This window comes from Sandaracinaceae bacterium (genome assembly GCA_016706685.1).
GTDB lineage: Bacteria > Myxococcota_A > Polyangia > Polyangiales > Houyiibacteriaceae > JADJJE01.
In genome coordinates this window covers 57,672-113,960 of record JADJJE010000021.1, presented here as the reverse complement: position 1 = coordinate 113,960, position 56,289 = coordinate 57,672, and the positions used below count along the sequence as shown (strand labels likewise).

52 protein-coding genes (2 of these 52 running past the window's edge) are annotated in these 56,289 nt (G+C 70.8%); 33 read left to right on the top strand and 19 right to left on the bottom strand.

What is annotated here, in order from left to right; genetic code table 11:
• From IPI43_23860 to IPI43_23830, 7 genes are all read left to right on the top strand, one after another.
• On the top strand, positions 1–921 hold the 3' portion of the coding sequence (locus tag IPI43_23860; protein ID MBK7777125.1) for a flippase-like domain-containing protein. The gene continues 66 nt to the left of window position 1, outside the view; the window shows 921 of its 987 coding nt (coding positions 67–987); its start codon lies off the left edge, out of view; the stop codon is at positions 919–921.
• 44 nt (positions 922–965) lie between these two features.
• Positions 966–1,520: a hypothetical protein gene (locus tag IPI43_23855; GenBank protein MBK7777124.1), complete on the top strand. Its 555-nt coding sequence runs from the start codon at positions 966–968 to the stop codon at positions 1,518–1,520.
• Positions 1,517–3,286 carry a hypothetical protein gene (locus tag IPI43_23850; protein MBK7777123.1) on the top strand — a complete coding sequence of 590 codons (1,770 nt, stop codon included), beginning with the start codon at positions 1,517–1,519 and terminating at the stop codon, positions 3,284–3,286. Before IPI43_23855 ends, IPI43_23850 begins: the two co-directional genes overlap by 4 nt.
• Positions 3,228–3,914 (top strand): DUF2760 domain-containing protein, encoded by a 687-nt coding sequence (locus tag IPI43_23845; protein ID MBK7777122.1) that lies wholly within the window; start codon positions 3,228–3,230, stop codon positions 3,912–3,914. The genes IPI43_23850 and IPI43_23845 overlap by 59 nt, the downstream gene beginning before the upstream one ends.
• Complete coding sequence (locus tag IPI43_23840) at positions 3,911–5,740, top strand: Hsp70 family protein (GenBank protein ID MBK7777121.1); 1,830 nt, start codon at positions 3,911–3,913, stop codon at positions 5,738–5,740. The genes IPI43_23845 and IPI43_23840 overlap by 4 nt, the downstream gene beginning before the upstream one ends.
• Positions 5,741–6,532: 792 nt before the next feature.
• Complete coding sequence (locus tag IPI43_23835) at positions 6,533–7,753, top strand: GGDEF domain-containing protein (GenBank protein ID MBK7777120.1); 1,221 nt, start codon at positions 6,533–6,535, stop codon at positions 7,751–7,753.
• 13 nt (positions 7,754–7,766) lie between these two features.
• The gene (locus IPI43_23830; protein ID MBK7777119.1) at positions 7,767–8,174 is read left to right on the top strand and encodes a hypothetical protein; all 408 of its coding nucleotides are present in this window, start codon (positions 7,767–7,769) and stop codon (positions 8,172–8,174) included.
• A 9-nt stretch (positions 8,175–8,183) separates the two neighbouring features.
• Here the strand turns inward: IPI43_23830 and IPI43_23825 are convergent, their stop codons facing one another.
• Positions 8,184–8,633: an OsmC family protein gene (locus IPI43_23825; GenBank protein MBK7777118.1), complete on the bottom strand. Its 450-nt coding sequence runs from the start codon at positions 8,631–8,633 to the stop codon at positions 8,184–8,186.
• 141 nt (positions 8,634–8,774) lie between these two features.
• Here IPI43_23825 and IPI43_23820 point away from each other — a divergent pair, with 141 nt between their 5' ends.
• The 7 genes from IPI43_23820 to IPI43_23790 all read left to right on the top strand — a co-directional run bounded on the left by IPI43_23820 (position 8,775) and on the right by IPI43_23790 (position 16,525).
• Entirely contained in the window at positions 8,775–9,518 is a 744-nt protein-coding gene (locus IPI43_23820) for a response regulator transcription factor (protein ID MBK7777117.1), read from the top strand.
• A gap of 39 nt (positions 9,519–9,557) precedes the next feature.
• Positions 9,558–10,334: a hypothetical protein gene (locus IPI43_23815; protein MBK7777116.1), complete on the top strand. Its 777-nt coding sequence runs from the start codon at positions 9,558–9,560 to the stop codon at positions 10,332–10,334.
• A gap of 37 nt (positions 10,335–10,371) precedes the next feature.
• Positions 10,372–11,097, top strand: a complete 726-nt coding sequence (locus IPI43_23810; GenBank protein ID MBK7777115.1) for a MotA/TolQ/ExbB proton channel family protein — start codon at positions 10,372–10,374, stop codon at positions 11,095–11,097.
• 8 nt (positions 11,098–11,105) lie between these two features.
• Complete coding sequence (locus tag IPI43_23805) at positions 11,106–11,585, top strand: biopolymer transporter ExbD (GenBank protein ID MBK7777114.1); 480 nt, start codon at positions 11,106–11,108, stop codon at positions 11,583–11,585.
• A gap of 20 nt (positions 11,586–11,605) precedes the next feature.
• Positions 11,606–12,046: a biopolymer transporter ExbD gene (locus tag IPI43_23800; protein ID MBK7777113.1), complete on the top strand. Its 441-nt coding sequence runs from the start codon at positions 11,606–11,608 to the stop codon at positions 12,044–12,046.
• 130 nt (positions 12,047–12,176) lie between these two features.
• Entirely contained in the window at positions 12,177–15,104 is a 2,928-nt protein-coding gene (locus IPI43_23795) for a TonB-dependent receptor (GenBank protein ID MBK7777112.1), read from the top strand.
• A 116-nt stretch (positions 15,105–15,220) separates the two neighbouring features.
• Positions 15,221–16,525 carry a hypothetical protein gene (locus IPI43_23790; protein MBK7777111.1) on the top strand — a complete coding sequence of 435 codons (1,305 nt, stop codon included), beginning with the start codon at positions 15,221–15,223 and terminating at the stop codon, positions 16,523–16,525.
• Between the two features lie 67 nt (positions 16,526–16,592).
• Here IPI43_23790 and IPI43_23785 read toward each other — a convergent pair whose 3' ends face one another.
• Entirely contained in the window at positions 16,593–17,501 is a 909-nt protein-coding gene (locus tag IPI43_23785) for a hypothetical protein (protein MBK7777110.1), read from the bottom strand.
• Positions 17,502–17,579: 78 nt separating this feature from the next.
• Here IPI43_23785 and IPI43_23780 point away from each other — a divergent pair, with 78 nt between their 5' ends.
• Complete coding sequence (locus tag IPI43_23780; GenBank protein MBK7777109.1) at positions 17,580–18,173, top strand: DUF99 family protein; 594 nt, start codon at positions 17,580–17,582, stop codon at positions 18,171–18,173.
• On the opposite strand, the gene IPI43_23775 is transcribed toward IPI43_23780, so the two are convergent.
• Together IPI43_23775 and IPI43_23770 are read right to left on the bottom strand one after the other, a co-directional pair.
• Positions 18,142–18,633, bottom strand: coding sequence for a macro domain-containing protein (locus IPI43_23775; protein MBK7777108.1), 492 nt, complete (start codon positions 18,631–18,633; stop codon positions 18,142–18,144). The two genes, IPI43_23780 and IPI43_23775, sit on opposite strands and share 32 nt — an antisense overlap.
• Before the next feature lie 56 nt (positions 18,634–18,689).
• Positions 18,690–21,215, bottom strand: coding sequence for a hypothetical protein (locus IPI43_23770; protein ID MBK7777107.1), 2,526 nt, complete (start codon positions 21,213–21,215; stop codon positions 18,690–18,692).
• Between the two features lie 143 nt (positions 21,216–21,358).
• Here IPI43_23770 and IPI43_23765 point away from each other — a divergent pair, with 143 nt between their 5' ends.
• From IPI43_23765 to IPI43_23755, 3 genes are all read left to right on the top strand, one after another.
• Entirely contained in the window at positions 21,359–22,540 is a 1,182-nt protein-coding gene (locus IPI43_23765; GenBank protein ID MBK7777106.1) for a DUF839 domain-containing protein, read from the top strand.
• Positions 22,541–22,569: 29 nt separating this feature from the next.
• Entirely contained in the window at positions 22,570–24,147 is a 1,578-nt protein-coding gene (locus IPI43_23760; protein MBK7777105.1) for an alkaline phosphatase D family protein, read from the top strand.
• 150 nt (positions 24,148–24,297) lie between these two features.
• Positions 24,298–25,416: a DUF3419 family protein gene (locus tag IPI43_23755; protein MBK7777104.1), complete on the top strand. Its 1,119-nt coding sequence runs from the start codon at positions 24,298–24,300 to the stop codon at positions 25,414–25,416.
• Between the two features lie 38 nt (positions 25,417–25,454).
• Here IPI43_23755 and IPI43_23750 read toward each other — a convergent pair whose 3' ends face one another.
• The 8 genes from IPI43_23750 to IPI43_23715 all read right to left on the bottom strand — a co-directional run bounded on the left by IPI43_23750 (position 25,455) and on the right by IPI43_23715 (position 33,761).
• Positions 25,455–26,504 (bottom strand): flippase-like domain-containing protein, encoded by a 1,050-nt coding sequence (locus IPI43_23750; protein MBK7777103.1) that lies wholly within the window; start codon positions 26,502–26,504, stop codon positions 25,455–25,457.
• 4 nt (positions 26,505–26,508) lie between these two features.
• Positions 26,509–28,176: an alkaline phosphatase family protein gene (locus IPI43_23745; GenBank protein ID MBK7777102.1), complete on the bottom strand. Its 1,668-nt coding sequence runs from the start codon at positions 28,174–28,176 to the stop codon at positions 26,509–26,511.
• 84 nt (positions 28,177–28,260) lie between these two features.
• Positions 28,261–29,679, bottom strand: a complete 1,419-nt coding sequence (locus tag IPI43_23740) for a hypothetical protein (GenBank protein ID MBK7777101.1) — start codon at positions 29,677–29,679, stop codon at positions 28,261–28,263.
• Between the two features lie 83 nt (positions 29,680–29,762).
• Positions 29,763–30,458 carry a crotonase/enoyl-CoA hydratase family protein gene (locus IPI43_23735; GenBank protein MBK7777100.1) on the bottom strand — a complete coding sequence of 232 codons (696 nt, stop codon included), beginning with the start codon at positions 30,456–30,458 and terminating at the stop codon, positions 29,763–29,765.
• Positions 30,459–30,518: 60 nt separating this feature from the next.
• Entirely contained in the window at positions 30,519–31,676 is a 1,158-nt protein-coding gene (locus IPI43_23730) for a DUF3570 domain-containing protein (GenBank protein MBK7777099.1), read from the bottom strand.
• A gap of 2 nt (positions 31,677–31,678) precedes the next feature.
• Positions 31,679–31,936, bottom strand: coding sequence for a DUF4266 domain-containing protein (locus tag IPI43_23725; GenBank protein ID MBK7777098.1), 258 nt, complete (start codon positions 31,934–31,936; stop codon positions 31,679–31,681).
• Complete coding sequence (locus tag IPI43_23720; protein ID MBK7777097.1) at positions 31,933–32,790, bottom strand: hypothetical protein; 858 nt, start codon at positions 32,788–32,790, stop codon at positions 31,933–31,935. Before IPI43_23720 ends, IPI43_23725 begins: the two co-directional genes overlap by 4 nt.
• Positions 32,727–33,761 (bottom strand): hypothetical protein, encoded by a 1,035-nt coding sequence (locus tag IPI43_23715; GenBank protein ID MBK7777096.1) that lies wholly within the window; start codon positions 33,759–33,761, stop codon positions 32,727–32,729. The genes IPI43_23720 and IPI43_23715 overlap by 64 nt, the downstream gene beginning before the upstream one ends.
• 167 nt (positions 33,762–33,928) lie before the next feature.
• Here IPI43_23715 and IPI43_23710 point away from each other — a divergent pair, with 167 nt between their 5' ends.
• Positions 33,929–35,269 (top strand): FliI/YscN family ATPase, encoded by a 1,341-nt coding sequence (locus tag IPI43_23710; protein MBK7777095.1) that lies wholly within the window; start codon positions 33,929–33,931, stop codon positions 35,267–35,269.
• 167 nt (positions 35,270–35,436) lie between these two features.
• Positions 35,437–36,543 (top strand): hypothetical protein, encoded by a 1,107-nt coding sequence (locus IPI43_23705; protein ID MBK7777094.1) that lies wholly within the window; start codon positions 35,437–35,439, stop codon positions 36,541–36,543.
• 29 nt (positions 36,544–36,572) lie between these two features.
• Here the strand turns inward: IPI43_23705 and dnaJ are convergent, their stop codons facing one another.
• On the bottom strand, positions 36,573–37,667 hold the full coding sequence (gene dnaJ / locus IPI43_23700) for a molecular chaperone DnaJ (GenBank protein MBK7777093.1): 1,095 nt from the start codon (positions 37,665–37,667) through the stop codon (positions 36,573–36,575).
• Between the two features lie 504 nt (positions 37,668–38,171).
• Here dnaJ and IPI43_23695 point away from each other — a divergent pair.
• On the top strand, positions 38,172–39,182 hold the full coding sequence (locus tag IPI43_23695) for an RluA family pseudouridine synthase (protein MBK7777092.1): 1,011 nt from the start codon (positions 38,172–38,174) through the stop codon (positions 39,180–39,182).
• Positions 39,183–39,328: 146 nt separating this feature from the next.
• On the opposite strand, the gene IPI43_23690 is transcribed toward IPI43_23695, so the two are convergent.
• The 4 genes from IPI43_23690 to IPI43_23675 form a co-directional block, all read right to left on the bottom strand.
• The gene (locus tag IPI43_23690) at positions 39,329–40,513 is read right to left on the bottom strand and encodes a PLP-dependent transferase (GenBank protein MBK7777091.1); all 1,185 of its coding nucleotides are present in this window, start codon (positions 40,511–40,513) and stop codon (positions 39,329–39,331) included.
• Positions 40,510–42,366, bottom strand: a complete 1,857-nt coding sequence (gene tadA / locus IPI43_23685; GenBank protein MBK7777090.1) for a Flp pilus assembly complex ATPase component TadA — start codon at positions 42,364–42,366, stop codon at positions 40,510–40,512. Before tadA ends, IPI43_23690 begins: the two co-directional genes overlap by 4 nt.
• Positions 42,367–42,423: 57 nt before the next feature.
• Positions 42,424–43,272: an SDR family NAD(P)-dependent oxidoreductase gene (locus IPI43_23680; protein ID MBK7777089.1), complete on the bottom strand. Its 849-nt coding sequence runs from the start codon at positions 43,270–43,272 to the stop codon at positions 42,424–42,426.
• A 106-nt stretch (positions 43,273–43,378) separates the two neighbouring features.
• Positions 43,379–44,773 (bottom strand): MATE family efflux transporter, encoded by a 1,395-nt coding sequence (locus tag IPI43_23675; GenBank protein MBK7777088.1) that lies wholly within the window; start codon positions 44,771–44,773, stop codon positions 43,379–43,381.
• A 53-nt stretch (positions 44,774–44,826) separates the two neighbouring features.
• On the opposite strand from IPI43_23675, the gene IPI43_23670 reads away from it, so the two are divergent.
• The 9 genes from IPI43_23670 to IPI43_23630 all read left to right on the top strand — a co-directional run bounded on the left by IPI43_23670 (position 44,827) and on the right by IPI43_23630 (position 53,416).
• Positions 44,827–46,032: a hypothetical protein gene (locus IPI43_23670; GenBank protein MBK7777087.1), complete on the top strand. Its 1,206-nt coding sequence runs from the start codon at positions 44,827–44,829 to the stop codon at positions 46,030–46,032.
• Between the two features lie 104 nt (positions 46,033–46,136).
• Positions 46,137–46,796, top strand: a complete 660-nt coding sequence (locus IPI43_23665; GenBank protein ID MBK7777086.1) for a MotA/TolQ/ExbB proton channel family protein — start codon at positions 46,137–46,139, stop codon at positions 46,794–46,796.
• A 3-nt stretch (positions 46,797–46,799) separates the two neighbouring features.
• The gene (locus tag IPI43_23660; protein MBK7777085.1) at positions 46,800–47,279 is read left to right on the top strand and encodes a biopolymer transporter ExbD; all 480 of its coding nucleotides are present in this window, start codon (positions 46,800–46,802) and stop codon (positions 47,277–47,279) included.
• Positions 47,276–48,139, top strand: coding sequence for an energy transducer TonB (locus IPI43_23655; protein MBK7777084.1), 864 nt, complete (start codon positions 47,276–47,278; stop codon positions 48,137–48,139). Before IPI43_23660 ends, IPI43_23655 begins: the two co-directional genes overlap by 4 nt.
• Before the next feature lie 22 nt (positions 48,140–48,161).
• Positions 48,162–49,478, top strand: a complete 1,317-nt coding sequence (locus IPI43_23650; GenBank protein MBK7777083.1) for an NADH:flavin oxidoreductase/NADH oxidase family protein — start codon at positions 48,162–48,164, stop codon at positions 49,476–49,478.
• Positions 49,479–49,662: 184 nt separating this feature from the next.
• Complete coding sequence (locus IPI43_23645) at positions 49,663–51,096, top strand: SGNH/GDSL hydrolase family protein (GenBank protein MBK7777082.1); 1,434 nt, start codon at positions 49,663–49,665, stop codon at positions 51,094–51,096.
• On the top strand, positions 51,096–51,746 hold the full coding sequence (locus tag IPI43_23640) for a radical SAM protein (protein ID MBK7777081.1): 651 nt from the start codon (positions 51,096–51,098) through the stop codon (positions 51,744–51,746). The genes IPI43_23645 and IPI43_23640 overlap by 1 nt, the downstream gene beginning before the upstream one ends.
• Before the next feature lie 65 nt (positions 51,747–51,811).
• Positions 51,812–52,360: a hypothetical protein gene (locus IPI43_23635; protein ID MBK7777080.1), complete on the top strand. Its 549-nt coding sequence runs from the start codon at positions 51,812–51,814 to the stop codon at positions 52,358–52,360.
• Between the two features lie 24 nt (positions 52,361–52,384).
• Entirely contained in the window at positions 52,385–53,416 is a 1,032-nt protein-coding gene (locus tag IPI43_23630) for a hypothetical protein (protein ID MBK7777079.1), read from the top strand.
• Between the two features lies 1 nt (position 53,417).
• Here IPI43_23630 and IPI43_23625 read toward each other — a convergent pair whose 3' ends face one another.
• Positions 53,418–53,966, bottom strand: coding sequence for a sigma-70 family RNA polymerase sigma factor (locus IPI43_23625; protein MBK7777078.1), 549 nt, complete (start codon positions 53,964–53,966; stop codon positions 53,418–53,420).
• 153 nt (positions 53,967–54,119) lie between these two features.
• Between IPI43_23625 and IPI43_23620 the strand changes: the two genes are divergently transcribed.
• Complete coding sequence (locus tag IPI43_23620) at positions 54,120–54,626, top strand: hypothetical protein (GenBank protein ID MBK7777077.1); 507 nt, start codon at positions 54,120–54,122, stop codon at positions 54,624–54,626.
• A 43-nt stretch (positions 54,627–54,669) separates the two neighbouring features.
• Here IPI43_23620 and IPI43_23615 read toward each other — a convergent pair whose 3' ends face one another.
• The gene (locus tag IPI43_23615; GenBank protein MBK7777076.1) at positions 54,670–55,638 is read right to left on the bottom strand and encodes a hypothetical protein; all 969 of its coding nucleotides are present in this window, start codon (positions 55,636–55,638) and stop codon (positions 54,670–54,672) included.
• Between the two features lie 70 nt (positions 55,639–55,708).
• On the opposite strand from IPI43_23615, the gene IPI43_23610 reads away from it, so the two are divergent.
• Together IPI43_23610 and IPI43_23605 are read left to right on the top strand one after the other, a co-directional pair.
• Complete coding sequence (locus IPI43_23610; GenBank protein ID MBK7777075.1) at positions 55,709–56,083, top strand: hypothetical protein; 375 nt, start codon at positions 55,709–55,711, stop codon at positions 56,081–56,083.
• Positions 56,084–56,169: 86 nt separating this feature from the next.
• On the top strand, positions 56,170–56,289 hold the start of the coding sequence (locus tag IPI43_23605; GenBank protein ID MBK7777074.1) for a CehA/McbA family metallohydrolase. Its footprint extends 1,809 nt past the window's final position; 120 of the gene's 1,929 nt are visible here — the first part of the coding sequence; the start codon lies at positions 56,170–56,172; its stop codon lies off the right edge, out of view.

Genomic DNA, 56,289 nt, shown 5'->3' with positions numbered 1-56,289 from the left:
ACGCATGACGGCGTGGGCAGCACGTTGGCGGCGCTCGGGCGCATGGACACGGGCTGGTTCGTGGCCGGCATCGCCGTGCAGGGCCTCGCCGTGCTGGCCGGGGTGGTACGCTGGCGCGTGCTGCTCGACTCTCAGCGGGTCCAGCTGGGCACCGCGTTTCTGGCGCGCCACTACCTGATCGGGCGCTTCGTGGGGGTGTTCACGCCGTCCACGCTGGGGCTCGATGGCTACCGCGTGCTGGCCGCGTCGCGCGAGACGGGCCGCACCGCCGCCGCCGCGCGCGCCGTGCTGATCGAGAAGGGCCTGTCGTTCACGGCGCTGGCGCTCACCAGCTTTGCGCTGCTGCCGCTGGGCTCGGCCCGCTTCTACGGCGTGGCGGGGCTGCTGGCGTCGCTCGCGCTGGGGGTGGTGGCCGTGGCTGGCCTGCTGCTCATGCACCGCCCCGACCTGCTGCGCGCGCTGGGGCAGCGCAGCCCCGCGCGCCTGCGGGCCCCGCTCGACAAGCTGCTGGGGGCCCTGGCGGCCGACCGCGTGAAGCCCGCGCAGCTGCTGAGCGCCTGCGGCCTCGGCACCGTCACGCAGCTGTGCGGCTCGCTGACCTTCGTGTGCACGGGCCTCGCCGTGGGCGTGAGCGCCACCCCCGTGGAGCTCTTGGTGGTGGGCCACGCCATCGTGCTGGCCATGCTGCTGCCCATCAGCGTGGCGGGCGCGGGCCTGCGTGAGGGCACCGCCGTGGCCATGCTCAGCCTGGTGGGCGTGCCGGTGGGCGACGCCCTCCTGGTGGGCGTGCTGGGCTTCGTGGTGACGCAGCCCGCGGCCATCCTGGGCGGCCTGCTCCAGGTGCTCGAGGGCGCGCGCGAGCGGGCCTCGCAGGTGCCGGAATCTCCCCTATTTCAAGGCACTTGGGGCACCCCGGGCTGAAGCCTCACTCGCAACCGGCGTTTCGGCACAGTACCCTCCGGCGCATGAGCCACGTCTTCGACCCCGACGAGCTGCAGCGCATCGTGCAGCGCCACGTCCACCTGCCCATCGAGGAGAACGTCCGCGCGCTGATCGACGACCTCACGGCCCGCTACGGCAAGAAGGCCATCGACGACAACGGCATCTGGGTGTTCTCGAACGCCGGCAACATCATGGGCACCATGACGCTGCTGCACGCGTCGCTGAAAGAGTACCTGCTCATCTTCGGCACGCCGCATGGCAGCGAGGGGCACAGCGGGCGGCACCGCTGCGAGCTGTGGGACATCGTCATGCAGGGCGAGCTCAGCACGTATCAGGAGCACGAGCTGCGCGCGCGGGTGTTGAAGCCCGGTGACATGTCGTACTTGCCGCGCGGGCGCTCGAACGGCTCGCGCATGGGGCCCGAGGGGTCGTTCATGCTGGAGTACTGCCGCGGGCCCATCCCCAGCATGCTGCCCTTTGGGCTGCTGGACAGCTTCGCCAGCACGCTCGACTTCCACGGCATCCGGACCACCTTCAAGGTCTACACGCGCTGCACGCTGAAGTCGTTGCTGCCGTGACCAAAGAGGAGCGCGCGGAGCAGGAGCAGGCGCAGCGGTTCCTAGCCGCGCCGGCCCCCGGGGGGAGCCAGGTGCTCAGCCTGGCGCGCTTCCGGCGGCACACGCTGCGCAGCATGGGGGGTGAGCTGTTGGACCAGGTGCTGGCGGACGATGCGACGTCGGGGCGGTACATCCCCCCGGGCCTGCAGCTCTCGTGGATGAGCGCCGAGGGGCAGGTGCTCGGCACGCACGTGGCGCACCCCGCGGCACCGGAGTTGCTGGATGAGCTCTTGCCGCTGGCCCTGGCCGCCGCGCTGCGGGTGGGCGCGCGGGTGCAGCTGGTGGCACGCCACGAGGCGCTGTTGGCGCAGCCCAAGGTGGTGGACGTGCTCTCCACTCCCAGCGTCCCGCGCGCCGTGAGCGGTGGCTATCGCGAGGCGCCGCCGCTCCCGGCGCAGACGATCCGAGAGCTGACCGAGGCAGGCTTCGCGCTCACGGCGCGGGACCCCCGTGCGCTGGTGCTCACGCGCCGTCGCATGCAGCGGAAGCAGCCCGCGTGGTTGCTCATGCTGGTGCCCGTCCTGTTCTTCGGGCCAGTGCTGGCGGTGCTGGCCCGATCGCTCACGCAGGTGTGGGAGCTGGTGCGGTCCGTGTTCATCAAGGCGCTGCGTGACCAGCAGGAGCAGCTCACGTGGGAGGTTCGCGACGGGGTGCTGACGGTGCGCGCGGAGTCCCACCCGGGCCAGCGCCACGTGGTGAGCGTGCCGCTGCGGGAGGTGCTGGCCACGAGCGTCGCGCCGGCCGGAGTGCACGTCACGGACCGGGACGAAGGCTGCTTGCGCGCCATCACACAGGAGGAAGCCGTGACGCTCGCGCATGCGTTCGCCGCCCCGGACGTGCGGAAGGAGAGCCCCACAGCGCGAGCTGGGCGCGCGTGCACGCGACGGGCCGCAGCCTGCGCACGCTGCTCGAGTGGCTGGTGGTGGCGCATCGCCCCGAGTGAGCCCGTGCTCGTTGACAGCCGCGGCGCCATCCCTGACCGTGACGGCATGCTGCGAGCGCTCGCCAGTCTCCGGTTTCTCCCAGACACGCCGCGTGCGCGCTGGCTGCTGCCGCTGGGTCTCGCGCTCTTCCCTGCCTGCTCGTGCGGCCCCGCGCCGCGGCCGGTGTCGACCGAGTCGCAGTCCGAGTCGACGACCGCGAGCGCGGAGGACCCCGCACACGGCACCCAACAAGAGGATGCGCCGCAAGCTGACGCCCAGGAGGATACCGTGCCGAATGACCCCGCCATCGACACCCGCATCGACACCACCGTGGTCCAGGCCACCACCGCTGGCGCAACGGCCGCCACACCCGCGGTCACGCTGAGCGAGCCCACCGGGGTGGTGGAGGACGCCCAGTTCGTGGGCCGCTGGATGATCAGCGGCAGCATCTCCACGGCGGGCCCGCCGGGTTCGCCGAGAGCCTCCGGCGGCGGCGGGTCCATCGGCTGGATGCGCGAGTACGAGCTACGCGCGGACCATACGTTCCAGATGAACGCCTACCCCTCGCTCACGCTGCGCGGCACCTGGCGCCGCGTAGGCACCACCGGAGCGCGCGCCGAGCTGGTGCACGCCGACAGTCGCCGGCCGGACGGCACGCCCGTGGTGGACAGCGTGACGGGCCTCGCCGAAGTGGGCCAGCCCCTGCGCGTGCTCGAGATCGCGGGCGAGCGCTTCCCGCGCATCGATGTCGCCCCGCCACCCGCCATGCCGGGTGACCCCACACAGCCGACGCGCACGCCGTGACCCGACCCACCCCGTACCCGGCCGGCAGCCCGCGTGCTACCCCTGCGCCGTGACTTCGTCCGACACGCCCTCGTTCCTCGCGCGCTTCTGGCTCGCGCTGGTGGTCCCCTTTCGGCTGCTCTTCGACGCGCGCTTCGCGGCCGCCGTGGTGAGCGCCCGCAGCCCCGCGCTGCCGGCGCCCGCGCCAGTGAAGGCGGCCCCCGAGCCCGCGGCGCCGCCGCCGCCGCGCGTGTCGCTCACCGACGCCGCTCCCGACGCCGCGCTCCAGCTGCTGGGGCTCTTTCAGCGCGAGGGACGCTTCGTGGACTTCCTCATGGAGGACGTCACCGCGTTCACCGACGCTGACATCGGAGCCGCGGCGCGTGTGGTGCACGACGGCTGCAAGCGGGCGCTGGACGCGCACTTCACCGTGCAGCCCGTGCGTGACGAAGAAGAAGGCACCAGCGTGACGGTGCCCGCGGGGTACGACGCGCACGCCCTCCGCCTGACGGGCAACGTGGTGGGCGAGGGGCCGTACCGCGGCGCGCTGGCTCACCGCGGCTGGCGGGCCACCGACGTGCGCCTGCCCAAGCTGGTGGCCGGCCACGACGGCCGCGTGCTGGCGCCGGCCGAGGTGGAGCTCGGATGAGCGCCCGCTTCGCCGTGGGCATCGACCTCGGCACCACGCACACCGCGCTGTCGTACATCGACCTCGAGAAGCCGCCGGCGCCCACCGCGCAGCCGCTGCTGAGCGTGCCGCAGACCGTGGCCCTCGGGCAGGTGGACGGGCGCGCGCTCCTGCCGTCGTGCCTGTATCTCCCGCTCGCCGGAGAGCTGCCGAGCGGCAGCCTGGCGCTGCCCTGGGACCCGACGCCCAGCGCCCTGGTGGGCACCTTCGCGCGCGAGCTGGGGGCCAGCACGCCGCTGCGCCTGGTGCAGAGCGCCAAGAGCTGGCTGGGCCACTCGGGCGTGGACCGCCGCGCGCCGCTCTTGCCCACGGACGCCCCCGAGGGCGTGCAGCGTGTGTCGCCGGTCGCCGCGTCGGCGCGCTACCTGGGCCACCTGCGGGCCGCGTGGGATCACGCGCACCCGCGCGATCCTCTCGCACAGCAGCACGTCACGCTCACGGTGCCCGCGTCGTTCGACCCGGCGGCGCGCGAGCTGACGCTCGAAGCCGCGCGTGAGGCCGGCCTGCCGACCGTGACGCTGCTGGAGGAGCCGCAGGCCGCGCTCTACGGCTGGCTCGAGCGGCGCCCCGACTGGCGCGAGGAGCTGGGCCTCGGCGAGGTGCTGCTGGTGGTGGACGTGGGCGGCGGCACCACCGACTTCTCGCTGATCGCGGTGCTCGAGCACGACGGCGAGCTGGCCCTCGAGCGCATCGCGGTGGGCGACCACATCCTGCTCGGCGGCGACAACATGGACCTCACGCTGGCCCACGCGCAGAAGGCCAAGCTCGAGACCGCCGGCCACACGCTGGACGCATTCCAGCTGCGCGCGCTCATGCATGCCTGCCGCACGGCCAAGGAGCTGCTGCTGGCCGACGAAGGCGCGCCCGCCGCCGTGCCCGTGGTGGTGGCCAGCCGCGGCGCGAAGCTGGTGGGCAGCACGTTGCGCACCGAGCTCACGCGCGACGAGGCCCTCGGCACCCTGGTGGAGGGCTTCTTGCCCCGTGCCGCCAGCACCGACGCGCCGGCCCAGCGCCCGCGCAGCGCGCTCACGCAGCTGGGGCTGCCCTATGCGCAGGACGCCGCCATCACGCGGCACCTCGCGGCGTTCCTCTCGCGGCAGGCCAGCGCCGGCGCCGAGCTGCCCATCTATCGCCACCCGGGGGCAAGCTTCCTGCACCCCACCGCGGTGCTGCTGAACGGCGGCGTGCTCAAGGCCGGCCCGCTGGCGCGGCGCCTGATGGAGACGCTCAACGCGTGGATCACCGCCGAGGGTGGCGAGCCCGCGCGCGTGCTGGGCGGCGCGGATCTCGACCACGCGGTGGCGCGCGGCGCGGCCTATCACGCCCACGCCAAGCACGGCGGCGCGTCGCGCGTGCGCATTCACGCCGGCCTCGCGCAGAGCCTCTACGTGGGCGTGGAGGTGGCCACCATGGCCGTGCCGGGCATGGAGCCCGAGCTGCACGCGCTGTGCATCGCGCCCCACGGCCTCGAAGAGGGCGAGACCCCCGAGGCCCCTCCGCAGCAGCTGGGCCTGGTGGTGGGCGAGCCCGTGCGCTTTCGCTGCTTCGCGTCCAGCACGCGCCATGACGACGTGGTGGGCAGCGTGCTCACCCACGTGCGCGAGCCCGAGCTGGTGGAGCTGGGCGCCATCGAGCTGACCCTCCCCGCCGCAGGCAGACGCCCCGGCGACCTGGTGGCCGTGCGCCTGCAGACGCGCCTGACCGAGCTCGGCACGCTCGAGCTGTGGGCCCACCCCGTGGGCGCCGGCGACCCCTTCGTGGTCTCCTGGCAGGTCCGCGACCTCTAGAACAGCCTGGCCAAACCCAACGTGGGCGTTGTCGGCGACGGACGTTGACGTGGTCGTAGCCGTTGACGTGGTCGTCTAACGACTCATCACAAGTTCGGCCCGGTGCTCAGGTACCCTGGCCGACATCAACGTCGACCCAAAGCAGCTCAGGCCGCCGCCCCGAAGCCGGGGCACCGGGTCCATGCTTCGACACCTCCTCCAAGGGGACCAGCCTGAGGGGTGTGTGACCCGCTGCTCCATCGAGTTCGCGTCCATTGCCGCCAAGGCGGGTGGTTGCAAGACGATCCCCGCGGCCTTCGAGGCCTCGACGACCCAAACCCTCCACAGCCAGCCTCCTCGGTTCCGCTCAACATTGCCGAGGCAACCGGTCGAGGCTGTCCCCGCCGACGGGCCCCGACACTTCGCAATCGCCCGCGGCTCGGCGATGGAGTAAGGCCCGGAACGGCCTCGACGTCATTCGGCCTTGGCTGCCCCTAGGGACGGTGACGAGCAAGCGTGGCCGTAGTCGATAGAGCTGCTCGGGCGGATAGTGCTCGTGCTGTCTCGCCAACATCCGTCTACGGAAGCACCTGCGGGGAGGGACAGCCCGCCAGGCTCACCCTCAAGAGCTGGATGTCTACGACTCCATAGCTGGTGGGGGGTGCGCGAGTACGACCACGAGCACGCGTACGACCACGTCAACGGCTACGACCACGTCGACGACGACGACGACGTCCCCTAAACGGCTTCGCGGCGCCGCCATCGCCGCTCTCGCCGTGACACGCCCGGGTTGGCCTGCTCTACTGGCCGGAAATGAGCGACACCGGTCCCACGGCCAGCGGGGTGCGCGTGACGCGCGGACAGCGCGGCGGGTGGCTGGCGCGCCTGGCCACGGTGAACCGCTTGTCGGACCCCACCAAGTGCCTGCTGGTGTCGGGGCTCACGCTGCCCTTCATGGTGGGCTGGGTGGTGCGCCTCAGCGCCATCCGCGCCAACCCGGAGACCGCCCGCTACATCAGCCGCGCCTTCCTGCCCACCATGCTCGCCTACCAGTGGGCGCAGTTGGTGGGGCACGTGCTCATCATCGCGTGTGCGCTCGTCCTGCGGTCGCGGGGGCGCTTCCGCGTGCGCTGGCTGGTGCACGCCGAGATCCAGTGGTGGCTGGCCAGCTTCGCCTTCTCCTTCTATGCGCTGGGCCCGTTCACCAGCCCGTTCGGCGTGCTGCTGCTGGTGCTGCCCGTGGCCGGCAGCCTGATCTTCCCGGCGCGTCCCATGGTGTACGGCTTCGTCATGCTGGGCCTGTACAGCGTGCTCATGATCGGCCTCGAGCGCGCCGGGGTCATCCCGTATGCGCCGTTCCTCGAGCGGCCGCCCTTCGAGGACGGGCGGCTGGTCAACAGCTGGATCACGTCCATCGGCGGGCCCGCCATCTTCGCGGCGGCGCTGGTGCTGGCAGCTCACAGCTGGATCGTGGCGCAGTGGCGCCTGCGCGAGCGTGAGCTCGAGGTGTTGATCGGCACCGACCCGCTCACGGGCGTGGCCAACCGGCGCGTGTTCTTCGAGCGCCTCGACGCCGAGCTAGCGCGCTCACGGCGCCACGGCAACGCGCTGTCGCTGCTGATGGTGGACGTGGACCACTTCAAGAGCATCAACGACCGCCACGGGCACCAGGTTGGCGACGTGGTGCTGGCGGACATCGCCACCGGGCTGCGCGACACGCTGCGCACGGCCGACGTGGTGGCGCGCTACGGCGGCGAGGAGTTCTCCATCATCTTGCCGGAGACGGGCCTCGAGGAGGCCACGCGCGCCGCCGAGCGCGTGCGGGCTGCCATCGCCGCCCACCGCTTCCCGGTCGCTGCGGGTGCCGTGCAGGTGACGGTGAGCGTGGGCGTGGCGTGCATGCAGCCGGAGGAGGCCGCCGACCAGCTGGTCTTCCGCGCCGACGCCGCGCTGCTGGACGCGAAGCGCAGCGGGCGCGACCGGGTGACGCTGGCAGCCCCCGCACCCGACGTTGCGGCCGCCCCAGCGCTGTGAGAGCGTTTTCTCCATGCCTCTCTGTGAGTACTTCCTGGCCACCGACGCGGAGCTCTCGTCGCTGGCCGAGTCAGGCAGCCCGGGCGATGGGCTGACGCGCGTCGATGCCAAGGGCTTCGACGTCTTGCCCATCGAGGCCTTGGGCAAGCGGCTGGGCGTGGGGCGCGCCACGGCGGACGGCAAACCGGACATCCACAGCGACGACTTCGAGTGGTTCGTGCAGCGCCTCACGCCTGGCATGGTGGCCGCGCTCGCGAGCCAGTCCGACGAGGCCTGCGCCGAGCATGCACGCGCCCTCACGGAAGCTGGCGTCACCGACTGGGACCCGAGCGACCTGCGTGGGCTGCTGAGTGAGCTGTCCGCCATGGCACGCCGCGCCGAGCCGGAGGGGCGCGGCTTGTTCATGTGGATCTCCACCTGAAGGCGGCGCTCAGCCCCCCTTGATGACGGCGCCTTCGCTGTCCACCACCTCCACGCCCACCTCGATGCCACGGCGCACGCTCTGGGTGACCACGCAGAAGTCCTCGAACTGCGCGAGCACCCGCTCGATGTGCGGGATGTTGGCGGCGGCGTTGCCCAGCGTGAGGCGCACCTGCATGTGGGTGATGCGCTGACGCCCCTCCACACGCTCCATCGTACCGGTGACCTCGGCACGCACCTTGCCGGGCTCTTCCTTGTACTTGCGCACCGCGAACAGCAGGCTGGCCGCCAGGCAGTTGGCCACCGAGGCCGCCAGCAGGCGCCCGGGGTTGGGGCCCTGGCTCTCGCCCAGTGGCGCGGGCTCGTCCGTCAGCAGGCGGCCGAAGTCGCCGAAGTCCACCTCGAAGCGGTAGTTCTCGATGAGCTCGAGGCTCACGGTGAAGGTCTGGTTCTCGGGCATGCACGTCTCCGGGGCTAGGGGGTTCGAGTCCACCATCCCACGCGACCCGTGCCACGGCGACCCGCGCCAGCCTCCATGAGTTTGTCGCTTTGCAACCCTGGCTCCACACAGTTGTCACGCGGGGCGGTCACCGTCACATGGATGTTCTCCTCCTGTTGTTGTGTCATCGCGGACGCCGCGCTGCACGCGGCGCTCGTCCCCGAGCTCGCGTCCGATCCGGTCCTGATGCGCTACGCCGAGACGGGGCGCGACGCGCTCGCGCTCGTGCTGGACCCGCCGGTGGTCTTCGTGGTGGCCTCGCCGCTGCCCGACATGAGCACCTCGGAGTTCCTGCGCCGCCTGCGGGACCGGGTGCAGGGCGGTGAGCCGCTGGTGCTGGTGCTGGGCCGCGAGATCGACGAGATCGACCGCATCGTGGCGTTCGAGCTGGGCGCCGACGACCTGGTGCAGCAGCCCGTGCCGCGGCGCGAGATCGCCCTTCGTGTAAGGGCCCTGCTGCGTCGCTCGAAGGCCCCCAGCGTGAGCCCGGACGTGGTGTCGGCGGGGCGCCTGATCATCGACATCCCGCAGCACCAGGTGACGTTCGACGGCGCGCCGCTCGAGCTCACCGCCATGGAGTTCCGCTTGCTGGCGCACCTGGCCCGCCACGGCGGCATGGTGCTCTCGCGCGCGCGCCTCCTGGACGAGGTCTGGAACCACCCGGACTCGCTCGACCGCCGGACCGTGGACACCCACATCAAGCGCCTGCGGGAGAAGCTGGGTGACGCCAGCCGCGTGCTGGAGACCGTCCGTGGCTTTGGATATCGCTTCCGTGGCGACGCGCTCGATCGCGGGTCGGATGCCACCGAAAGGTCACACGCCCGCGCACATTCGGTACGCGGCTGACACCTGACCGTCACGCTCGATCCCTAAAACACACTCACCGTGTTCAACGACTTCGACCAAGACGCCGACAAAGAAGAGGGCCGAGGCCGCCGCGCCGCGTCGCTGGCGATTTCGGGGCTCGTCTTCCTGCTGCTCGGCTCGGCGCTCGCCGCCACCATGGCCACCGTGCGTGCCATGCAGCCCAACCGACCGGACCGCGACGTCACGTTCGAGGAGCTGCCCATGGCCGCCCCCGAGCCCGAGGAGGCTCCGCCCCCGCCGCCGCCGCCGCCTCCCGTGCGCCGCGCGCCGAACGAGCCCGTGGGCCAGCGCCCCGTGCTGGATGGCCCGCCCTCGGGCATCCCGGACGAGCGGCCCGAAGAGGCCGACGGTGAGCTGGCCGCCGTGAACCACGTGGGCCCCATCGAGAACGACGCCGTGATGGGCGAGGGCAGCGGGCCGGCCGTGCCCACGCCGCCCGTGCGGCCGCCCGTGGTGGAGCTGCCCCGCGTGGTGGAGCGCGCGCCCGAGCAAGAGCGCGAGACCATTCGCCGCGCGCGCTTCCTGGCCGACCAGAGCGGCTGCCGCAGCCTCATCATCCCCGACCAGGTGGGTGCCGCGCTCGGCGCCCGCACCGTGACCATCCGCGTGCGCGCCATGGTCGGCGCCGACGGCCGCGTCGTGAACGCCACCGTCATGGAGGGTGACTCGGCCGTGCCCGAGTCCCTGGTCATCGACTGCGCCACCCAGTGGGTGTTCGCGCCCGCCACGCTCCCGGACGGTACCGCCGTCCCCTACCCCGCCATCCGCACCTTCGTCATCACGCCGCGCACCTGAGCGCCGCCAGCAAGCAAGAGAGAAAAACATCATGGACATGGACGTCGTTCACCTCTGGGGCAGCATGAACAACCTCGTCCGCGGCGTTGTCGTCGTGCTGACGTTGCAGGCGGTCTCGTGCATCGCGGTCGTGGTCGACCGGCTCATCCTGCTCTTCATGAGCGCGCGCAAGTCGCGGGCGTTCGCGAAGGCCGCCGGGCGCAAGCTGGCTGCGGGTGACCACGAGGCCGTGGTGGCCATCGCGAAGGAGAACCAGGGCAGCCACCTGGCCAACTTCATCGAGACCGGCCTGACCGTGTTCATGGCGCGCACCGCCGAGGGTCACAGCCGTGAGAAGGCCGCCGAGCTGGCCGGCCGCGCCCTCGAGCGCCGCGGCGAGCAGCTCTCCGCCAGCCTCAACCGTGGCATGAACGTGCTGGCCTCCACGGGCAGCACCGCGCCGTTCGTCGGCCTGCTGGGCACCGTGCTCGGCATCTTGAACGCCTTCACGCTCATCTCGAGCGAGGGCGGCGGCGGCATCGGCACCATCGGCGCGGCCATCGGCGAGGCGCTCATCGTCACGGGCTACGGCCTCGCGGTGGCCATCCCCACCGTGCTCCTCTTCAACTACCTGAACGGCCGCATCGCCAAGTACGAGGCGGGCCTCGCCAACGCGGGCAGCGAGCTCATCGACCAGCTCGAGGCCGGCTCCTACAAGCGCGTGCCCGAGAGCGACGCGGCCCCCGCCCACAGCGCCCACGACGGCGCCGTGGCGATGGCCTGAGGAACACCATGGGACTCTCTCGCAAAGGCAACAACCGGCCGCGCCCCGCCATGAACGTGACGCCGCTCGTCGACGTCGTGCTCGTGCTGCTCATCATCTTCATGGTGGTGCTGCCGGCGATGGAAGAGGGTCTCAGCATCGATGTGCCCAGCGTCGAGAACAAGGACGCGGACGACGACTCCGAGATGGAGCCGTTCCTCGTCTCCATCACGCGCGACGGCCACTTCTACTTCGACACCACGGCCATCCGCAACGACGAGTTCGAGGCCTTCCTGCGCCAGCAGCACACCTCGCAGCCGCGCCGCAAGGTGGTGCTGCGCGTGGACAGCGCCGTGCAGTACGTGCGGGTGCGCGAGATGATGCACCTCTGCCGCGAGATCGGCTTCCCCGGCGTGTCCCTGCGCGTGAACGCGCGGCAGGGTGAGGGCGCCCAGGCCAGCACCGGCAGCGCGCCCAGCGGCACGCTCGTGGCTAGCCAGGAACACTAGGAGGGACCTTCGTCATGGGCATGGATCTCGATACAGGTCACGGCAAGAAGAAGAAGAAGGGCGTTGGCACGCCCGAGATGAACGTCACGCCGCTGGTGGACGTGGTGCTCGTGCTGCTGATCATCTTCATGGTGGTCATGCCCATGATGCACGCCAAGTTCTGGATTCACGTGCCACCCAAGGCCGACGAGAACGCCGAGGTCGTACCGCCGGACCCCAATGCGCTCCAGCCCATCGTGGTCACCGTGAACGCGCAGGGTCACATCCAGATCAACCAGGACGTGTACCCCGACAACGTCTTCCCCCAGCGCCTGCGCGGCATGTTGGTCGCGCGCAACGAGCGCAAGGTCTACTTCGACGCGGCGGACAACGTCAGCTTCGAGCGCGCGATGGACGTGATGGACCTCGCGCGCGGCGGCGGCGCCGCACACATCGCAGTCATGACGGAGCGCTTGAACTAAGCCCCCGTTCTCTCCCCCCGGGCAGGGCTCGCCGCTGCATGCGCGCCCCCCGCAGAACACCATGAGGTTCCCTGTGAATGCCAACGTACGAACGTGCGCGAGGGCTACGTCCGTCCAAACACTGCTCGCGTTGCTGATCCTGGCGGGCGGCCTGGCGCATGCGGAGGCGCAGACCGCGCCGGCGCCCGACGCCGGCGTCGAGACGGAGAGTGAGCCGGCACCCGACGCGGGGACCGAACCCGAAGCGGCTCCGGAGCCCACCCCCGAGCCCGAGCCGGAACCCGCGCCTCAGCCCGAGCCGGTGATCGCGCCGGTCGTGACGCGTGAGATCGACACGACCACGGGCATCGGTGGTCAGATCATGGACTCGGCCACGCAGCTGCCGCTCGCGGATGCGCCGGTGATCGTGCAGCGCGCGGATGGCCCGCCCGAGACCACGCTCAGCGACGCCGAGGGGCGCTTTCATCTGTACGTGCGGCCGGGGCGCTACACGGTGCGCAGCTACTACGACCTGTATCACGGGGCTCGCATCGTGGTGCGCGTGGCTCAGGGGCGGATCACGCCGCTGCGTTTGATGCTGGACCCGATCAACGAGGAGAGCGACGTGGCCGTGGATGCCGTCGAGGTGACCTACCGCGCGGACATGTCGGGTGAGTCGGCGGGTCAGGCCATCCAGCAGGCGGCCGCCGTGGCCCAGGACATCAACACCTCGGAGGGCATGAGCCGCAGCGGCGCCAGCAACGCGTCGGATGGCGCGCGCCAGGTAGCGGGTGTGTTGATCGAGAACGACCAGCCCATCATCCGGGGCCTGCAGGGCCAGTACGTGCAAGTGCTCATCAACGGCACGCCCGTGCCGAGTACCGACCCGGACATCCCGGGCGTGGACCTCGACCTCTTCCCCACCAGCATCATCGAGAACCTCGCCGTGCTGAAGACGTTCCTCCCGGAGATGACCTCGTCTTGGGCTGGCGGCGTGGTGGACGTGCGCACCGTGCAGTTCCCCACCGAGTTCACGCTGCAGCTGGGAGCCAGCGTGGGGGCCAACACCATGACCACCTTTCGTCCGGTGCTGGACTATGACGGTGGGCGCCTCGATTGGACCGGCTTCGACCGCTCTCGTGAGCTGCCGAGCACGGTGCCGAACCAGAACGTCGCACCCTCCCGCAGCGGGTTCTCTGGCGACGAAGTCGATGCGATCGCGCGCACCCTCGACAACACGTGGCAGTTCGAAGAGTCCACCGGGATCCCGAACATCGGGGTAGACGGGTCGATCGGCAACTCGCACAGCCTCGGCGAGGGCCGTCGCTTCGGATACCTGCTCACCGCGGGCTACAGCAACGACACCAGTCGTGAGTCCGGCATCAACCGCTCGCGCCCGCGAGTCACAGAGGATGGCTCGCTCGAGGCGTTCAACGACCTCGAGGGTGAGCGCGGCCAGCGCGAGGTCAGCCTGAACCTACTCGGGACCGCGTCGTTGGACCTGACCGCGGACAGCACCATCAGCTATCTCGCGCTGTTCAACCGCAGCACCGAGGACACCGTCGAGCGGCTCGAGGGCATCATCTCCGAGATCGACTCGGGCGCACCGACCGAACGCTGGCAGTTCCAGTACATCGCGCGCACGCTCTTCTTCAACCAGCTGCGCGGAGACCACCGCAACCTGGGCGACACGGAGCTGCGCCTCCGCTGGACGGCGTTTGCAGGCCTCGGTCGCCGTGACGAGCCCGACCGCCGCTCGGTCGTTGTCGGACCGGTTTCGGGACTCCAGCGTTGGCTCGAGCGCTCGAGCTCTGGCGAGCGCTTCTACAGCGACCTCAACCAGCGTGATCTCGGTGTGGACACCAACCTGCAGATCCCTCTCTGGTCCACGAGCGCGGGTGAAGCGAGTGGGCTCGTGGGCGGTGGCTTTCGGCGCTCCGACCGCTCGCTGCTGAACCGGCGCTTCCGCATGTTCCAGGAGCCAGGGGAGAGGCCGCAGACGCTCTATGCGGCGCCTGTCGAGGAACTGTTCAGCGACGAGGGGATCGGCACGCTGACCCGCCTCGAGGAGCAAACGAGCGACTTCGACAGCTACACCTCCACTCAGTCGCTGTACTCCGGCTTCGTGAGCGTCGAGACGCCCATCGTGCGGGACCTGTCGCTCAACGGCGGCGCGCGCCTCGAGGTCTTCGACCAGTTCGTGGAGAGCGCCAGCCCCTTCGAGAACAGCACCACGGAACCTGTGGGGACCAACCGCACGGACATCAACGTGCTTCCCGCCGCCGCGCTCAAGTACACCTTGCGCGACGGGATGAACCTGCGCCTCTCCTACGGCATGACCATGGTGCGCCCTCAGGTGCGCCAGCTCGCTCCATATCAGTACTACGACTTCCAGCGTGACCGAAACACGGTGGGCGACCCCACCATCGACAGCACCCGCATCCACAACGTGGACGCACGCTGGGAGTGGTTCTTCTCGGAGAGCGAGCGCGTCACGGTGTCTGCCTTCTACAAGGAGCTCGACGGCTTCATCTATGCGCAGATCTTGAACGCGGCGTCCTACGCCACCGTGTACCGAAACGCGGGCCGGGGCTATGTGGCGGGAGGCGAGGTCGAGGTGGCGATTGGCTTCGAGCGCATCCACCAGGCGCTCCGTCACTTCAGCCTGTACGGAAATGTCACCGTCCTCACTTCGCGTCTCGATCTCGTCCAAGACACCGGTTCCGTGATTCCGGACAACGTTCCGGTGCCGGGTCAGGCGCCCTTCGTCTTCAATCTGTCACTTCGATTTGACGAACCTGTCTCGGGCTTCTCCGCTGCGTTGGTCTACAACGTGGTGGGCCCACGGGTAACCGACGTGGGCGTGCGAACCGGCGAAACCATTCTCCCAAACATCCGGAGAATGCCTTTTCACCAGCTGGACTTCGTCGCCTCTTGGGAGGCCAACGAGCATCTCAAGTTGAAGCTGAAGTTCAAGAACATGTTGTTCCAACGGCAAGACTGGCGGCAGGGCAGCTTCCTCGAAGGAAGCGTCACGCCAGGCGCCACTTTCTCCATCGGACTCGAGTACACGTACTAGCAAGATATGCCCACCCAATGGGGGCAAATGAGGACCTTATGAATCGCAAAATCCAAATCTGCTCCTTGGTTCTAGGCATCGGCGCCTTCGGCGCGGGTTGTGGCGACGACAGTGGCATGACCACGACGACGACCACCACCACCACCACCACCCTTCCGGACATGGGCGGAGTCGACCAGGGCGACGGCTGCCCCGCCTCGGGCGACGTCATGGTCATGGGCGACATCACCACCGACACCACCTGGGCCTGCGACAGCTACCTGCTCGTCGGCAAGGTCTTCGTGACCGGCAACTCCACGCTCACCATCGAGCCGGGCACGACCATCTACGGTGACACCGATGGCAGCGAGGTCGCTGCGCTGATCGTGTCGAGCGGGTCACAGCTCGAGGCCATCGGCACCGCCGCTTTGCCCATCGTGTTCACCTCCGGCAACGCCGTGGGCGACCGCATCACGGGCGACTGGGCGGGCGTCGCCCTGCTCGGCAGCGCCACGCTGAACAACGGCACCGACACCGCCGGCGTCTTTACGGACAACCTCGAGGGTGTTGACCCGACCGATGCGCGTGGAATCTACGGCGGCAACAACGACGCCAGCAGCTGTGGCCACCTCGAGTACGTGCGCATCGAGTTCGGCGGCGACGAGTTCTCCACGGACAACGAGCTCAACGGCCTGACGCTGGCGGGCTGTGGCTCCGGCACGACCCTGAGCTACATCCAGGTCCACCGCGGCAAGGATGACGGCATCGAGTTCTTCGGCGGCACCGCCGGCATGGACCACGTCGTCATCTCCGGCGCGTCGGACGACAGCCTCGACTGGGACCAGGGCTGGCGCGGCAACGTGCAGTTCCTCGTCGTCCACCAGTTCGAGGGCATCGGCGACGCGGGCTTCGAGGCCGACAACTACGGCTCGATGGAGCTGGCCACCCCGCGCAGCAACCCCACCATCTTCAACGCCACCATGATCGGCACCACCACCACGCGTGGCATGGTCCTCCGTGAGGGCACCCGCGCCACCCTGCGCAACTTCATCATCTCCAGCTTCGGCGGCGAGCCCATCGACCTGCGCGCCACCACCAACGACCTCTCCACCGAGTGGCCGACGAACATCTCCATCGAGCGCAGCTTCTTCTTCGGCAACGGCGCCTACGACGACGAGGCCACCGTGCCGGCCGACAACGACGACAACGGCTTCGTCGAGCAGACCGCCATCGAGGACGCTGCCCGGAACAACACCTTGGCCACCAACCCGATGATCGGCTCGACGAGCACCACGGCTCCGAACTACGTGCCGACCAACACCGCGCTGAACGCCCAGGCCACCCCGCCCGCCGGCTTCGACACGACGGCGACCTACGCTGGCGCCTTCGCCCCGAACGGCACCAACTGGACCACCGGCTGGACCTCGTTCCCGGCCAACTGAGCCCTCTCGGCTGAACACGCGGCGGCCGCGCTCCTTCGGGGGTGCGGCCGTTTCGCGTTTGGGGGGTTCAAGGCAGCCCGAGCCACACCTCGAGGTCCAGCTCGGCCCGCATGGGCTGCTCGAAGCCCTCGACGGACACGGTGGACTGCACCACCGAGCGCGAGCTCCAGTGGATGGCGGGCACCAGATGGCTGAGCTTCAGCTCCATGGTGCCGGACCCCGTGGTGGCGAGGCTCTCGAGGCGCGCGCGCAGGCCCGGCTGCGGGTCGGGCAGGGCTTGGGCTGGGGCCGTCTGGGCGATCTGCACGTCGAGGCCAATCTCGTCCCCGGCGCGCGCGCGCAGTCGGTAGGTGGTGATCTGCTCGGCGGCCACGCCGTGGCTCTGCACGGGGGTGCGCACCTCCCACACCGCGCCCAGGCCCACGGGCTCGCTCGGGAAGGGCGCGAACATGTCGCGCAGCCCGCGGCGCAGCTGCTGCAGCTGCTCGGCGAGGGCGGGCGAGGTGCCGGGCGGGATCACGAGGTCCACGCCGGTGCCCACGCCCTGCCGGTCGATGAGCTGGAAGCCCTCGAGGCCCACCAGCGGCTGGAGCTCGCGCTGAGCGCGGGCCACGTCCTCGGGGGACACGCCCTCGGTGGGCAGCGCGTCCACCGCCGTGAAGCGGAAGGGGACCATCAGCCGGTCGGCGCCGGCGTCGGCGATGGGGCCCACCTCCACCAGGACGCGCGTGCCCGGCAGCGGCGTGCTCTGGCCGCCACCGAAGCCCATCATGCCCACGCGCGTGCTGGCGCGGGTGGTCAGCATCACGGCCTCGCGCGCCCCGAGCGGCGTGGCGTAGCGCAGCGCCATGCGCGGCTCGGCGCCGGCGTCCAGGAGCTGGACCACGCTGCGCGCGGGAGCCTGGGCGGCGCCGTGGTGAGACGCAGCCAGCAGCGCGGCGAGCGCCAGGAGGGGAGGAGCCCAGCGAACGGTCATGGCTGCCAGCGTAGCACCCTCCGGCGGCGGCCCGTGGCCCACGGGCGTGAGAGGCGTTGGTGATAGTGTCGCGCGCTGATGAGCCCACGGCCCACGGCACGGACAGCGCGCACCGGATTCGCCAACGTGGTGGGGTTCGACGACGCACCGTTCGCGCGCGCCCACCGTGGTGACGTGCCGGTGTTCGGGGCTGTCTATGCAGACGAGCGCCTGGTGGGCGTTCTCCGGAGCGAGGTACGGCGTGACGGGCGCAACGCCACGGACAAGCTGGGCAGCGCGCTCGAAGGCTCCAAGTTCCGCGAGCACGTGCAGTGCGTACTGCTGCAAGGCATCGCGTTGGCGGGCTTCAACGTGGTGGACCTCCACGCGCTGCACGAGCGGCTCGCTGTGCCCGTCGTGGTGGTGGTGCGTCACGCGCCGGATCTGCGGGCTATCGAGCGTGCGCTGCTGCGCCATGTGCCGGGGGGCGCGCGCAAGTGGGCGCTGATCCAGCAAGCCGGCCCGATGGAGGCCTGCGGCGAGGTGTTCGTGCAGCGGGCGGGGCTGTCGCTCGCCGAGGCACACGCCACGGTGCTGCGCCACAGCCGTGAGGGGAACGTGCCCGAGCCGCTGCGCGTGGCGCACCTCATCGCGGGTGGCGTCACCGACGGAGAGAGCCGCGGCCGCGCGTGAGCGGAAGTCGCACCAGCAGCGCCTGGCCATCCAACACAGCTTCGCGCAGCTCTTCCTCGATGAGCGCCTGGACGGTCTCCTCGTTGCCCCCTCCGGTGCCCGCCCCAATCAGGGGAAGCGCGATGGAGCGGAAGCCATGCTCCTGGGCGAGAGCCACGGCGCTGCGTACCGACCCGCGGATGGAGCGCTCCGATGACCGCCAGAACATGCTGATGCCCGCCACATGGATGATGGCCTCGTGCGGAAGGTCACCCGCGCCCGTCAGCACGGCCCCACCGAGGGGAATCGGTCCGCGCTTCGCGAGCTCACGAAACGGGGCCAGGCCCGCGCGGCGCTTGATGGCCCCTGATACGCCCTGCGGCAGCAGCAGCCACCAGGGGATGATGTTGCGGTTCCAGGGGTTGACGATGACCTGCACGTCTTGGTCGAGCAGGTCTCCCACGACGAGGCGGTAGTTCATGGCGGCCAGCGGTCCTTCGGGGTCGAACGACGCTGGCCCGCCAATCCTTCCGCCGGCTACACCCGCGCGCGGGGCTTCGCCAAGCGGCGCCTGGCCAGCAGCACGCCCACGGCGAACAACAGCAGGAGCGGTGCGGGCCGGCCCGCTGCGGCGCTGACCGCAGGCACGGCGCAGCCGCCACCGCCACCGCCACCGGGCGGCATCCCGGTGACGCAGTCTGCCTCGCAGCTCGTGGCGTCCTCGGCGCCAGTGCACATGCCGTCGCCGCAAGCGGCGGGGCAGTCGGCCGCGCAGGTGCTCGCGGTCTCGCCCATGGTGCACAGGCTGTCTCCGCACAGGGAGGCGCAGTCCGCGCTGCAGGTCGCCGCGTCCTCGTCGCCCGTGCACTGGTCGTCGCCGCAGGTGGCCGGGCAGTCGGCCGCGCAGCTGGTCATGTTCTCGCCTGCCGTGCACAGGCCGTCGCCGCACTCGGACGCGCAGTCGGCGTTGCAGGTCAGCACGTCCTCGGTGCCTGCGCACGCCCCGTCGCCGCACGTGGTCGGGCAGTCGGCCAGGCAACTGCTGGCGTCCTCGCCCCCGGTGCACAGGCTGTCACCGCAGGTGGACGTGCAGTCGGCGCCGCAGCTCGCGGCGTCCTCGGCGCCCGCGCACACTCCGTCACCGCAGGTGGTCGGGCAGTCGCTGAGGCAGGTGGCTGCACCCTCCGCGCCAGCGCACACGCCGTCGCCGCACGTGGTCGGGCAGTCGCCGAGGCAGGTGCCCGCGCTCTCACCCATGGTGCACAGGCCATCGCCGCACATGGACGCGCAGTCCGCGTTGCAGCTGCCCGCGTTCTCGCCCGACGTGCACAGCGCGTCGCCGCACATGGACACGCAGTCCCCGTTGCACGTGCCCGCGGTCTCTCCGGCCGTGCACAGGCTGTCGCCGCACATCGACGGGCAGTCCCCGTTGCAGCTGCCTGCGGTCTCGCCCGACGTGCACAGGCTGTCGCCGCACATGGACGCGCAGTCGCCGTTGCAGGTGGCCGCCGTCTCACCGGACGTGCACAGCGCGTCGCCGCACATCGACGGGCAGTCCCCGTTGCACGTGCTGGCGGTCTCACCCGACGTGCACAGCGCGTCGCCGCACATGGACGGACAGTCGCTGCTGCAGGTGCTCGCGTTCTCGTCGGCCGCGCAGAGCCCGTCGCCGCACACGCTCGGAGCCAGCGTGGCGTTCGGGCTGATGAGCACCGTCATGGACGAGGGCGAGCCCTGTCCGTTGGTGATCAGCACGCTGCCGGGGTTGAAGCCCACGAACGCCGAGATGTCGAAGATGCCGGTGGACTCGGAGCCCACGGTGGTCTCGCCGATGCGCACGGGGTTGCTGCCGTCCGGCTCCATCTGCCAGATCTCCCCGCTGCTGTTGTCTTCGTTCACGAAGATGAGGCCCTCGGGGTAGGCCGTGCCTCCGAGGGTGGTGGCGGCGGTCCAGTCCACGTTGTCGGGTGCGTTCACGCTGTTCGCGCCGCCGCTGGTGGTGGAGATGCGCGTCACGGCAAAGTCGGAGGCGCCCGCGTTGAATGAGCCGGACGTGAACACCAGGTCGAAGTCGAACACGAACACGCCCGAGTCTTGGTCGCCCAGGACCACGCGGGTGGGGTCGCTCGGGCTCGTGTCGATGTCCTCGAGCTTGGTGGAGGACAGCGCCCCGGCCGAGGTGGTGTCGAACGTGCCCGTGTTGGTGGCCCCTGCGCCCGGCAGGCTGCCGTTCAGGTAGAACCAGCGGCCGTACGCCAGGCCGTTGCGCGCGAGGAAGCTGGTGGACGCGGCCCCGTTGGAGCCGAGGCCCTTGTCGCCCACGTAGAGCGTCAGGCGCTGCGTGTCGCCGTCGGGCGAGAGCAAGAGCGCCACGTGACCCGTCTCGCCGGTGTCCAGCAGCGCGGCGTTCTCCCACGAATCATAGGGCATGCCGCCCGTGCCGCCGGGTGCGCTGCCCACCACACCGCTCAGCTGATAGAGGTCACGCGTCACGCTGTCCAACACGACCAGCCGGCCGCCGGAGGTCTCCTCGCCGGTGATGTAGAGCGGGTCCACGAAGCCGCGGTCCATCCCGAACGTGTCCGCCGCGTACGCCTGCCCGGAGCAGAAGCGCGAGAAGCTGGTGGTCGAGTTGCTGCTCGTGTTGGTGAAGCTGGTGCCGCCGTTGGTGCTGAAGCGGCCGTAGGCCTGGCGCGCCGCGAGCACGAAGGGCACACCGCCCGTGTTGTTGTTGGCGCGCACGTTGGCGATGACCGTCTGTAGGCTGGTCAGGTCGAGGTCCACCTCGCTGATCGACGCGTCGCTCGTCTCGTGGTTCACCTGCACACGCAGCGTGGCGTCGTCCACCATCCAGGCCCCCGCGCCGTCGAAGGTGCCGGGCATGCTGTAGTCGAAGCCGTCCCCTCCGGGGTTATCGCCCTGCGTGATGACCTCGAACACGCGCCACCCATTGAAGGTGTTGATGCGCGACGTGCCGCCATCGAGGGCGCGGCCGGTGGCCAGGACAGACGCGACGGCGAGCACCGTGATGACGGGGAGAGAGCGCAGAAGTCTGAAACGCATGGCGCTCTGATCGCACCTTTCGGCGTGGCCGCGCGTAACGACACGCGCACATCTCGGTGACGGACTTCGTCGACTGTGTTGCAGCCGCGCATGTTGCGGGGCCTTCACACGGTCGCCACGCAGCGCCTCCAGCATGCGCCGCGATGAGAGATCCCCTCGATCGCCGAACGTTCCTGCGGCGCACCGCCCAAGGCATCGGCGCGCTCGCGCTCGCGCCCAACTTGCTGGCTTGCGAAGAGGCGGCGCGCCGGCCCGCGGCGGGTGACCTGCTGCGACACGGGCCGCTTTCGCCCGCAGACGCCAACGGCCTGCGCCTGCCCGCCGGGTTCAGCAGCAAGGTGGTGGCGCGCTCGGGGGAGCCCGTGCCGGGGACCACGCACAACTGGCACAGCTTCCCGGATGGGGGCGCCACCTTCGCCGTGGGCGGAGGCGACTTCGTGTATGTGTCCAACAGCGAGGTGGGCGTGGCGCTGCCCGTGTCGGGCGTGGGCGCCATCCGCTTCGATCGCCAGGGTGAGGTGGTCGACGCGTACCCCATCTTGCGGCGCTCCACGTGGAACTGCTCGGGCGGCAAGACCCCGTGGGAGACGTGGCTCTCCGCCGAAGAGTACGACCGCGGCATCGTGTGGGACTGCGACCCGCTCGGCGAGCGCGACGCAGTGCGCCGGGAAGCGCTGGGCGTGTTCAAGCACGAGGCGGTGGCGGTGGACCCGCGCACGGGCCGTGTGTACCTCACGGAAGATCGGGCCACCGGGCGCTTCTACCGCTTCACCCCAGCGCGCTTCACGGGAGGCCCCGACGACCTCGCCGCTGGCGTGCTGGAGGTAATGCGCGCGCAGGACGGCGTGGTCACGTGGCTGCCCGTGCCGGACCCTTCGGCGACGAGCGTGCCGACCTGGGAGCAGGTGCCCGAGAGCACAGCCTTCGATGGCGGCGAGGGCGTCTGGTTCCACGAGGGCCGGGTGTTCTTCACCACCAAGGGCGACAACCGCGTGTGGCTGCATGACGTGGACGCGGGGACGCTGGAGGTCCTGTACGACGCCGCCGACTACGCGGAGCCCGTGCTCACCGGTGTGGACTTCCTGCTGGTGACCGAGGGCGGCGACATCGTGGTGGGGGAGGACGGCGGCGACATGCAGATCGTGGCCATCTCGCCCGACGGGCGCGTGGCGCCGTTGGTGCAGGTGGTAGGGCACGACGGCTCCGAGATCACCGGCATCGCCTTCGACCCGAGCCTGCGGCGCCTGCTCTTCAGCTCTCAGCGCGGAGCCGACGGCGCCCCGGGCGGAGTCACCTACATGGTCGAAGGGCCGTTCTTCGGCTGAGCGACTCAGCCCTCTCTTGGAATGAGCACATGAACCGACGCGATTTCATCAAGCGAGCCACCGCCTTGGGCGTGGCTTCGAGCCTGGCGCCCTCCATCCTCTTCGGGTGCGACGAAGGCGATGACCTTCCGCTCTACCAGTACGAAGGACCCCTCGGTCCGGAGAACGCCTTCGAGCACGGCGTGGCCTCGGGCGACCCGCTCCCCGACGCCGTGGTGCTGTGGACGCGCGTGACCACGGGAGGCGGCAGCACCGACCGCGTGTCCGTGTTCCTCGAGGTGTCCACCGACCCCTCCATGCGGCGGAGGCGCGTGGCCGAGTACGTGACCACGGACGCCGAGCGTGACCACACCGTGCGCGTGGACCTCGCCGCGCTCGAGCCGGGCACCACCTACTACTACCGCTTCAGCGCGCTCGGCCGGACCTCCCCCATCGGCCGCACGAAGACGGCGCCGGTGGGCCGCACACGCGAGGTCCGCCTGGCGTTCGCGTCGTGCTCCAACTTGGGCTTCGGGTACTTCTATGCCTACCGCATGATGGCGCGGCGGGCCGACCTCGACGCGGTGGTGCACCTGGGCGACTACCTCTACGAGTACAGCGCCTTCGTGGAGTACGGCGAGGTCTACGGAGGCTTCCGCGAGGACCTCGACCCACCGGGCCAGCTCGTCAGCCTGGACGACTACCGGCGCCGCTACGCGTTCTATCGACGCGATCCGGATCTTCAGCTGGTGCACCGCCAGAACCCGTTCATCCACGTGTGGGACGACCACGAGTTTGCCTGCGACCCCTTCGTGGGTGGCGCGGCCAACCACTTCCCCGAGACGCAGGGGCCCTGGGCCGACCGGGTGGCGAACGCGCTTGCGGCGTACTCCGAGTGGATGCCCACGCGTCTCGGTGCAGAGGGACGCATCTTCCGCCACTTCGCCTACGGTGACCTGGCCGAGCTCGCGCTGGTGGACCGCCAGCGACCCTATCTCTGGCCCAGCGAAGACGATGCCGGAGAGCACCTGGGCGCCGAGCAGCAGCAGTGGCTGGACGACCGCCTCGACGAGAGCACCGCGCGCTGGTTCGTGCTGGGCCAGGGGACCACATTCGCGCCGCATAGCCCCGACATGCTGGGAGGCTCCAGCTGGGACGCGGTCTCCCGTGCGCGCGTGCTCGAGCGCGCCACGTCGAACGGCCGGAACCTGATCGTGGTCACGGGAGACATCCACCGCGCCGAGGCGCTCGACATCGTGGCGGACCCTTCGGCCTATGATGGCGCGACGGGCGCCGGGTCCGTGGGCGTAGAGTTCTCCACCGGCAGCATCACGTCGCCCGGTGGCAGCACCGACACGAGCGGCCCGCAGTTCCACTGGGCCGACGGCTCACACCGGACGTTCTTGCTGCTCACGCTGACGCCCGAGCTCGCCCAGGCCGACTTCATCGGCTTCGCGGAGTTCCAGCAGTACCGCTCGCAGGAGCCCTATCAGCGCCTCGTGCGGTCGTTCCGCGTCGAGGTGGACTCGCGCCACGCGGTGGAGTCCGAAGACGCCGCAGCCGCAGGCTCGAGCCCGCCGCCGTTCGCGCCGCCCGAGCCGCCTCCGTATCCCTACGACGAGGTCTGAGACCCTCGTTCGTTTCTGATTCGAAGCGCATCAAACGCAGAACCGTCACGAGAGCCCTCTAGGGTCATCCGAAATCACACACCTGCGTTGTGAAGAAGGAGACCTGTGGAGACATCGCTACACACACCAGAACGCTCACGTCGGGCTCCCGTGCGAGTCAGTCGCGTTCAGCGCCTCTCGGCCTTCCAGCAAGTGGTCTACTCGGGCTGCTGGGAAGACACCGAGACGGAGCTCGGGGCGCTCGACCTGCAGAAGGGTGCGCGGGTGCTCTCCATCACGGCCAGCGGTAGTCGCTCGCTCGGTCTCCTCGAGGCGAACCCCTCGGAGGTGATCAGCGTGGACCTGAATCCGTCGCAGAACTTCCTGCTGGACCTCAAGCGCGCGAGCGCTCTCGGCGCCCGCGACTGGGAGCAGCACGCGTCGTTCTTGGGGCTCTTGCCCACTTCGACCGCGGTGCGCCGGTCGCAGTACGTGCGGGTGCGCCGGCACCTCGAGCCCGACGCGCGGGCCTACTGGGATGGGCGTGATCGCGCGATCACGCGGGGTGTCACCAACATCGGGCGTCAGGACCGCATCGTGGCCACCGGCGCGTCCGTGGCGTGGCGGGTGCTGCCCGAGAGCAAGCTGCGGCCGTTGTTCGAGATGACCGACCTCGAAGAACAAGCGCAGTACTTCGACGCCCACATCGACACGCCGGTGGCGCGCTCGGTGGCGCGGCTGGCCACCAGCAAGTGGGCGCTGCGCTGGATCTACGGCAAGGACCTCTACGAGCAGGCCGGGTTCTTCGCGATGGGCGAGATGATCTTCGACAACATCGCGAAGCACGCCCACGCACGCCTGATGCGGGAGAACTTCTTCCTGTCGCGCGTGCTGCTGGGCGAGTACATCGACCCGCGTCGGTTCAACTCGTACTACCTGCGCGAGAGCACGTTCCAGGAGTTTCGGGAGCGGAGCCACGCGATCACGCCGGTCACCGCGCCGCTCGAGGAGGTGCTCGCGGGCCTGCCCGACAACAGCCTCGACGGGCTGTCGCTGAGCGACATCTTCGACTGGATCGCGCCGCACGACTTCGACCGCTTGCTGCACGAGATCGTGCGCGTGGCGAAGGACGGCGCGCGGCTGTGTTACCGCATCTGCCTCGTGGACCGGCAGCCCGGCGCCGAGCACGCGGAGCACTTGAAGGCGGACCGGGCGCTCAGCGCGCGCCTGCACGTGCTGGACCGCAGCTGCTTCTACCGCGACCTCTACGTGGGCACCGTGCGGAAGTAGGCCGCAAGAGGGCCGCCGGCGTTGGCACGGCGGCCCACTCAGGCCCGGGCCACGCGCGTGGCGAGCGACAAGTAGCCGAGGCCAATGGTGACCACGTCACGCAGGCGGCGGAGCACCACGAAGCCGCTCGCGAGCGCAGCGCCCTCCACGCCCAGCAGCGGTGGGATCAGCGTCAGGTACGCGAACTCCTGCGCGCCCAGCCCGCCGGGCGAGAAGAACGCGAGCGAGCGCACCACCGTGAGGAGGGCCTCCATGGCGAGCACGTCGGCCGGCGAGGGGTTGGCGCCGAGGATGCGGAAGAGCACGTAGACCTCGAGCGACTCGGCCAGCCAGACCAGCGTGGACACCGCCACGAGCGTCCAGACGCGCGCGCGTGGCCCGCCGAAGAACGCGTGCGCATGCGTGTCGGCGCGCGCAGCGCCCTCTGCGGCGCGCGCCATCAGGCTGCGCATCCACCCGAACGGCGTGCGGCCCAACAACCGGCGCAGCCGCTCCACCGCGCCATGCGACAGCACCACCCACAGCCAGGCCGCCATGCCCAGCGCCACCGCGCCGGAGATGAGCAGCGTGGGCACGGGCGCGAACGACACGCCCCCGCGCTCGGCCACGCGCTCGAAGTAGCTGCTGCCGACCACCGCTGCGAGCCAGAGCACCGCCACGTGGCCCAGGATGATGCCCCACTTCTTGATGGCCACCCCCGCGACGGCCGCCGACACGGGGAGGTTCGCCGCGCGCCCGAGGATCATGGGCGCGAGGCCGTCGGCCACCAGAATGCTCCCGGGGACGGTCAGCGACACGGCCTCGATGCCGAGGCGCGCCTGGACGAGCCTGCCCAGCACGCGCGCGCTGGGGGCCACATCGAGCGCGATGGCCCACGCCGTGGCGTCGATGGTGAGCAGCAGCGCGAACGGCAGCAGCGCGAGCCACGTGGCGGACTGCGCGCGCCCGAGCGTCAGACGCGCTCCCTCGAGGTCGAACCCGCCCAGCACGGTGAGGGCCACCGCCATGACCACCAGCCCTGCGCTCAGGACCACCCGGCCACCCGACATCGAGCCTCGGGCTGGGGAGCGCAGTTCGGTCGTGGGCATCGGTCTACTTAGCAGGATGCGGGCGCGCGGCGGTGACAGTTCGGTAGCCTGCCCCCACCCGCCCGGTTTGGACGCTGGGCTGCGGGCCACGCTCCAGGCGGGAACCGAAGACCAGGCCGCCCAGCAGGCTGGCCGCCATCGCGAGGAGCGCGCCGCCCGCGAACCCGCCGAACAGCACCGGCCCATACGCCAGCAGCTCGGACTCGGGCCAGGGCGCGAGGGAGCCACCGATCAGGCTGACGCTGGCCACGAACAGGCCGAAGGCTGCCCAGCCCAGCGTGGCCGCGGCCCGCCGAAGCGCGGCGAGAGGTTGGGCGCCGAGCGCCACGGCAACACGCACACCCGCCGCGATGGCGAGGGTGGCCGCAGCCGTGCTCGTGAGCGCCAGCGTGAGCACGTGCAGGCCCACCAGGTCGATGGCGCTCACCGAGAGCGGACGACCCAGCACGTGCACGTGCGCCACGAGGGAGAGCGCCAACCACAGCGGCGGCGAGAGCAGCGTGGCGGCGTCGAAGCGACCGAATGCACGCCGCAGCGCCCACAGGCCCAGCGCTCCGAGCAGCAGGGCGAGCAGCCCGCCCGCACAGGTGTAGCGCTCGGCGCGCGCCAGGAACGCGGCTTGCGCCCGGCGGGCAGCGGACGCGCGCTGCACCACGCTCGTGGCCTCGTGCGCGTTGGGTCCCACCAGCACAGCGCTGGCGGCACGAAGCGCGTGGCGCGGCGCCTGAAGGCGGGCGAGCGCCGCCAGCGTGGGCGCCACCTCCTCGGGTTGCATTCGCACGCCGTGCTGGGGCGGGAGGCCCGGTGCCGCCACGGCGAACGGCGCGCGCTGCACGATGACCTCGTTCCCACCGTGCCCGCCCGCATCGAGGTGCCCGTGATCCGAGAGCACCATGGCCACGGTGTCCGTGCCGCGCGTCGCCGCGTGCAGCGCCGCGATCAGCCGGTTGGCGCCCGCGAGCGCTTGGCGGTGCTCCTCACTGCGAATGCCCAGCTCGTGCGCCGACTCGTCCACGGCCAGCATGTGCAGCAGCGTGATGCGCCCGGGCTCGGCAGCGCGAGCCAGGTGGCGCAGCGCCCCCGCCTCGAAGCGCGCGCCCACCGGCAGCACGTTGGCGTCGGCCGTGGCCGTGTCCGCCGCGAAGGAGAGCAGCCAGCGCAGGCCCTCGGCGGCATAGACGCCGCGCATCCCAGCGCTGCGCGCGCGGTCGAAGAGCGTGTCGGCCCGGGCGGCGGTGCTGCGTGGGCGCGCCTGGAACCGGTTGGTGCGAACGCCGCTGGCCCACGCCGGAACGCCCGTGAGGAACGCGTGATAGGCCGGGCTGGAGAGCGTGGGGGCGCTCATGCGCAGCTGGCCCGAGGCGCCGCTTGCCGCAAACGTGCGGAACGCAGGCAGCGCCTCGGCCTCGTCGGTGCGCAAGCCGTCGATCAACAGCATCACCACCGAGCGTGGCTGCCCGGCGTTGCGCTCCGGGTCGGCGTGCGCGCGCAGCGCCGCGAGCGCCGGAGGCGTGTCGTCCGCGCGCTCCCAAGAACCGAGCGCGAGCGGAACCAGCAGCCCGAGCCCGAGCAAGCACAGCCCGGCCCCCACGAGCGACGCCTGGCGGTGGGCACCGTGCGGTGGAGCCGGTGGAGAGCTGCATGACGGTCGACCCGTGGAGCGCTTTCGCATCGGCGCGCAAGCTAGCAGCGCCGATCGAGCGGAACGCGCACAAGCTGGCAACGGATTGATCTCAAACGCGCAACAACGGCTCTGTCAGTTCTCCGGGAACGCAGTCCAGCCCGCGGTCCAGTCGGTGCCGTTCGGGGCAAACGCCCGCGCATACGTGGCGCTGGTGTCGAAGCCGGCAGGCGGCGTGGCCTGGCCATTCAGCGCGGTGTTGGCTGGGACGTAGTTCGGCGCAGTGATGCTGGTGGAGCCCAGCATCGGGTCGGTGCCCACGGTGTTGCTCCGGGCAGCGTCCTCGATGGCCGCTTGCTCGTCGAAGCCGTTGTCGTCGTTGTCGATCGGGTCGGTGACCTCGTCGTCGTAGGCACCGTTGCCGAAGAAGAAGCTGTTCTCGACGGAGAGCTGTGCCGGCCACTCGGTGGTCAGGTCGTTGGTGGTGGCACGCAGGTCGATGGGCTCGCCACCAAAGCCGGCGACGATGAAGTTCCGCAGCTTGGCGCGGGTACCCTCACGGAGGACCATCGCCCGTGTGACGGAGGTGCCGATCATGGTGGCGTTGTAGATGGTCGGGTGGCTGCGCGGCGTAGCCAGCTCCATCGGGCCGTAGTTGTCCGCTTCGAACCCGGAGTCGCCGAGGCCTTCGAACTGGTGCACGACCAGGAACTGCACGTTGCCGCGCCAGCCCTGGTCCCAGTCGAGGCTGTCGTTGGATGCGCCGCTGATGACGACGTGATCCATGCTGGCGGTACCGCCATAGGTCGCCACCCCATCGTCTATGCTCCGGTGCACCTGCACGTGGCTCAGGCGCGTTCCGGAGCCACACCCAGCAAGCGTGAGACCCCCCTGCGCAGTGTCGAAGCCGTATCCGGCGAACTCGATGCGTACGTACTCGAGGTGACCGCAGCTGCTGGTGTCCTGGCTACCGCCGTACACCCCGCGCCCGTCGATGCCGAACCCCTCGAGGCGACCCTCCAACACACCACCGTTGTCAGTTCCCGCGTTGATGGTGGCGTTCCCAAGCAGATTCACGCCGATCCAGTCGCCGGTCGTACGGCTGCCCACAGTGTTGCCCGACGTGAAAACGATGGGCGCGTCCTCCGTGCCCACGGCGACGAGCTCGGACCCACGCGTGACGACGAGCGCGGCGGTTTCCGCGAAAGAGGTGTTGCCGAGGATCTGCGTACCCGGCGCGATGGTCAGCGTGGAGTCGCCCACCACGAAGATGCGTCCGGAGAGCCGGTAGCTCGGGCAGCTCCACGTGGTGTCCTCGCTGATGTCCTCCGAGATCACCACCGGTGCGCCAACCGGACAGGGCGGCCCCTGGTCGAGCACTCCGGTGTCCAGCGCCCCCTGGTCCACCTCCGTGTCCACCACTGTCCCTTGGTCCACGCCGCCGTCGACATCGCCCGCCGGTTCGTCCCCACACCCAGCGAGCCCTGCCCCCACCAGCAACGCCGCCACCCACAAGCCCCAGAGGCCCAACCGTCCCTGCCACGCGGAAGTCATGCTCAGTGTTCAAGCACGCCCCACCCACGCGCACCGCCACGTTCTCGCGGCGCGCGTGTGACATCTCGCGCGGCTCCAAGCCCTCAGGCGAAGAGCGCCGCGAACTCCGCGCTGTCCGCTTCCACCGCGGCCCCGAGCGCACGCAGCGCATCGCCGTTCACGCGCGCCTTGGTGCCGCGGAACGCCGTCATGTTCAGCGCGCACAGCTGCTTCGCGGTCGCGATCGCCGTGGCGCTCACGTCTTCCGGCGCCACCAGCTCGGTCACGTGGCCAGCCAGCAGCGCGGTCTCGGGCGTGAACGGCGCGGAGATCAGCATGCTGCGCTGGAACGCGGGCGTGGTGAGCCGCAGGCGGCAGAGCTCCACGGCGGTGCGCGGCATGGTGAGCCCGATGGCCACCTCGTTGGCCACGATCTTGAACGCGCCCGCGGCCCCCACGCGGTGGTCACCGCAGAGCAGCAGGAACATCCCCATGGCGACGGCGTGGCCACCGCACGCGGTCACCACGGGCTTCGGGTAGTTCAGCAGCTTCTCCACCAGCTGGAAGCCGCTGGTGAGCATGGCCGTCGCCTCGGGCCCCTTGGCGTTGAGCGTGGGCATGTGGAAGCCCGCCGAGAACATGCCGGGCCGCCCCTCGATCACCAGCACCACGTCGTCGGCCACGGCCTGGTCCACCGCGGCGTGCAGCCCGTGCAGCAGCTGCGGCGACACGGCGTTGGCCTTGCCGTCGTCCATGGTGATGATGCCCACGCCCTCTTCCTTGCGATACGTGACGGTCATGCGCGCCGTGCCTTTCGTGCTGAGCGGGCTCGAGCGAGCCCTGGGTAGAGGGCGCAGCGCCTAGAACGGCACGCTGAGGCCCACCTGCGCCGTCACCGCGTCGCCAAAGACGTTGGTGCGCCACAGGTAGTTGAAGCTGAGGTCCAGCCGGCCTCCGCGCAACACGTCGAGCGCCGTGCCCTCCAAGAACCCGAAGCCGAGGCGCAGCTGCATGCCTATCTCGTGGCTGCGGAAGGCGCTCATCTTCGGGTCGTTGGTGAAGAACGCGGCGTTGGGCGCGTAGGCCTCGTCGTTGTCCTCGTAAAAGAAGGAGCGCGTCTGCTTGTAGTAGCGATAGCGCAGCCGCAGGTCCAGGTTGCGCGCCAGCTGCTGGTACACGCGCACCTCGGGGTTGATGGCGCCGATGTCCCAGGAGTCGAGGTACGCTCGGTAGCGCAGCTGGAACGTGGTGCGCGTGCGCTGCACGTGCGCCTTGAGCCGCCCCGTGAGCGTGTGCCGAATGCGCGTGCCCGGGTGCTGCTCGCCCACCGCGGCGCCGGCCACCATCACGCGGCGGTACGCGTTGGCCAGGAAGCCGTTGAGGTACACCAGGTCGTAGCCCACCTCGGCGATCAGCCAGGGCTGCAGCACCTGGTCCCACCCGATGGAGATGGTCAGCGCGTCGAAGTCCTCGTTGAACTGCCCGAGGATGAGGCCCGGCACGGTGGGCGGCGGTGGCCCACGGAAGTTCTGGCGCACCTCGTCGTGCAGGTAGCCGAGCGTCAGGTGCAGCGTGGTGCTGCGCTCGTTCAGGAAGAGCGACGCGCCCACGTTGCCGGAGATGGACGTGTAGTCCGGCTCGCGGCTGAAGTGCAGACCGCCCCGCAGCTGGAGCGCGCTGTCACCGAGCTCGAGCTCACGGCCCGCGCCGAGCGTGATGTCGTGGCGCGTCTCGTTGAAGCTCACGTCGATGGTGGTGCCCGCCGCCTGGCTGGCGCTGGTGATGGTGTCCACCAGATAGGTGGCGCTCAGGTCGGTGCCGTTGGGCGACGTGAGCTGCACGCCGAACTCGGGCGCCACCACGCGCGTGCTGGTCTCCCAGTAGTAGTTGCCCAGCAGGCTGAAGCGCCCCGACCAGCGGCCGTCCACTTCGTCGGCCTGGGACACCCCGCGCGCACAGCACAGCGGCAGCACGGCCGCGCCCAGCAAGAGCCACTTCCACCACGCGGTCCGCCGCATGCTCAGTTGCACCCGCAGCCGCCGCCGGTGGAGCCGTGGCCGCCCGCAGCCCCCTCGCGCGCGTCGTACACGTGCGAGCGAAAGCGCTCTTCCTCGGCCTCGCTCTCGGACTCCATGCCCGGCCGCGTGAGGTCTTCGCGCGCATACGGCGGCACGTGCGCGCAGCCGCCGGCGCACGCCGCGAGGGCCAGCAAGAAGGCCAGCTGGAGGCGCGCGAGAACGGCGGCGCTAGGGAGTTTGGGGGTGCGAGCGAGGTTCACGGACCGTCGTCATGCAACAGCGCAGCGAGCGGCGTCAAGAACGCGCGTGCGGCGCTCTTCAGCCAGGGGTGTTGCTCGAGGGCCTCGGCCGCTTGAGGACCGTGCTCGTAGTACACGTCCACGAGGGCGCGCCCGAGCGCGTTGCTCATCAGGTGGCGGTCGCGGAAGCGGCGGAAGGTGCCCACCTCGGCGGCCAGCGGCGAGCCATACGCGGCCGTGGCCACGAAGCAGGGCGACACCGTGGTGAAGGTGATGGCCGTGGTGGTCACCGTGGTGGTGGCGATCTCACCCGGCATGCCGCAGCTCACGGCCTGGATGCCGATGTAGTGCGTGGTCTGCGGGACCAAGTGACCCAGCTCGTAGGTCCACTCTTCGCCCGCGGCGGGGCAGCCCCCTTCGCAGATGTCGAGGCCCTCCTCGGCCAGCGTGGCGCGGCGCGCGGGGATGCCGGCGTCGAAGCTGGCCTGGTCCACGATGGGGTTGCGGCTGACGCGCACGTTGTAGGCCACGATGTCGCGCGAGAAGGCGGGGGGCGTGAAGCGCAGCGTGCCCCACTGATGGCTGTGCTTGATGTCGTCGACGGGCTCGGCCGCGAACCCCGTGACGGCGGGCGCGGTCAGCGGCTCGTCGCACATGCCCACGCACGTGCCGTTGGACCCACACACGAAGCCACCCGGGCAGCCCGAGTCGTTCTGGCAACCCATCATGCACTCGGGGGGCGGGTTGGGCTGGTCGCACACGTTGGTGGCCACCACCTCCACCGTGAAGCGGTTACCCGCCTCGTCCAAGCTCAGCAGCCGGTCGGCACCGCTGCCTGGGGCCATGGTCGGGTTGTCCGTGATGGTGCCGTCCATGGTCCGCAGCATTCCGTCTTCGCCGTGCAGCGCGCCGTATCCCGCTGGGTCGGGGCCCCGAAGGTCCCGGGCACGAGCGTGTTGAACGGCACCGCGTACACCACGGACGGCTGCCCGCGATACGGGTAGCCGTACGCCATGGCCCAGTAGTCCCAGTAGTTGCCCTCGGGCGTGGGGTACGTCTCGTCGTCGTAATGCTGGTTGTAGTCGCCCTCGACGTTCACCTCGAGGTAGGCCGTGTAGGCGCCGTTGGGCCACTCCTCGGGGACGGCGAACTGCATCATCTGCGCCACGCCCTCGGCCGGCGTGGCCATGGCGATGGCGTCGAGCTCGGGCATCACCTCGAGCGCATCCGCGTTGAAGCGCTGCACGTCCGGGTGGTCGTTGCCGCCCATGCCGTCGGTGTCGCGGCGTGGCGGGTAGAGCGAGTCCGTGCCGAGCGGGCGCATCTCGTCCTCGACGTCGGCATAGACGAAGGGCTCCGCGTAGCCCGCCTGCATGTCCCCGTTCGTGATGTAGCGGCCCTTGTCGCTGTTGAAGAGGCTGGCGCAGCTCACGGCATCCAGCGCCTCGCGCGAGGTGGTGGCCGTGTTGAACGAAAGGCAGAAGTAGTCGTCGCGGCTCTGGTCGTTTGCCGTGCGCGACGCGTAGCCCTCGCTCAGGCGGTCCTGGAAGATGACCCGCTGGAAGCGCTCTGCCCCCGGGGCTTCGGCACGCCGATGCGCCCACACGGGCAGCACGCCCTCGCGGCGCCCATAGGGCCAGTGGAAGCCGCTGTTCATCTGCGTGGCGCCCGGACGGTTGCCGATGCCGCGCCGCGCCACGGCCTCCGTCAGCCGGATGGTCCCCATGAAGGTCCCGTCCTCGCGCTCGATCCACAGCACCAGCTGAGCGCGCGCCGTGGGGCGGAAGCGGAAGGTGAGGATGCGCTGGGCAGAAGTGGGCCCGCTCACACCCAAGACAGCAAACATCAAGAGGAGCGCGACCAGTCGTCGGGCTCGGCAAGAGGGGGAACTCATCGTCCGGCAGCATATCAGGCGGGTTTGGAGATCGCATGTGTCTGGATCGCAGACGACACCTGGGGGGCCCGCGACCGCCCGGCGTGCATCCACGCCCACCTCGTCGCATGTTTACCCACATGCCGCCTGCCGACCTGGACGCCCGCTCGTTCCTGCCCGCGCTCGACGGCCTGGCCAGCGCGCTGGGCGACGCGCAGCCGCTGCGTGCCCGTGGCCGCGTGAGCTCGCTGGTGGGGCTGGGGCTCGAGGCTCGTGTGCCCGGTGTGCGCGTGGGCGAGCTGGTGGAGGTGCACCGTCATCAGGGCGAGCCGCTGCTGGCCGAGGTGGTGGGCTTCCACGGGCCCGATGCCACGCTCATGCCGCTCGGGCGCGCCGAGGGGGTCAGCCCCGAAGACGAGGTGCTGGCGCTCGGGCGCCCGCTGCAGGTGACGTGTGGTGACGGCTTGCTGGGCCGCGTGCTGGACGGCCTCGGGCAGCCCATCGATGGCCTCGGCCCGGTGATGGGCACGCCGCGCTCGGTGTATCAGCGGTCGCCCGACCCGCTGACCCGGCCGCGCATCACGCGCTCGCTGGCCACGGGGGTGAGGGCGATCGACGCGCTGCTCACGCTGGGCGAGGGCCAGCGCGTGGGCCTCTTCGCGGGCAGTGGCGTGGGCAAGAGCACGCTGCTCGGGCAGATCGCGCGGCAGGCGGATGCGGACGTGTTCGTGGTCTGCCTGATCGGCGAGCGCGGGCGCGAGGTCCGCGAATTCCTCGAGGACGCCCTCGGCACCGAGGGGCGGCGGCGTGGTGTGGTGGTCTGCGCCACCAGCGATGCGCCCGCGCTGGTGCGGCTCAAGAGCGCGCACGTGGCCACCGCCATCGCCGAGCACTTCCGCGACCAGGGGAAGCGCGTGCTCTTGATGATGGACAGCGTCACGCGCTTTGCCCGCGCCGGTCGCGAGGTGGGCCTGGCCGCCGGGGAGCCTCCCGCGCGGCGTGGCTACCCGCCCAGCGTGTTCGCTGCCCTGCCCGAGCTGCTGGAGCGCGCCGGCACCAGCGCGCGCGGCTCCATCACCGGCCTCTACACGGTGCTGGTGGAGGGAGGCGACATGGAGGAGCCCGTGGCCGACGAGGTGCGTGGCATCCTGGACGGTCACATCGTGCTCGACCGCGCGCTCGGTGCGCGGGGACGCTGGCCGGCCATCGACGTGCTGAAGAGCCTCTCGCGCGTGATGCCCGCCGTCACCAGCGAGGCCCAGCGCGACCAGGCCAACACGCTGCGCGGGCACCTGGCTGCCTTCGAGGAGAAGCGCGACCTGGTGTCGCTCGGCGCCTACAAGGCGGGCTCGGATCCTGCGCTCGATGCCGCCATCGCGCGCATGCCGGCCATCGAGGCGTTCTTGCGACAGCGCCCCGAGGCGCGCGCCGACGTGGTGGAGACGTGGCACGCCTTGGGCGAAGCACTGCGCGGGCGCTGAGCGGGCGAGACACTACGGTCCCGCGCCGAGACATGCTTGTACGGAAGGGGGGCTCCGTGAGAGAACACCGATGGACGTGTGGTCCTCGTCACGAACGTGAAGGGAACGCTGCGTTCATCACTCTTTCGACTGACCGGCAACGCGCTCCGTGTTGCCAAGGGGGACTCATGGTTGGCTTCAGCTACAAGACGGTGTTGGTGGGGTGCGCATGCGCCGCTGCGTTCATGGGGTGTGGGGGCGGGTCCTCCGGCCCCGACGGCCTCGGCGACGACATCCTCGCCGCCGAGTGCGACTTCCTGTTTCGCTGCGCGGGCGACGAAGACGACGCGTACGACCGCCTCTACTACGGCACGGAGGGCGCCTGTTTCGAGGCGGAACAAGGCTCCTTCGACCTGGCGTCGGAGTTTCGCCCCTACCTCGACGCGGGCACCGTGGCGTTCGACAGCGCCGCCGCGCGACGCTGCCTGGCCGAGCTGCGCCGCACGTGCAGCGAGACCGCGGCTCTCCAGCAGGCCTGCGACTCCATCTTCGTGGGTCAGGTCCCCGATGGGGGCGGCTGCAGCAGCGACATCGAGTGCGTGAGCGGTTCGTGCTCGGGCAACGCCATCTCGTGCGGCAGCTGCCAGGCGCTGATCGCGACGGGCAGCCCGTGCGACTCCTTCAGTGACACCTGCGCAGACGGGCCGAATGGCGAGTTTGGCTACTGCGATTTCGGGGGCACCTGCGCCATCGACACCGAGACGTTCCCCACGGCCGACGCCGCGCTCGGGACCCCCTGCGACGGTGACGAGCAGGGCTGTGAACCGGGGCTCTTTTGTCAGGACGACATCTGCGCGCGCTGGCGGACCGTGGACGAGTCCTGCGACCCGTACTCGGACTCGTGCGCGCCCGGGTCGTTCTGCCGGCCGACCGACGCCGACGAGGACGTGGGCATCTGCGTGCGCGTCCGCATGGAGAACGGTCCGGGCGAGGACTGCGGTCTCTTCGCCACCGAGGCGGTGGTGTGCGACGCGCGCGCCGGGCTCTACTGCACCGGTGAGGACGAGCCGGGTGTATGCGCGCTCTATCAGCCGTCGCAGACGCAGGGCGAATTCTGCGACTCGACCGCCGAGTGCGTCGAGGGGCTCGAGTGCCGCAGCGGACAGTGCTTCGGCGACCTGCTCGTCGATGGCTCCGTGTGTGCCGGTGACGGTCAGTGCGAGAGCGGAAACTGTGTCCAGGATCTGTCACCGCCCTTCGCGCGCATGTGCCAGGGCGCGCTGACCTGCCCGTGATCGGCAAGCTGCGCCCCTAGCGCGGCGGCTCACTCCAGCAGGCCGCGCAGCTTGTCCATGAAGCCGGCCTGCTGCGGGTGGGTGTCCACCCCCAGCTCCTCGGCCAGCTCCTGGATGAGCTTGCGCTGCTTGCGGGAGATGTTCTCGGGCACCTCCACGATCACGCGCACCAGCTGGTCGCCCTTGCCGGCGCCGCCGTAGACCGGGATGCCCTTGCCGCGCAGGCGGAACGAGCGGCCCGACTGGGTGCCCGGCGGGATCTTCATGGCCACGCGGCCCTCGATGGTGGGCACGTCGATCTGCGCGCCCAGCACGGCCTGCGGGAAGCTGATGGGCACCTCCAGCAGCACGTCGGCGCCCTCGCGCGTGAAGAGCGGGTGCGGCTTCACGTGCACGGTGACGTGCAAGTCGCCCGCGCTCCCAGCGGCTACCTCACCGGAGCCGCGCAGCGTGCGCACGGCGCCGTCCTGCACGCCAGCGGGGATGCGCACCACCATGTCTTCCTTGCGCACCTGCGTGCCCGAGCCGCTGCACGTGCGGCAGGGGGACTGGATGCGCTTGCCGGTGCCGCGACACGCCGCGCACGGGCGCGAGACGGCGAAGAAGCCGCGCTGCTGGCGCACCTGGCCGCGCCCCGTGCAGGTCTCGCAGACGTCCACCTTGGTGCCGGGCTCGGCGCCCACGCCCTCGCAGGCGGTGCAGGGACCCGGGCGCTCCACCTGGATGGTCTTCTCGGTGCCGAGCGCCGCCTCCACGAACTCGATGGTGAGGTCGTACGTCAGGTCGCGCCCGCCCGTGCGGCGCTTGCCACGCCCCCCGAACACGTCCCCGAACAGGCCCTCCAGCAGGTCGCCCACGGAGCCGAAGTCGGCCGGGTCGAAGCCGCCGGCGCCCTGGCTCTCGAACGCGCCGTGCCCCATGCGGTCGTAGCGCTTGCGCTTCTGCTCGTCGCTCAAGACCGTGTAGGCCTCGGTGGCCTCCTTGAACTTGTCCTCGGCGCTCGGGTCGTTGGGGTTGCGGTCCGGATGGAACTGCATCGCCAGCTGTCGGTACGCGCGCTTCATGGTCGCGGCGTCGGCATCTCGAGGGACACCCAGGACTTCGTAGTAATCGCGCTTGGCCACTGCGGCGGATGATACGGGCAGCGGTGCCCCCTGGCGAGCAGGACGCGCTGGCAATGCGTTGTTCCACCCAGCTGGGCACCCCTCGCTAAAGCGGAGGGCAGCAAACCTGGCCTGGACATGTCGAAAGTCCCCCGAAGGGGGACTAGGCCTGCGTCGCAGTGAACCTGAGCAGTCCACGCTGCCGCACGTGGGCGTTGTCGTGAACGTTGTCGGCGGCGGCGACGGCGACGGTCCCTTCGCGTTGAGCGAGGTAGCTCCGGCAACATGGCGGGCATTCACCCGAGCGGCTCAGCGGACCGCCAATCCCCTTGTCGCCAAGCTCCTGCAAGGCGCAAAGGAGATGGCGAGCCGCTGAAACCTCTCGACAGTCGAAGTTACTCCCGTCGCCGTCGCCGTCGCCGTCAACAACCACGTTCACGTGGATGAGACGTCCGGGCACCGCGCCAACCGGTGGAATCCCGGTCAGCCAAGCGCCAACGCCCGAAGCCAGCTACCCTGCGCCGCATGAGCACCGACCCGTCCGACCAGCTGTACACGGTGCCCCCGAGCGCAGAGGGCCTGCGCCTGGACCTCTTCCTGGTGCAGCACGTGCCCCACATGACCCGGGCCCTGGCCACGCAGCTGACGGGCGCTGGGCAGGTGCGCGTCAACGGGCGCCGCGCGAAGAAGGGCGACCGCCTGCCGAGCGGCGCGCAGGTGCGCCTCGAGCAGGCGCCGGAAGCTGCGGACTTCGCGCCCGAGCCCAACGCCGAGCTGCCGCTCGACGTGCTGTTCGAGGACGAGCACGTGGTGGTGGTGAACAAGCTGCGCGGCCTGCCCACGCATCCGCTCCAGCGCACCGAGCGAGCCACGCTGGCCCAGGCGCTGCTGCACCGCTACCCCGACATGGCGGGCGTGGGCTACGCGCTGCGTGAACCGGGCATCCTGCATCGCCTCGACACCGACACGAGCGGCGTGCTGGTGGCGGCGCGCAGCACGGCAGCCTTCGAGGCGCTGCGCGCGACGCAGCGCGCGGGCCTGTGGACCAAGGAGTACCTGGCCTACTGCGAGGGCCTTCCGCGCACCCCTGACCGCATCGAGGCCGCGCTGGCACCGGACCCGGAGGACGCACGTCGCATGCGCGTGGTGGAGGCGCGCGCCGGCGGAAGCGAAGCGGGCTCGCGCCGAGAGGCGGCGCCGCGCGTGACCGAGCTGGTCTCCGCCCGCGCGCTCGGGGCGCTGCGCACGGCGGACGGGGCGCGTGTGCAGATCAGCGCCGTGCGGGTGACCGCCGAGAAGGCCACGCGTCATCAGATCCGCGTGCACCTCGCCTATTACGGGCACCCCCTGGTGGGTGACACACTGTACGGCGGCGCACCCTTGGCCGACGACGCGAGCCCCGCCGCGCACTGGCTGCACGCGGCCGCCATTTCGTTCCCGCACCCCGTGCACGCGGGGCAGCGAATCAGCGTACAGGCAAGTGAGACCGACGAGATGCGCGCCCTCGAGCAGCGTGCCGGCGAGGCCCTCGCATAGGGCCCCTGCCGAGGGCCCGAAGTTGGGCTCTTCCAATTTGACGTAAGCAGCATTACCGGCCACTCTGGGCGCAGCTCGCTGGAGACGGCGATGCCAGAGCCCCGGGACTCCTGCAGTCCCTCCCCTCCTTGCACCCCGGGGCTCGCCTATTTCGTTGCTGAGAGTGCCCGGTCGAGATCATCCATGAGGTCGGCCGGGTGCTCGAGGCCTGCCGAGATGCGCACGAACGAGTCCGTGATGCCCTGCTGCAAGCGCAGCTCGCGCGGCAGCGCGGCGTGGCTCATCTGCGGCGGGTAGGACACCAGGCTCTCTACACCCCCCAGGCTCTCGGCCAGCGAGAACAGGCGCAGCGCGGACAAGAAGCGCCGCGTGCCCGCTTGGTCGGCGCGCAGCACCACCGACAGCACCGCGCCCGGCCGCGCCATCTGGGCCTGCGCGAGCGCGTGCTGCGGGTGGCTGGGCAAGCCCGGGAAGTGCACCTGCTCCACCTGCGGGTGCTGGCTCAAGAAGCCCGCGATGGCCTCGGCGTTGTCGCAGTGCCGCGCCATACGCACGGGCAGCGTCTTGATGCCGCGCAGTGTGAGGTAGCAATCGAACGGCGAGGGCACCGCGCCCACCGCGTTCTGAATGAAGCCGAGCTGCTGCGCGAGGGCGACATCGGAGGTGACCAGCACGCCACCCAGCACGTCGCTGTGGCCGTTGATGAACTTGGTGGTGGAGTGCACCACCACGTCGGCCCCGAGCGCGAGCGGCCGCTGCAGCATGGGGGTGGCGAAGGTGTTGTCCACCACCACGCGTGTGCCCTGCGCGTGGGCCAGCGCCGCGAGCGCGCGGATGTCGGCCACCTTGAGCAGCGGGTTGGTGGGCGACTCCAACCACAAGAGCGCGGTGGGCGTGGCGAGCGCCTCTTGCACCGCCGCGTGCGCGTCCACGTCCACGAACACCACGTCCACGCCGAGCGGGCGCACCACCTGTTCCAGCAGCCGGTAGGTGCCGCCGTACAGGTCGGCCGTGGCCACCACGCGCTGCCCCGGGCGCAGCGTCTGCAGCAACGTGGCGCTGGCCGCCGAGCCGCTGGCGAACGCGTAGCCGTGGGCGCCGCCCTCGAGCGCCGCCACGCTGGCCTCGAGCTGGGCGCGGTTGGGGTTGCCGCTACGCGTGTAGCTGAAGCCCTGGTGTTCACCCGGCGCCGACTGCGCAAAGGTGGACGCCAGCACGATGGGCACCGCCACCGCGCCGGTGGCCGGATCGGGCGGCTGCCCCGCGTGCAGCGCGAGCGTGTCCAGGTGCGGCTCGCGGCGCGGCTGGTCTCCGCCGCGGGCCGTGCTCATGCCGGGCGGAACCCGCCGTCGTACACGTAGAGATCTTTGAGTTCGACCTGGCCCTGAATGCCGCGGCCGTTGCGCACCTCGCTCACGCGCACGACCTTGCGGCCCTGCTCCGTGTGGTCCACGCACACCAGCACGTGCGCCGCGCTGGCGATCACGCCCGACGCCACGTCCGCGTCGCGCACGCCGCCCAGCATGAGGAGCGTGCGCAGCGCGGCGAGCCCGTCGCCGCCCGAGATGGCGCAGTGCACACCCACCAGGTCGCCGCCGGCGCGGCTGCCCACGAGCGTGAGCACGTCGGCCGCCTCGGCGCCGCGAACGTCGTCCACCAAGAGGCAGCCCGGACGCATGCGCGCAGCCTGGTGCGCCACCTGGCCGAGCTTCACGCCCGAGGTGGCACCACCGGTGGACAGCGACACGGCGCGGCCGGCCGGTAGCCCCAGGTCCGGCACGTCTTCCACCGTGACCATGCGCTCGCTCGCGTCCACGTGGCGCGCCAGCGCCGACAGCAGCGAGGTGACGCCCGAACCCGCGGGGCCCATGACCAGCACGTTGCGGCGCGAAGCCACGGCCGCGGCCAACATGCCCTTCATCTCGGGGCTGAGGAAGCCCTGCGCCACCAGGTCGTCGGTGCTGGCGGCGGGCACCCAGGCGCGCAGCTCGATGACCGGGCCCTGTGGGGCGACCGGCGGCAGCACCACCAGCACACGCGCGCCGCTGGGCAGCGAGCACTCGTGGATGGGCTTGTCCACGCGCAGCTGATCACCCGCTTGGGCGACCAGGCGGCTGGCGATGACGGTGAGCATGGCGCGCGACGAGAAGTACGTGTCGAGCGCGACCAGACCGTTGCCGAAGTCGGCCGAGACGTGCCCCGGGCCGCTGACCACCACCTCGCGCAGGCCCTCGGCGGTGAGCAGACTCTCGAGGGCGCCTAGGCCCACGCACTCGGTGAGCGCCATGGCCGCGAGCCGCGAGCGGTCTTCACCACCCGAGAGCTGAGCGCTGTTGCCCATGGCCTCGAGCGCGCTCTCGATGGCGGCCTGCGCGGAGGCGCGGCGGTGTGGGTCGATCATGCCCGAGGGCGAGGCATCATAGAGGTCGAAGGAACCCGACACGCGGCGCACCAGCTCGGAGAGCAGCTGCTGCACGGCGCTACCACCGGGCGGCATGGGCGCGCTCGAGACGCGCGGCATGTTGTGCACACCGCTGCCGCCGGAGCGGGGCGGGAGCGGGGGCGGCATGGTGGCCGGGCGGACGCGCGCAGGCCCGCTGGTGTCCACGGGGTTGGCCACGGGGGCCGGACGGACGGGCGCGGTGGGCAGGGGCGCGGGTGGCGCCACCGGCGGAGGGGGTGGGGGCGGCGCGGGCGCTGGGGCGGGCGGCGCCAGGGGGGAGGCGGCAAAGGCCGGCACCTGCCCGAGCGGAGGGGGGGCGGGGGCGGGCGCCGCAGCGAACGGGGCCGGAGCGGGCGGGCGCGGCGTGTCGGCTGGGGCGGGGGCCGAGGAGCCGAGGGGGGCGCCGGCCGGGTAGGAATCTGGCTGACCGATGTGCGGCTGCGAGGCGGCCTCGAGCTCGTCCAGGGTGATGATGAAATCACCGATGTAGATCTTGTCGCCGGGCTTCACCACGAGGGGCGACGTGATCTTCCGGCCGTTCACGTAGGTGCCGTTGGTGCTCTTCAGGTCCACCACGATGAAGCGGCCGTCCTTGAGCACGATGCGTGAGTGGCGCTTCGAGACGTTGCCTTTCCCCAGGATGACGTCGTTGCCTTGTACACGACCGACGGTGATTTCGTTCTTGTCGAACTCCATCCGCCGTTGGGCGCCACCCTTCTCCGTGATCACGACCGAGAACATGCGAGGGGTATTGAACGTGGTCCCGCCAATTAGGTCAATTTCAATCGGAGCGGCGCGTCACGCCCGCAGCGCCAAGTCGCCGATGCCCAGCAAGGAGGCGCTGCGCTCCCAGAGGTCCGCCGCGTTCTTGGCGGTCACGTCCCCGGAGGTGCTGCGCACCTTCTTGTCGCTCCAGTACTGCCCGCGCTTGGTGACCCCGGCCGGATCGGTGGCCAGGAAGACGCCGGTCTCGCCGCCCTTGTGCGGGGTGCGCAGGAAGATCTTCCCGATCTTGGTGCCGAACCCCAGCAGGCTGCTGCTGTCGTCCTGCGCGAACTCGGTGCCCACCGCGCCGGGGTGGAAGCAGTTGGCCGAGATGCCGCGCGACGCCGCGCGCGCGTCCAGCTCGCGCGTGAAGAGGATGTTGGCCAGCTTGGTGAGGCCGTACTGGCGGATGGCGCTGAACGACTTCTCGGCCTGCAGGTTGTCGAGGTCGAAGCCCGTGAAGCGATGCCCGATGGAGGACGTGGTGATGACCCGGCCGCCGGCCAGCGGGTCCAGCAGCAGGTGCGTGAGCAGGAAGGGGCCCAGGTGGTTGATGGCGAACATGCGCTCGAAGCCCGCGTCGGTGAGCTCGCGCTTGGGCAGGTAGACGCCCGCGTTGTTCATCAGCACGTCCACCTTCGGGTACTTGGCGCGCACCGCCTTCGCGAACTCGCGCACCGAGTCGGGCTCGCCCACGTCCACCTGCAGCAGGTCCACGGGCCCCTTGGCGCGCTGCTCGATGTCGGCCTTGGCGGCCTCGCCGCGCCCCAGGCTGCGGCAGCCCATCACGATGTGGTGCCCGGCTGCGCCGAGGTCCGTGGCCATGGCCTTGCCGATGCCCGAATTGGCCCCGGTGATGATGATGACTTTGCGCTCGCTCATGGTCCGATCTCTCCGTGCTCTGTGGGCTTCGGGCCGCGATCCTGCGCGGGCGGCGTGTCGGTCGCAAGCCGTTCGTGGGCGTTACCTCCGCAGTCCCGCCCCTGCGTCAGGCGTGGACGCCCACCTTGGCCCAGCGGCCGCGGCGGTAGGCCCACAGCTCCAGCAGCAGCTTCATCCCGTAGCTGGCGGGAAACGCGATCCAGATGCCCAACGGGCCCCAGCCGAGCACGGGGCCCAGCACCAGCGAGAGCGGGATCTGAAAGAAGAAGACCGTGAGCGCGTTGATGGCCAGGCCCGTGTTGGTGGCGCCCGAGCCCTGGAACAGGCCCACGAACGCGAAGTGCGCGCCCACCAGCGGCATGCCCAGCGCCAGCAGCCACATCCACGTGTAGGTCAGGTCTCCCAGCACGCTGCCCGGGTGCGCGCCGAACAGCGCGATGAGCGGGGCGGCGAACAGGATGATCATCACCCCCATGGCGCTGAGCACGCCCGCGGCCAGCCAGCTCGAGGCCCGCACCACCTGGCGCACGCGCGGCACGTCCCCCGCGCCGAGGCTCTGGCCCACCAGCGCGCCGGTGGCCTGCGAGATGCTGAGCCCGGGCACGAACGCCAGGGACTGCAGGCGCATGCCGATGCCGTGCGCCGCCACGGCCAGCGGCTCGGCGCGCCCCAAGAGCGCGATGATCACGAACAGGGCCGAGTTCATGATCATCATGTCGAGCGCGGCGGGCGCGCCCACGCGGAAGAGTTCCTTGGCCAGCGGCAGGTCCATGGGCGCCCACGACAGGCGCAGCTCGAGCGCGGGCTCGGCGCCGCGGCGCAGCAGGTACACGGTGAGCAGCACCCCCACCAGCTGGGCGAGGATGGTGCCCCAGGCCGCACCCGCCAGCCCCAGCGCGGGGACGGGGCCCATGCCGAAGATCAGCACCGTGTTGAGCAGCACGTTGAGCAGGTTCACCACGATGGCCGCGAACAACGCCAAGCGCGTGTTGCCCACGCCGCGCAGCACCGCGCCGAACAGGATGTTGAGGTACCCGATAACCGTCGCGGCCATGAGCGGCGCGAGATAGGTGTAGGCCGCGTCCTCTACGGCGGGCGTGGCGCCCAACATCCACAGGAGCGGCCGCGTGATGGCCACGCCCAACGCGCCTGCCACCACGCCCACGATGAGCGTGAGCTGCACCGACTGCTGCAAGAGGTGCTGCACCCGGTCGCGCGCCCTGGCCCCGTGCGCGCGCGCCACCAGCGCCACGGCGCCCACGGTCACGCCCATCATGATGACGATCATGAGGAACGAGATCTGCCCCGCGAAGCCCAGCGCCATGAGCGCCTCCTCGCCGTTGGGCAGGTTGCCGCACATCACCGCGTCCACGATCAGCGCCGTGACGTTGAGCAGGTTCAGCCCGATCACCGGCAGCGCCAAGCGCACCAGCTCACGCAGCGCAGAAGGCGCGGCGAACGGCGCGCCGGGCAGCGCGTCGACCGTGGTGCTGGGGGGCATCGGGCCGCTCTAGCAGGCGCGAGCGAGCGGGGCACGGTGGTACGCTGCGCGCCATGCGCGGCGACCACTCGGCTCCTCTCGACTTGCTGGCTTCGCGGTACCGGGGTCCCCTTGCCCTCTCGCTCATCCTCGCGCTGGGCGCCGCGTGTGCCGCGGGGTGCGGGGGCTCGCGAGCGGGAACGGCAACCACCACCACGCCGGTCGCACCCGCCAACGAACCCCGCGGGGCCACGGGGCAGCTGCTCGAGGACGCGTTCTTCTCGCGCGTGCCCGGGTCCGACCGCTTCGACATGTCGGCGGCGATCGATGAAGACGGCAGCTATGGCGAGGGGGACTACTACGACGAGGTCGCCGCGGGGTCGGACTACGACGAGGTGGCCACCGGCGATGACCCCGAAGCCGAGGCGCGCCGGTACGAACTGACCGATGCCCAGGCCGAGCTGGCCGAGCTGGAGAGCGCATTGCGCGCCGAACAACACCCGCTCGCCGACGCCGTGAGTGAGCTGCGCGAGCACCTCGCCGACGCCCTTGCGGAGTCCGAGGAGTCGGGCGACACGCTGGTGCTCCGGGAGGCGGTGCAGGCCATCCTGCCGGCGCTGCTGAACGCGGCCGAGGGGATGATGGCCGATGCCACGCCGCGCGCTGGCAACGCGACCGACTGTTCGGCCGCGACCATCGCGCTCTACGCGGCGGTGTTCGACGAGCTGGTGGGTGCGAGCGCGCATGCTCACGTGAACCTGTTGTCGTACACCAGCGAGCGCGAGGAGTGGGAGGCCGCGCAGAGCGAGCAGCTAGAAGGGACGACCGCGCTCCTCCAGTGGATCGAGAGCGAGCCCGCGCTGGACGACCTCGAGCGGGTGCGAGACTCCGCCTCGGACCTCGGCGACGTGCTGCGCGAGGTGGACACCTACCTGACTCGCGGCACGCAACAGGGGGTGGACGACGCGCTCGGCGCGCTACGCGACGCGGAGACCGAGCAGGAGATGCGCGGCGGCCTCGAGACGCTGCGGGCGGCCGTCTTGGCGACGCTCGCCGATGTCCCCCAGCCGCCGCACGGAGCCGTGATCGACGCGTTCCAGGCGCTGCCCGATGGCCTGGACACGATCATGGGGCACCTCCCCACCCCCGGACCGCGCGCGGCCTTGCGCCTCTACCGGCAGCATGAGATCGCGAGGCTGGCAGAACTCATCGGCTACGGCACCGAGGTGCTGGGCGCGGCGGTGCAGTGGGCAGGGGTGGCATGTGGGGCGCCCCCCTGAGCGCTGCCGTGCCCTGCCGACGCCTAATTGAGTTTGACTTTCGTTTTCATTAAGGCAAGGAGTGAGGTCCCACGCGAGCCCCGGATGGCCGAGGAGACGCGACCATGAACCTCATCGAGACCACCAAGAACCTGCTCGTCACCGCCGGCGCCACCTTCGTGCTCTGGCTGCTGTTCGCGCTGTCGCTCGTCAGCGTGATCATCGCGGTAGAGCGCTTCCTGTTCTTCCGCTCGCGCACCGATGACGTGCGGTCGCTGATGGCGCAGCTCGACGGGCACCTGCAGAGCGGTGCGTACGACCTGGCGATCGAGTGCCTGCGCCCCATGCGCTCCGTTGCCGCCGCGGTGGCCACGGCAGGCCTGCGGCTGGCGGGGCGCGGGTCGCAAGCGGCCGACAAGGGCATGCTGAGCGCTGTGGCCGCCGAGCGGAAGACGCTCGAAGCGCGCCTCGTGTTCCTGGGCACCGTGGGCAACAACGCGCCGTTCGTGGGGCTGTTCGGCACCGTCATCGGCGTGATCCTCGCCTTTGAGGAGCTTGGCCAGGCCACGGCCACCGCGGGCTCGGGCGCAGCGAGTCAGGTCGCGTCGGGCGCCGTGATGTCCGCCATCGCCGAGGCCTTGGTGGCCACCGCCGTGGGCATCGCCGTCGCCCTCCCCGCGGTCGCCGCGTACAATTTCTTCCAGCGCAAGCTGGCGGTGCTGCTCGACGACGCGGAGACCGTGTCCAACCTGGTGCTCGCCTACCTGGTGTCGGAGGACGACTAACCGATGGCGAGCTCGGGCCCACGTCGCGGCGGGATCATCGAGGGCATCAACGTGACGCCCCTGGTGGACATCACGCTGGTGCTGCTCGTCATCTTCATCGTCACCGCCAAGATCGTGGTGACGCCGGCGGTGCCGCTCGACCTGCCGCGCGCCGCGGGCGCCGAAGAGCTGCAGACCGTGCTGTCGGTGGTGGTCCCACGCGAGGGGTCCATGCGGGTGGACGGCGAGGCCATCACGGTGGACGCGCTGGTGGTTCGAGCACGCGCCGTGCTGGCCGAGCATCCCGATGCCCGCGCGGTGATCTCGGCGGACCAGGCCGTCTCGCACGGGCGGGTCATCCGCATCTTGGACGCGCTCAGCGAAGGCGGCCTGACCCACGTGGCGTTCGGCGCACTGCGCCCCGACGTGCCGAGCGCGAGTGTGCGTCCACCCGTGGAGGGCACGGTGTCCAGAGAAGACGCGCCTGGAGCCGCCGTCCGATGACGCCGCCACGCAGCGTTGCGCCTGCCGCGCCGAGCATCGCAGGCATCGTGCTCTCGGGGCGCAGGGGGCCACCGCGTCGCGTCACGGGCTTCGCGCTGGTCGTGGGGCTCGCGGTGCACCTGGGAGTGGGCTGGGCCAGCGCCATGCTCCCGCCGCCGAGCTCGGCGCTCGTGGTGGCGGCGCGCCCGCAGTTGCGCGTGTCGATGGCGCGCGAGATCCCAGTGCCACCGCCTGCCCCGGTCGAGCCGCTGCCCCCAGCGCCCGAGCCTGTGCTGCGGCAAGCCGCATCGTTGCCGAGCCGCGAGGCCGCAGCGGAAGTCGCACCGCCTGCCGAGCCCATGCCTCCTGCCGAGCCCGCGCCCGCCGCACCCGCAGAGGCCGCTGAGGTGGTGCAAGCCGCGGCGGATCCAGGCGCCGCCGAAGCGCCGGGCTTCTCGGTGGTCACCGGCGCAGGCGAGGTGTACGCGGGCGGGGTCACGGCCAGCACGGGCACCAGCACGAGCCCAGTTCACTCCAACAACGTCGACGCGCGCCGGGGGGTCACAGACGGAACCGGCGCCGGGGCCGCCGCGCCCAACTCGCAGGCTCGCCCGGTGGGGCAGCCCACCCGCGCCTGGCGCTGCGACTGGCCCGCCGCCGCGAGCGGCCTCGACGTGGACGTGGAGTTCGTGAACATGCGGGTGGCCGTGGAAGCCAGCGGCGAGATCACCGACGTGCGCGTCGTCCGGCACTCCGGCTACGGCTTCGACGTGGAGGCGCGCCGCTGCGCGCTGCGTCACAGCCTGCCGCCGGCGCGTGACGCACGGGGCACCCCGGTGCGCACCGCTTCGCACCCCATCCGGCTGCGCTTCGAGCGCTGAAGCAAGGGCGATTATCGCGCCCATGGATCCCGACACGCCCTTCGTGCACGATGATCGGGTGCAGGACCCACTCGCTCGTCCGTTGAAGCTCGCCTGTGGTGCCACGCTCCCCAACCGCGTGGCCAAGGCGGCCATGACGGAGGGCCTGGCCGACCCGCACGACCAGCCCACCGAGCGGCACACGCGCCTCTATCAGCGCTGGGCCGAGGGCGGCGTGGGGCTCTCCATCACCGGCAACGTCATGGTCGACCGGCGCTTCCTCGAGCGCGCGGGCAACGTGGTGCTGGACCAGACGTCGTCGCTCGACGCGTTTCGTGTGTGGGCCAAGGCCGGCACCGCGAACGGCGCGCAGCTCTTCATGCAGCTCAACCACCCGGGGCGGCAGTGCACGCGGTCCACATCGCAAGAGCCGTTGGCGCCCTCGGCGGTGGGCCTCCACCTGCTGGGCCTGTTCGCGCGCCCGCGCGCGCTGCGCGGGCACGAGATCGAGACGCTGATCCGCGCATGGGCCAACGCCGCCCGCTTGGCCAAGGAGGCCGGCTTCAGCGGCGTGCAGATCCACGCCGCCCACGGCTACCTCATCAGCCAGTTCCTCTCGCCCATCGTGAACCTGCGCGACGACGAGTGGGGCGGGCCGCTCAAGAACCGCGCGCGCTTCCTGCTCGAGGTGGTGCGGGCCGTGCGCCGCGAGGTGGGCGCGCGCTTCCCCATTGCCGTGAAGCTCAACTCGTCGGACTTCCAGAAGGGTGGCTTCACCGCCGTGGAGTCCGCCACGGTGGCGCGCTGGCTGGCCGACGAGGGCGTGGACCTCCTCGAGATCTCCGGTGGCACCTATGAAGCGCTCGCGTTCGTGAACGACGGCATGCGCAGCTACGAAGGCCGCGCCAAGTCCACGAAGGCGCGCGAGGCGTTCTTCCTGGACTACGCGCGCACCATCCGCGCGGCGGCGCCCGAGCTGCCCATGATGGTCACGGGCGGCTTCCGCACCGCGGGCTTCATGCGCGAGTCGTTGCGCGACGACGAGGTGGACGTCATCGGCATCGCGCGTCCGTTCTGCCTCGAGCCGGACCTCGCGCGCCAGCTGCTGTCGGGCACGCTGGACGTGCTTCCCACGCCCGAGCGCGAGCTGCGCCTGGGCCCCGGTGCGCTCGGCCCCGACAGCGAGAACGCCAAGGTGCGCGGCCTCAACAACCAGGCGGCGGTGGCGTACTTCTACGCGCAGATCATCGAGCTGGCAGAAGGGCGCGGCCCACGCAGCACGCTGTCGGCGCGCCGGGCGCTGGTGGAGCACATGCGCGGCGAGCTGCTGCGCTCCCAGGCGCGCGCGTTCCAGAGCTGACGCCTCGCCGGCCACGCCGGGGAACCGGCCCACTCGTCGCGATGTGGACGGGGGCCCCCGGGCGCGGAATCCTTGTGCGCGCAGACTTCGGATCGCACGTTCCCGCCGGTCGGCCCATACTCCCCGCCGTCAGACCTCCCGTGGCTCTCCTTTAAGGTCCCCGCGCTCGGGCACCCCACCTCGCATGTCCCTTCGACCGCCCTCCTCTCTCGCGCCCCACGCGCCCCCACGCCACCTGGCGGCGCTCGTGTTCCTCTCGTTGGGGATCGCGGGCTGTGGCAGCAATGGCCTGCCCGACGCTCAGGCGCGCGGCGAAGCCCAGCCCACCCCGAACACGGGCGCCGGCAGCGAGCAGGCCGAGCCCGCCACGGCGGTCGCCGAGCTCGCGGAGCCGGAGGAGGAGCCAGCGAGCGCCCCGCCGCTCACGCCGGTGCAGCGCAACACGCTGCCGTTGATCACGCCCATCACCGACAGCATGCGCGCCAACCTGCGCCGCATCGCCGCGCGCAACGCCGACCTGCGCGACGACGTGTTCGCCAAGATGGGTGGCTCCAGCATCGTGAGCCAGGCCTACCTGCACTGCTTCGCCGGGCCCGACGTGGACCTCGGGCCGCATGGTGAGCTGTCCCCCACGCTGGACGCCTTTCGCGCCGCCGACGTGGCCGGCGGCAACGTCTTCATGCGCACCAGCGAGGCCGCGGGCGTGGGCTGGAGTCTGCGCCAGGGCATGACCGGGCGGCCGTCGCGCGTGCAGCGCGAGATCCGCACGCTGCGCCCACGCTTCGCGCTCGCTTTCTTCGGCGGCAACGACGTGCAGGCCATGAACCCGCGCGTCTATGCGCGCCGCCTGATCGCGCTGGTGGAGAACCTCACCGAGCAGGGGGTCATCCCCATCCTGGGCGCCATCCAGCCACGCCGCAGCCGCGAGATGGAGCCGTGGGTGCAGCGCTACAACAGCATCACCGCGTCGGTGGCGCAGGCGTTCGACCTGCCCTACGTGGACTTCCACCAGGCCATGCTGCCGCTGCCGGGTCTGGGCCTCGCCGCGGACGGCGTGCACCCCAACGTGTTCCGCCGAGGGCCACGGATGCTGCCATGCGACCTCACGGACGAGGGCCTCTCGGGCGGCCACAACATCCGCAACCTGCTCACGCTGCAGGTGCTGCACCAGGTGCGTCAGGCGCTGGACGGGCCCACCGGCGCGCCCGACGCGAGCGCCCCCCCTCTGCCCCTCGGCGAGGGCACCGTGACGTCTCCCGAGGGCATCGCGACCCTGCCCTTTGCCGCGCGCCTCTCGCCCAGCGTGGCCACGCTGGACGGCTACGACGGCTGCGAGGCCGCCGGGGCGCCGGGCCCCGAGCGTGTCTACCGCGTGCTGGTGGACACGCCCATGCGCATCCGTGCGTCGGTGGTCACGCCGGACGACGAGGTGCACGTGGGCATCTACCACCTGGGCGAAACGGTGGACGCGGCGCTCTGCCAAGGCGGCGGCACCCCGGAAGGCATGTTCGAGCTAGCACCCGGGCTGCACCACTTCGTGGTGGAGGTGGACCCGCAGTCGGCGCGTGACCTGCACGACGCACCGGTGCTGTTCTCGCTGGTGGACGAGAGCGAGTGATGAGCGACACGCTGCTCATCCACGAGATCTACGCGTCCATCCAGGGCGAATCCACGTGGGCCGGGCTGCCCTGCACGTTCGTGCGCACGTCGGCCTGCAACCTGCGTTGCCGCTGGTGCGACACGCCGCAGGCCTTCTCGGGCGGCGAGCGCATGAGCATGGAAGACGTGCTCGCGGCCGCGCTAGCCACGGGCACGCCGCTGGTGGAGCTCACGGGCGGCGAGCCGCTGCTGCAGAAGGGCGTGCTGCCGCTCATGGCAGCGCTTGCCGATGCGGCGCGCACCGTGCTCATCGAGACCAGCGGGGAGCGCGACATCAGCGCTGTGGACCCGCGCGTGCACCGCATCATGGACTTGAAGGCCCCGGGCAGCGGCGAGCACGAGCGCAACCGCTGGGCCAACATCCCCCTGCTCACGAAGCGCGACGAGGTGAAGTTCGTGCTGGCCGACCGCGCCGACTACGAGTGGGCGCGGGGCGTCATTCGCGAGCACGACCTCAGCGCGCGCGTGGCCTCCGTGCTGATGAGCTGCGTGTTCAACGAGCTCGCCCCGCGCGACCTGGTGGCGTGGGTGCTGGAAGACGCGCTGCCCGTGCGCGTGCAGCTGCAGATGCACAAGTACATCTGGGCCCCCGACGCCACCGGCGTGTAGCGGTCGAAGGCGTCGTAGCGCCCCCCTTGGCGGACAGCCGGCGGTGGCGATAGACTGATTGCCGTATGCACTCGCACCACACTCGGTCCCCGCTCGCTCTCAGCACGCTGCTCGGCTTGTCCGCAGCCACCAGCGGGTGCGTCTCGTGGGAAGAGCTGCCGGCCGGCGCCACGGGCTTCCTGGTGGTGGACCAGGCCGAGCTGAGCGGCACCGTGGACGGCGCGGCCCTCGACCCGAGCACTACCGAAGCCTCGGGCTACTGCATCTCGGCCGGCTGGCGGCTCGAGCTGCGCGCCGAGACCATGGCGGGTGACCCGGTGGTGAGCGTGATCGAAGTGGTGGACCTGGACATGCAGGATCGCGACGCCACCGTGCAGTTCGTGGAGCGCGGCCCGGCGCTGCTGGTGGAGGACGCGAGCGAGGCCGGCCAGCTGAAGCTGTGGACCTGTGTGGGCGACGAGAGCGCCCCCGAGTTCGAGCAGGAGGCCAGCGAGGTCACGCTCGACATGGTGACCAACGAGCAGGGCGACATCGAGGTCACCTACGCCGCCACGTTCGACAACGGCGACGCGATGCAGGGGCAGTTCGAGATGGAGATGCCGGTCGTCGACTGACGCGCAGGAGATGGCGCGCCGCCCATGAGCACTTTCGCCAGCGCCTTGCCTATGAGAACCGCGCGCCGTGTCGCCGCCATCGCCTGGGGGTTGACGCTGGCGCTGCTGACGGCGCCGCTGGCTGCGCGTGCCCAAGTGGAGGGGCCGGGCGCGTTGGCTCCTTCGGCACCGCCGGGCGTGGAGGCGCCCGAAGCCGACGACACCGCCACCAGCGAGGACGCAGGGCTGCCACCCCCCTACGCACCCGACGCGCCCCTCGGCCCGGTGCCTCCGGTTCCGCCGGCCTATGCACCCGACGCGCCTCGGGAAGGGACCACGGTGGAGGTGCCGCAGCCAGGGATCCGGCTCCGACCGGTGGGCGACGAGCCCCCGGCAGGGACCCCGACGCGGCGGGAGCGCCGCCGGCAGCGCTGGGCGCCCGAGCGCCGGGCCGGCCACCGCATCGGCCTCGACGCCATCGCGTTCGGGGGAGCGATCGACGGCGCCGCCTTCGCGGGGGACTGGCGCTTCCGGGCCGAGCGCGCGTTCTTCTCGCTGGTGCGCGTGGGTCCCCTGGCGCTCGGCAAGGCCGGCGGGGACCGCATCGGGGTGCTCGACGCGAGCTTCGTGCTGGGCTTCGACACGCGCCTCTTCGCCATCGGGGCTGGCGCGGGGATCACCTACTTGCGCATCGACGACACCACGCGCCGCGTGCAAGGGCTCGCCAGCATCGGCCGGCTACACCTGCGCGCTGGCGCGCTCGACGGCCTGCACGGGCAGCTCGAGCTGGGCGGGGCGCTGGTCGATGGCGAGGTGGTGATCACGCATGCCAACCTGGCGCTGCGCTTCCCGCTGCGGCGCAACCGCCTCTTCGACGTGGTGTTCGAGATCATGGAGGCGGCCTCGTGGGTGCAGCTCCAAGCGGGCTTGATCCTGCGCATCCCCGGCCTGCCCGACTCGCGGTGGCGGGTGCGGCCGCACGTCGGCGTGGTGGAGATCATCGACGCCATCGGGCGCGACGGAGGGCCCGCGCTGGCCGCAGGGATCCAGCTGCTCTACCTGGGTGACCGCGAGTAGCTCAGAGCGCGTAGGAGCCCGAGAGGCCCTCGCCGGTGAACGTGCCCGCCAGGCGCTCGGCCTCCAGGAGCGCGCTCTTCAGCTTGGCGCGGCCGCGGTGCAGCAGCACACGCAGCGCACCACGGGTCACGCCCATGCTGTCGGCGGCGTCGTCGCGGGAGACGCCCTCCACGTCGCAGAGGGTCACGGCCTCGCGCTCACGGCGAGGCAGGGCGGGCAGCTCCACGTCGATCACGCGCAGGGCGGCCAGGTCGTCCAAGCGCTCGCGCTGGGGCGGCAGCGAGGGCGGCGCGTGGTGCTCCTCGAAGCTCACCGAAGGGCGCCGACGGCGGTGATGGTCCGCGATCTTCCTGCGCAGAATGGCCGTCAGCCAGGTGCGCACCGCGGCGCGCCCCTCGAAGCGGTCGGCCGCCGTGATGGCCGCCGCCCAGGTCTCTTGCACCAGGTCACGCGCCAGCTCGGGCTCGCGCACGCGGCGCACCGCATAGCTCAAGAGCGCGGGCTGGTGGAGGGCGATCAGGTCGGCGTCGATGACGAGCGTGGTGTTCATGCGGGTGGGCGCGCGCCAGGGACGCGGGAAAGGGGAAAGCGGCCGGTCTTTTGGAACAGTCGGTCCAAAAGTGACCACGGCCCAGTGCCGCGCAAGGGGGGCAGCGAAAAATTGTTGAGATTGGGGCGCGGCCGGCCGAACGTCGGAGCCCCTATGGACCTCTACTTCATCGTTGGTGAGCTCACGTTTCCTGGCGGTGTGGCGGAGCAGTGGCGCGCTGCGGACCTCCCCCCCACCGCAAAGCGTCGGCAGCCGACCACACTCGACGCGGTGCTGGCGTCCGCGGAGGGCCCGGTTCGGCTCGAGGTTCGCGACGACACGGTCTCGCTTCGGGTGTACCTGATCGACTCGGCGTACTTCATGGTGAAGGACGAGCTCGCCGCGTCGCTCGAGGTTGCCAGGAAGCTCGGCGCGCGCGGCGAGTGGTACTCGGGTGATCATGTCGCGGGGCAGCACGCCGTGCTGCCCCACTCCGCCAAGCGTGCGGCCTTGCACACGTTGAAAGACGTGAGCGCGTGGACCGTCGAGGCTGCAGCACTCGGGGAGGACGCGACGGAGGGCGCATCCGAGTCGAAGAAGCCCCGGAAGAAGCCCACGAAAAAGACTCCACAGAAGGGTGCCACGAAACGTGGTCGAACCACCGGATCGGGCGCGAAGTGACCAGCAGCACGTGGTGAACTCCTCGCCGGACGCTCCGTGACCCCTACAGCTCTTCCGACGTGACCGACTCGAAGGCCAGCTCGCCGATGCGCTCGAAGTCGCAGTCGAGCCGGTACACGGTGTAGCTCGGCGGCTCCGAGAACACGCCCTCCGCGACCTCCAACGCGCACGTGTCGCCGTCGGGGCTCGGGAGCACCACGCCGAAGTACTGGCCGAACACGTGGTGCGCGGCCCAGTAGGACATCTCCCAGTAGTTGTTCGTGTCGATCGCCGCGCCGTTGAAGTTGCCCTCGACCGACAGCAGAGGTCCCGCCACCGGGTAGAGCCCGATGATGTCCGGGTTGTCCGAGCCCACGATGGTGACCACGTCGAAGGTGAGCTCGCCGCCCTCGAACGCCACCGTCAGCCGGCGCCGCCGAAACACGTCGGGGCGCGGCGTGGCCCATGCCGAGGCATCGGGCTGGCAGTCCGCTCCCATGAGGCGCACGCCGGTGCCCTCGTCCAGGCTGCAGCCGTCACCGTCCACGCACACTTCGAGCGTCTTGCCCGCTGCGAGGTCGTAGATGGACATGCGCGCGTCCCCGATGGCCAACGGCTGGGTGGCGATGATGGAGCCCTCACGACTGACCGAGCCCGGTCCGTCGATGCCCTGGGCGGCGCCGCCAGGCTCGCTGCGGGTGCAGAGCGGTAGGGTGTAGGCCCCCGAGGTCTCCTCGTTCGGGAGGCGGTACGTGCCCGCCGGCAGGCGCAGCATGAGCTTCTGTCGAAAGACCTCCGCGATGGGGCTCGCGCTGTTGTTCTCGCCGGCCACCGTGCACAGCACGAGGTCCTCGGCCTCCACGAACGTGGTGTTCCAGCTGGGGTCGGCCACGTGCTCGGCAGCCGTGGGGCAGCCGGTCCAGTCCTCCTCGGGCGGGGGATCCACGGTGCCACCACCGGTGCCGCAGCCGGCGAGGAGAGTCGAGAAGAAGGGGGTGAGCCCGAGAACCACAGGAAGCAAGCGAGTCATCATGAGGGGAATGCTAGTCAGCCCGGCGCCGACTACCCATGGGAATCAAGGGGACTCTCGGACGTTCCACGCCGTGCACTACATCACGGGAAGCTTTCACCAGACCAACCTCGCCCAGGTGGAGCTCTTCGTGGCGGGGTGGCTGGGTCGGACCCAACAGCGGCACCGGATCTTCGGAACGACGTGGGAGGTGGAGTCTGCCACCATGAAGTTCCACCTCGAGACGCTGGATCCGCAGCAAGCCAAGTACCACTTGCACGTAGAGCTCGAGGCCTCGCGGGAGGAAGCCACACGCTGGATCGAGGGGATGACCTCCGCGCTGCTGGCCGCAGACATCCTCTACGACATCGGCCATCGGGAGCTGGGTGGACAGGGGGAAGACATCGGTGAGGAGCTGACGTACGCCCACCCGGACTTCGAGCGCCGCTACGTGCCTCCGCCTCCCTAGAGGGGTGAGCTCGGGCCTCCGCCGCCGGCCGTGCCCGTCGGTCCTCGAACTTGCTCTCCGGAGGCCCGCGGTGGCACAGAAGAGGGATGCCTCTGCTGCCGCAGTCCCCGGAGCGTTACCTGCGCGCACCCCGCCTGATCACCAACGAATCCGGGGCGGGGGCCACGCTGCACGTCATCGCCTGGGAGTCCGGGAAACATGGTGAG

Bases quoted from the DNA above. Each gene is read 5' to 3' on its own strand.
- IPI43_23855 (MBK7777124.1), top strand. From the start codon at position 966: ATGAGCCACGTCTTCGACCCCGACGAGCTGCAGCGCATCGTGCAGCGC.
- IPI43_23845 (MBK7777122.1), top strand. From the start codon at position 3,228: ATGTCGCCCCGCCACCCGCCATGCCGGGTGACCCCACACAGCCGACGC.
- IPI43_23840 (MBK7777121.1), top strand. From the start codon at position 3,911: ATGAGCGCCCGCTTCGCCGTGGGCATCGACCTCGGCACCACGCACACC.
- IPI43_23835 (MBK7777120.1), top strand. From the start codon at position 6,533: ATGAGCGACACCGGTCCCACGGCCAGCGGGGTGCGCGTGACGCGCGGA.
- IPI43_23830 (MBK7777119.1), top strand. From the start codon at position 7,767: ATGCCTCTCTGTGAGTACTTCCTGGCCACCGACGCGGAGCTCTCGTCG.
- IPI43_23825 (MBK7777118.1), bottom strand. From the start codon at position 8,633: ATGCCCGAGAACCAGACCTTCACCGTGAGCCTCGAGCTCATCGAGAAC.
- IPI43_23820 (MBK7777117.1), top strand. From the start codon at position 8,775: ATGTTCTCCTCCTGTTGTTGTGTCATCGCGGACGCCGCGCTGCACGCG.
- IPI43_23810 (MBK7777115.1), top strand. From the start codon at position 10,372: ATGGACGTCGTTCACCTCTGGGGCAGCATGAACAACCTCGTCCGCGGC.
- IPI43_23805 (MBK7777114.1), top strand. From the start codon at position 11,106: ATGGGACTCTCTCGCAAAGGCAACAACCGGCCGCGCCCCGCCATGAAC.
- IPI43_23800 (MBK7777113.1), top strand. From the start codon at position 11,606: ATGGATCTCGATACAGGTCACGGCAAGAAGAAGAAGAAGGGCGTTGGC.
- IPI43_23790 (MBK7777111.1), top strand. From the start codon at position 15,221: ATGACCACGACGACGACCACCACCACCACCACCACCCTTCCGGACATG.
- IPI43_23785 (MBK7777110.1), bottom strand. From the start codon at position 17,501: ATGACCGTTCGCTGGGCTCCTCCCCTCCTGGCGCTCGCCGCGCTGCTG.
- IPI43_23780 (MBK7777109.1), top strand. From the start codon at position 17,580: ATGAGCCCACGGCCCACGGCACGGACAGCGCGCACCGGATTCGCCAAC.
- IPI43_23775 (MBK7777108.1), bottom strand. From the start codon at position 18,633: ATGAACTACCGCCTCGTCGTGGGAGACCTGCTCGACCAAGACGTGCAG.
- IPI43_23770 (MBK7777107.1), bottom strand. From the start codon at position 21,215: ATGCGTTTCAGACTTCTGCGCTCTCTCCCCGTCATCACGGTGCTCGCC.
- IPI43_23765 (MBK7777106.1), top strand. From the start codon at position 21,359: ATGAGAGATCCCCTCGATCGCCGAACGTTCCTGCGGCGCACCGCCCAA.
- IPI43_23760 (MBK7777105.1), top strand. From the start codon at position 22,570: ATGAACCGACGCGATTTCATCAAGCGAGCCACCGCCTTGGGCGTGGCT.
- IPI43_23750 (MBK7777103.1), bottom strand. From the start codon at position 26,504: ATGCCCACGACCGAACTGCGCTCCCCAGCCCGAGGCTCGATGTCGGGT.
- IPI43_23745 (MBK7777102.1), bottom strand. From the start codon at position 28,176: ATGCGAAAGCGCTCCACGGGTCGACCGTCATGCAGCTCTCCACCGGCT.
- IPI43_23740 (MBK7777101.1), bottom strand. From the start codon at position 29,679: ATGACTTCCGCGTGGCAGGGACGGTTGGGCCTCTGGGGCTTGTGGGTG.
- IPI43_23735 (MBK7777100.1), bottom strand. From the start codon at position 30,458: ATGACCGTCACGTATCGCAAGGAAGAGGGCGTGGGCATCATCACCATG.
- IPI43_23730 (MBK7777099.1), bottom strand. From the start codon at position 31,676: ATGCGGCGGACCGCGTGGTGGAAGTGGCTCTTGCTGGGCGCGGCCGTG.
- IPI43_23720 (MBK7777097.1), bottom strand. From the start codon at position 32,790: ATGGACGGCACCATCACGGACAACCCGACCATGGCCCCAGGCAGCGGT.
- IPI43_23715 (MBK7777096.1), bottom strand. From the start codon at position 33,761: ATGTTTGCTGTCTTGGGTGTGAGCGGGCCCACTTCTGCCCAGCGCATC.
- IPI43_23710 (MBK7777095.1), top strand. From the start codon at position 33,929: ATGCCGCCTGCCGACCTGGACGCCCGCTCGTTCCTGCCCGCGCTCGAC.
- IPI43_23705 (MBK7777094.1), top strand. From the start codon at position 35,437: ATGGTTGGCTTCAGCTACAAGACGGTGTTGGTGGGGTGCGCATGCGCC.
- IPI43_23695 (MBK7777092.1), top strand. From the start codon at position 38,172: ATGAGCACCGACCCGTCCGACCAGCTGTACACGGTGCCCCCGAGCGCA.
- IPI43_23690 (MBK7777091.1), bottom strand. From the start codon at position 40,513: ATGAGCACGGCCCGCGGCGGAGACCAGCCGCGCCGCGAGCCGCACCTG.
- tadA (MBK7777090.1), bottom strand. From the start codon at position 42,366: ATGTTCTCGGTCGTGATCACGGAGAAGGGTGGCGCCCAACGGCGGATG.
- IPI43_23680 (MBK7777089.1), bottom strand. From the start codon at position 43,272: ATGAGCGAGCGCAAAGTCATCATCATCACCGGGGCCAATTCGGGCATC.
- IPI43_23675 (MBK7777088.1), bottom strand. From the start codon at position 44,773: ATGCCCCCCAGCACCACGGTCGACGCGCTGCCCGGCGCGCCGTTCGCC.
- IPI43_23670 (MBK7777087.1), top strand. From the start codon at position 44,827: ATGCGCGGCGACCACTCGGCTCCTCTCGACTTGCTGGCTTCGCGGTAC.
- IPI43_23665 (MBK7777086.1), top strand. From the start codon at position 46,137: ATGAACCTCATCGAGACCACCAAGAACCTGCTCGTCACCGCCGGCGCC.
- IPI43_23660 (MBK7777085.1), top strand. From the start codon at position 46,800: ATGGCGAGCTCGGGCCCACGTCGCGGCGGGATCATCGAGGGCATCAAC.
- IPI43_23655 (MBK7777084.1), top strand. From the start codon at position 47,276: ATGACGCCGCCACGCAGCGTTGCGCCTGCCGCGCCGAGCATCGCAGGC.
- IPI43_23650 (MBK7777083.1), top strand. From the start codon at position 48,162: ATGGATCCCGACACGCCCTTCGTGCACGATGATCGGGTGCAGGACCCA.
- IPI43_23645 (MBK7777082.1), top strand. From the start codon at position 49,663: ATGTCCCTTCGACCGCCCTCCTCTCTCGCGCCCCACGCGCCCCCACGC.
- IPI43_23640 (MBK7777081.1), top strand. From the start codon at position 51,096: ATGAGCGACACGCTGCTCATCCACGAGATCTACGCGTCCATCCAGGGC.
- IPI43_23635 (MBK7777080.1), top strand. From the start codon at position 51,812: ATGCACTCGCACCACACTCGGTCCCCGCTCGCTCTCAGCACGCTGCTC.
- IPI43_23630 (MBK7777079.1), top strand. From the start codon at position 52,385: ATGAGCACTTTCGCCAGCGCCTTGCCTATGAGAACCGCGCGCCGTGTC.
- IPI43_23625 (MBK7777078.1), bottom strand. From the start codon at position 53,966: ATGAACACCACGCTCGTCATCGACGCCGACCTGATCGCCCTCCACCAG.
- IPI43_23620 (MBK7777077.1), top strand. From the start codon at position 54,120: ATGGACCTCTACTTCATCGTTGGTGAGCTCACGTTTCCTGGCGGTGTG.
- IPI43_23615 (MBK7777076.1), bottom strand. From the start codon at position 55,638: ATGATGACTCGCTTGCTTCCTGTGGTTCTCGGGCTCACCCCCTTCTTC.